48 protein-coding genes, 1 other RNA gene and 1 pseudogene (1 of these 50 running past the window's edge) are annotated in these 57,671 nt (G+C 61.3%); 19 read left to right on the plus strand and 31 right to left on the minus strand.

All coding sequences use genetic code 11. The annotated features are described in order from the left end of the window. Window positions 1-66: 66 nt before the first annotated feature. Window positions 67-351 (minus strand): pentapeptide MXKDX repeat protein, encoded by a 285-nt coding sequence (locus tag ACODRX_RS18285; protein ID WP_488872964.1) that lies wholly within the window; start codon window positions 349-351, stop codon window positions 67-69. 124 nt (window positions 352-475) lie between these two features. Between ACODRX_RS18285 and ACODRX_RS18290 the strand changes: the two genes are divergently transcribed. After that, window positions 476-1,189, plus strand: a complete 714-nt coding sequence (locus ACODRX_RS18290) for a response regulator transcription factor (protein WP_488872965.1) — start codon at window positions 476-478, stop codon at window positions 1,187-1,189. Beyond that, window positions 1,186-2,682: a sensor histidine kinase gene (locus tag ACODRX_RS18295; RefSeq protein WP_488872966.1), complete on the plus strand. Its 1,497-nt coding sequence runs from the start codon at window positions 1,186-1,188 to the stop codon at window positions 2,680-2,682. Before ACODRX_RS18290 ends, ACODRX_RS18295 begins: the two co-directional genes overlap by 4 nt. Window positions 2,683-2,701: 19 nt before the next feature. Here the strand turns inward: ACODRX_RS18295 and ACODRX_RS18300 are convergent, their stop codons facing one another. From ACODRX_RS18300 to gyrA, 12 genes are all read right to left on the minus strand, one after another. Further along, window positions 2,702-4,609 carry a potassium transporter Kup gene (locus tag ACODRX_RS18300; RefSeq protein ID WP_488872967.1) on the minus strand — a complete coding sequence of 636 codons (1,908 nt, stop codon included), beginning with the start codon at window positions 4,607-4,609 and terminating at the stop codon, window positions 2,702-2,704. A 107-nt stretch (window positions 4,610-4,716) separates the two neighbouring features. After that, on the minus strand, window positions 4,717-5,445 hold the full coding sequence (locus ACODRX_RS18305) for a winged helix-turn-helix domain-containing protein (protein ID WP_488872968.1): 729 nt from the start codon (window positions 5,443-5,445) through the stop codon (window positions 4,717-4,719). Then, window positions 5,442-6,980, minus strand: coding sequence for a sensor histidine kinase (locus tag ACODRX_RS18310; protein WP_488872969.1), 1,539 nt, complete (start codon window positions 6,978-6,980; stop codon window positions 5,442-5,444). The genes ACODRX_RS18305 and ACODRX_RS18310 overlap by 4 nt, the downstream gene beginning before the upstream one ends. 11 nt (window positions 6,981-6,991) lie before the next feature. After that, window positions 6,992-8,158 (minus strand): lipopolysaccharide assembly protein LapB, encoded by a 1,167-nt coding sequence (gene lapB, locus ACODRX_RS18315; protein ID WP_488872970.1) that lies wholly within the window; start codon window positions 8,156-8,158, stop codon window positions 6,992-6,994. Continuing rightward, window positions 8,148-8,459 carry a LapA family protein gene (locus ACODRX_RS18320; protein ID WP_488872971.1) on the minus strand — a complete coding sequence of 104 codons (312 nt, stop codon included), beginning with the start codon at window positions 8,457-8,459 and terminating at the stop codon, window positions 8,148-8,150. The genes lapB and ACODRX_RS18320 overlap by 11 nt, the downstream gene beginning before the upstream one ends. Before the next feature lie 121 nt (window positions 8,460-8,580). Then, window positions 8,581-8,985 (minus strand): integration host factor subunit beta, encoded by a 405-nt coding sequence (locus ACODRX_RS18325; protein WP_488873022.1) that lies wholly within the window; start codon window positions 8,983-8,985, stop codon window positions 8,581-8,583. 24 nt (window positions 8,986-9,009) lie between these two features. After that, window positions 9,010-10,695: a 30S ribosomal protein S1 gene (rpsA, locus tag ACODRX_RS18330; protein ID WP_488872972.1), complete on the minus strand. Its 1,686-nt coding sequence runs from the start codon at window positions 10,693-10,695 to the stop codon at window positions 9,010-9,012. A 187-nt stretch (window positions 10,696-10,882) separates the two neighbouring features. Further along, complete coding sequence (locus tag ACODRX_RS18335; RefSeq protein ID WP_488872973.1) at window positions 10,883-12,916, minus strand: bifunctional 3-phosphoshikimate 1-carboxyvinyltransferase/cytidylate kinase; 2,034 nt, start codon at window positions 12,914-12,916, stop codon at window positions 10,883-10,885. A 25-nt stretch (window positions 12,917-12,941) separates the two neighbouring features. Beyond that, window positions 12,942-13,871 (minus strand): prephenate dehydrogenase, encoded by a 930-nt coding sequence (locus ACODRX_RS18340; RefSeq protein WP_488872974.1) that lies wholly within the window; start codon window positions 13,869-13,871, stop codon window positions 12,942-12,944. A gap of 1 nt (window position 13,872) precedes the next feature. Further along, window positions 13,873-14,988 carry a prephenate dehydratase gene (gene pheA, locus ACODRX_RS18345; RefSeq protein WP_488872975.1) on the minus strand — a complete coding sequence of 372 codons (1,116 nt, stop codon included), beginning with the start codon at window positions 14,986-14,988 and terminating at the stop codon, window positions 13,873-13,875. A gap of 109 nt (window positions 14,989-15,097) precedes the next feature. After that, window positions 15,098-16,204, minus strand: coding sequence for a 3-phosphoserine/phosphohydroxythreonine transaminase (serC, locus tag ACODRX_RS18350; protein ID WP_488872976.1), 1,107 nt, complete (start codon window positions 16,202-16,204; stop codon window positions 15,098-15,100). 33 nt (window positions 16,205-16,237) lie between these two features. Then, a complete protein-coding gene (gene gyrA / locus ACODRX_RS18355; RefSeq protein WP_488872977.1) occupies window positions 16,238-18,934 on the minus strand; it encodes a DNA gyrase subunit A in 2,697 nt (898 codons plus the stop codon). 228 nt (window positions 18,935-19,162) lie between these two features. Between gyrA and ompA the strand changes: the two genes are divergently transcribed. The 6 genes from ompA (at window position 19,163) to ACODRX_RS18385 (ending at window position 24,205) form a co-directional block, all read left to right on the plus strand. Beyond that, window positions 19,163-19,816 (plus strand): outer membrane protein OmpA, encoded by a 654-nt coding sequence (ompA, locus tag ACODRX_RS18360; protein WP_488872978.1) that lies wholly within the window; start codon window positions 19,163-19,165, stop codon window positions 19,814-19,816. A gap of 89 nt (window positions 19,817-19,905) precedes the next feature. Next, the gene (gene ubiG, locus ACODRX_RS18365; protein WP_488872979.1) at window positions 19,906-20,619 is read left to right on the plus strand and encodes a bifunctional 2-polyprenyl-6-hydroxyphenol methylase/3-demethylubiquinol 3-O-methyltransferase UbiG; all 714 of its coding nucleotides are present in this window, start codon (window positions 19,906-19,908) and stop codon (window positions 20,617-20,619) included. Between the two features lie 20 nt (window positions 20,620-20,639). Beyond that, window positions 20,640-21,305, plus strand: coding sequence for a phosphoglycolate phosphatase (gene gph, locus ACODRX_RS18370; RefSeq protein ID WP_488872980.1), 666 nt, complete (start codon window positions 20,640-20,642; stop codon window positions 21,303-21,305). Window positions 21,306-21,317: 12 nt separating this feature from the next. Continuing rightward, window positions 21,318-21,695: a transfer-messenger RNA gene (ssrA, locus tag ACODRX_RS18375) on the plus strand. A gap of 217 nt (window positions 21,696-21,912) precedes the next feature. Continuing rightward, a complete protein-coding gene (locus tag ACODRX_RS18380; RefSeq protein ID WP_488872981.1) occupies window positions 21,913-23,145 on the plus strand; it encodes a tyrosine-type recombinase/integrase in 1,233 nt (410 codons plus the stop codon). A 451-nt stretch (window positions 23,146-23,596) separates the two neighbouring features. Continuing rightward, complete coding sequence (locus ACODRX_RS18385) at window positions 23,597-24,205, plus strand: hypothetical protein (protein ID WP_488872982.1); 609 nt, start codon at window positions 23,597-23,599, stop codon at window positions 24,203-24,205. A 977-nt stretch (window positions 24,206-25,182) separates the two neighbouring features. On the opposite strand, the gene ACODRX_RS18390 is transcribed toward ACODRX_RS18385, so the two are convergent. Next, window positions 25,183-26,850 (minus strand): DUF262 domain-containing protein, encoded by a 1,668-nt coding sequence (locus tag ACODRX_RS18390; protein ID WP_488872983.1) that lies wholly within the window; start codon window positions 26,848-26,850, stop codon window positions 25,183-25,185. Window positions 26,851-27,081: 231 nt separating this feature from the next. Beyond that, window positions 27,082-28,185, minus strand: coding sequence for a hypothetical protein (locus ACODRX_RS18395; RefSeq protein WP_488872984.1), 1,104 nt, complete (start codon window positions 28,183-28,185; stop codon window positions 27,082-27,084). Between the two features lie 227 nt (window positions 28,186-28,412). On the opposite strand from ACODRX_RS18395, the gene ACODRX_RS18400 reads away from it, so the two are divergent. Beyond that, the gene (locus ACODRX_RS18400; protein WP_488872985.1) at window positions 28,413-29,198 is read left to right on the plus strand and encodes a glycoside hydrolase family 19 protein; all 786 of its coding nucleotides are present in this window, start codon (window positions 28,413-28,415) and stop codon (window positions 29,196-29,198) included. 302 nt (window positions 29,199-29,500) lie between these two features. Here ACODRX_RS18400 and ACODRX_RS18405 read toward each other — a convergent pair whose 3' ends face one another. Further along, on the minus strand, window positions 29,501-30,214 hold the full coding sequence (locus tag ACODRX_RS18405; RefSeq protein WP_488872986.1) for a hypothetical protein: 714 nt from the start codon (window positions 30,212-30,214) through the stop codon (window positions 29,501-29,503). Between the two features lie 169 nt (window positions 30,215-30,383). Here ACODRX_RS18405 and ACODRX_RS18410 point away from each other — a divergent pair, with 169 nt between their 5' ends. After that, the gene (locus tag ACODRX_RS18410; protein WP_488872987.1) at window positions 30,384-31,418 is read left to right on the plus strand and encodes an IS630 family transposase; all 1,035 of its coding nucleotides are present in this window, start codon (window positions 30,384-30,386) and stop codon (window positions 31,416-31,418) included. A gap of 11 nt (window positions 31,419-31,429) precedes the next feature. Here ACODRX_RS18410 and ACODRX_RS18415 read toward each other — a convergent pair whose 3' ends face one another. From ACODRX_RS18415 to ACODRX_RS18470, 12 genes are all read right to left on the minus strand, one after another. Beyond that, window positions 31,430-32,029 (minus strand): glucosaminidase domain-containing protein, encoded by a 600-nt coding sequence (locus ACODRX_RS18415; RefSeq protein ID WP_488872988.1) that lies wholly within the window; start codon window positions 32,027-32,029, stop codon window positions 31,430-31,432. A gap of 374 nt (window positions 32,030-32,403) precedes the next feature. Next, window positions 32,404-34,359, minus strand: a complete 1,956-nt coding sequence (gene drmB, locus ACODRX_RS18420; protein WP_488872989.1) for a DrmB family protein — start codon at window positions 34,357-34,359, stop codon at window positions 32,404-32,406. After that, window positions 34,360-38,028, minus strand: coding sequence for a helicase-related protein (locus ACODRX_RS18425; protein WP_488872990.1), 3,669 nt, complete (start codon window positions 38,026-38,028; stop codon window positions 34,360-34,362). Between the two features lie 9 nt (window positions 38,029-38,037). Then, the gene (locus ACODRX_RS18430; RefSeq protein WP_488872991.1) at window positions 38,038-39,756 is read right to left on the minus strand and encodes a nuclease-related domain-containing DEAD/DEAH box helicase; all 1,719 of its coding nucleotides are present in this window, start codon (window positions 39,754-39,756) and stop codon (window positions 38,038-38,040) included. Continuing rightward, entirely contained in the window at window positions 39,744-41,381 is a 1,638-nt protein-coding gene (locus ACODRX_RS18435) for a hypothetical protein (protein WP_488872992.1), read from the minus strand. Before ACODRX_RS18435 ends, ACODRX_RS18430 begins: the two co-directional genes overlap by 13 nt. Continuing rightward, a complete protein-coding gene (locus tag ACODRX_RS18440) occupies window positions 41,366-42,040 on the minus strand; it encodes a hypothetical protein (RefSeq protein WP_488872993.1) in 675 nt (224 codons plus the stop codon). The genes ACODRX_RS18435 and ACODRX_RS18440 overlap by 16 nt, the downstream gene beginning before the upstream one ends. Window positions 42,041-42,761: 721 nt before the next feature. Beyond that, window positions 42,762-43,523 carry a hypothetical protein gene (locus tag ACODRX_RS18445; protein WP_488872994.1) on the minus strand — a complete coding sequence of 254 codons (762 nt, stop codon included), beginning with the start codon at window positions 43,521-43,523 and terminating at the stop codon, window positions 42,762-42,764. Between the two features lie 38 nt (window positions 43,524-43,561). Next, window positions 43,562-44,020 carry a very short patch repair endonuclease gene (locus ACODRX_RS18450; protein ID WP_488872995.1) on the minus strand — a complete coding sequence of 153 codons (459 nt, stop codon included), beginning with the start codon at window positions 44,018-44,020 and terminating at the stop codon, window positions 43,562-43,564. Then, window positions 44,013-45,677, minus strand: coding sequence for a DUF2357 domain-containing protein (locus ACODRX_RS18455; protein WP_488872996.1), 1,665 nt, complete (start codon window positions 45,675-45,677; stop codon window positions 44,013-44,015). The genes ACODRX_RS18450 and ACODRX_RS18455 overlap by 8 nt, the downstream gene beginning before the upstream one ends. Before the next feature lie 3 nt (window positions 45,678-45,680). Then, entirely contained in the window at window positions 45,681-47,366 is a 1,686-nt protein-coding gene (locus tag ACODRX_RS18460) for an McrB family protein (RefSeq protein ID WP_488872997.1), read from the minus strand. After that, window positions 47,332-48,837: a DNA cytosine methyltransferase gene (locus ACODRX_RS18465; RefSeq protein WP_488872998.1), complete on the minus strand. Its 1,506-nt coding sequence runs from the start codon at window positions 48,835-48,837 to the stop codon at window positions 47,332-47,334. Before ACODRX_RS18465 ends, ACODRX_RS18460 begins: the two co-directional genes overlap by 35 nt. Further along, entirely contained in the window at window positions 48,837-49,049 is a 213-nt protein-coding gene (locus tag ACODRX_RS18470; RefSeq protein ID WP_488872999.1) for a ribbon-helix-helix domain-containing protein, read from the minus strand. Before ACODRX_RS18470 ends, ACODRX_RS18465 begins: the two co-directional genes overlap by 1 nt. Before the next feature lie 124 nt (window positions 49,050-49,173). Here ACODRX_RS18470 and ACODRX_RS18475 point away from each other — a divergent pair, with 124 nt between their 5' ends. From ACODRX_RS18475 to ACODRX_RS18505, 7 genes are all read left to right on the plus strand, one after another. Further along, complete coding sequence (locus ACODRX_RS18475) at window positions 49,174-50,283, plus strand: hypothetical protein (RefSeq protein WP_488873000.1); 1,110 nt, start codon at window positions 49,174-49,176, stop codon at window positions 50,281-50,283. Window positions 50,284-50,568: 285 nt separating this feature from the next. Then, entirely contained in the window at window positions 50,569-50,994 is a 426-nt protein-coding gene (locus ACODRX_RS18480; protein ID WP_488873001.1) for a hypothetical protein, read from the plus strand. Between the two features lie 2 nt (window positions 50,995-50,996). After that, a complete protein-coding gene (locus ACODRX_RS18485; RefSeq protein ID WP_488873002.1) occupies window positions 50,997-51,587 on the plus strand; it encodes a hypothetical protein in 591 nt (196 codons plus the stop codon). 254 nt (window positions 51,588-51,841) lie between these two features. Next, a complete protein-coding gene (locus tag ACODRX_RS18490) occupies window positions 51,842-52,381 on the plus strand; it encodes a hypothetical protein (protein ID WP_488873003.1) in 540 nt (179 codons plus the stop codon). A 64-nt stretch (window positions 52,382-52,445) separates the two neighbouring features. Then, complete coding sequence (locus ACODRX_RS18495; protein WP_488873004.1) at window positions 52,446-52,808, plus strand: putative holin; 363 nt, start codon at window positions 52,446-52,448, stop codon at window positions 52,806-52,808. A 241-nt stretch (window positions 52,809-53,049) separates the two neighbouring features. Continuing rightward, the gene (locus ACODRX_RS18500) at window positions 53,050-53,283 is read left to right on the plus strand and encodes a hypothetical protein (RefSeq protein ID WP_488873005.1); all 234 of its coding nucleotides are present in this window, start codon (window positions 53,050-53,052) and stop codon (window positions 53,281-53,283) included. Window positions 53,284-53,355: 72 nt separating this feature from the next. Next, the gene (locus tag ACODRX_RS18505; protein WP_488873006.1) at window positions 53,356-53,559 is read left to right on the plus strand and encodes a phage virion morphogenesis family protein; all 204 of its coding nucleotides are present in this window, start codon (window positions 53,356-53,358) and stop codon (window positions 53,557-53,559) included. 54 nt (window positions 53,560-53,613) lie between these two features. Here the strand turns inward: ACODRX_RS18505 and ACODRX_RS18510 are convergent, their stop codons facing one another. The 3 genes from ACODRX_RS18510 to ACODRX_RS18520 are packed head-to-tail and all read right to left on the minus strand — an operon-like array spanning window position 53,614 to window position 56,230. Next, entirely contained in the window at window positions 53,614-54,057 is a 444-nt protein-coding gene (locus ACODRX_RS18510; protein ID WP_488873007.1) for a hypothetical protein, read from the minus strand. Window positions 54,058-54,074: 17 nt separating this feature from the next. Then, the gene (locus ACODRX_RS18515; protein WP_488873008.1) at window positions 54,075-54,653 is read right to left on the minus strand and encodes a hypothetical protein; all 579 of its coding nucleotides are present in this window, start codon (window positions 54,651-54,653) and stop codon (window positions 54,075-54,077) included. Then, window positions 54,650-56,230: a hypothetical protein gene (locus ACODRX_RS18520; protein ID WP_488873009.1), complete on the minus strand. Its 1,581-nt coding sequence runs from the start codon at window positions 56,228-56,230 to the stop codon at window positions 54,650-54,652. Before ACODRX_RS18520 ends, ACODRX_RS18515 begins: the two co-directional genes overlap by 4 nt. 381 nt (window positions 56,231-56,611) lie before the next feature. On the opposite strand from ACODRX_RS18520, the pseudogene ACODRX_RS18525 reads away from it, so the two are divergent. Both ACODRX_RS18525 and ACODRX_RS18530 read left to right on the plus strand, forming a co-directional pair. Further along, window positions 56,612-56,963: pseudogene (locus tag ACODRX_RS18525) on the plus strand (DUF2958 domain-containing protein). A 156-nt stretch (window positions 56,964-57,119) separates the two neighbouring features. Next, window positions 57,120-57,671 carry the 5' portion of a hypothetical protein gene (locus tag ACODRX_RS18530; protein ID WP_488873010.1) on the plus strand. It continues 15 nt past the right edge of the window, so only the first 552 of its 567 coding nucleotides appear in the window; the start codon lies at window positions 57,120-57,122; its stop codon lies beyond the right edge, outside the window.

Genomic DNA, 57,671 nt, shown 5'->3' on the forward strand with positions numbered 1-57,671 from the left:
TCCCGGCCTCTGCCTTCAAAAGCAGCAGCTTCGGGTTGCTAAGTGAACGGCATTACCCGCTTGAGGCTATTTCTTCATGCCGTCCTGGTCCATGGCCTTCTTGTCCATGCCGTCCTTGGCCATGCCGCCCATCATGCCTCCCTTGTGCATTTCGCCCTGCATGCCGTCCTTGCGCATGGAGTCCTTGGCCATGCCGTCCTTTTTCATCGCATCCTCCTTCTTCATTGCGTCCTTGTCCATGGACATGCCATCCTTGGCCATGGCGTCCTTCTTCATGTCGTCGGCGGCGTAGGCCGACAGGCCGGCCAGTGCAAGGCAGGTGGCCAGCACGGTGGTGGTGATGCGCTTCATGGTGGATCTCCTGGTTGGTTGAAAGACACGCCGGCATTGTTTGCCGCCGCTGCTCGCGAAGTCCTCACCAAGAGTTCAATAAATCGTGATACCTGGCCGGCCGCCGCTGCGGGACAATGGCCGGATGACACACCCTGGCAAACGCGTACTGATCGTCGAGGACGATGCCCATATCGCCGAGCTGCTGCGCATGCACCTGCGCGACGAGGGCTATGCGGTGGAGCATGTGGCCGACGGCCATGCCGGCATGCGCGCGGTGGAGCAGGGCGGCTGGGATGCGCTGGTGCTCGACCTGATGCTGCCCGGCGTGGACGGCCTGGAGATCTGCCGGCGCGTGCGCGCGATGACGCACTACACCCCCATCATCATCACCAGCGCCCGCTCCAGCGAGGTGCACCGCATCCTGGGCCTGGAGCTGGGGGCCGACGACTACCTGGCCAAGCCGTTCTCGATGCTGGAGCTGGTGGCCCGGGTGCGTGCGCTGCTGCGCCGCAGCGATGCGCTGGCGCGCAATGCGCAGCTCGATGCGGGCGTGCTGTCGCTGGGCGGGCTGTCGATCGACCCGCTGGCGCGCGAGGTGCAGATCGACGGGCGGCGCATCGAGCTCACGCCGCGCGAGTTCGACCTGCTGCATTTCTTTGCGCGCCATCCCGGCAAGGTGTTCTCGCGGCTGGACCTGCTCAACCAGGTCTGGGGCTACCAGCACGACGGCTACGAGCACACGGTCAACACCCACATCAACCGGCTGCGCATGAAGATCGAGCCCGATCCGGCCGAGCCCCGGCGCATCCTTACCGTCTGGGGCCGGGGCTACAAGCTGGTGGAGGCCACGCCATGAGCGCGCGCCTGTCCCCGTCCCTGTCGCAGCGCCTGTCGCTGGTGTTCGCCGCGCTGCTGCTGGCTTGCTGCGCGGTGTCGCTGGCGCTGCAGATGCGCGCCAGCGAGCGCCACGAGCAAGAGGTGGTGCAGCGCCTGTCCAGCGGCCTGGCGGCGCATATCGCCGGCTATCCGGCACTGGTGCAGCCGCAGGGCCTGAATGCCGGCGCGGTGCACGAGCTGTTCGACAAGCTGATGGCCGTCAACCCCAGCGTGGAGGTCTACCTGCTCGATGCCGACGGCCGCATCGCGGCGCATGCGGCGCCGCCCGGCCATGTGAAGCGCGAGCGGGTGGATCTGGCGCCGGTGCGCGCGCTGCTGCGCGGCGCCGCGCTGCCGGTGCTGGGCGACGATCCGCGCAGCAGTGCGGGCAGCGGTGGGCGCAAGGTCTTCAGCGCCGCGCCGCTGCAGCTGCAGGGGCACGATGCGGGCTATGTGTATGTCATCTTGCAGGGCGAGGAGCGCGAGACCCTGGCCGCCAGCCTGGGCGCCAGCAGCGTGCTGCGCACGCTGCTGTGGTCGATGGCGCTGGTGGCGCTGCTCGGCCTGGTGGCGGGGCTGGTGGCCTTTCGCCTCATCACCCGGCCGCTGCGCGCGCTGACCGGCGCGGTGCGCAGCCTGGAGCCCGACGGCCTGGCGGCGGCCTGGCCGCAGGTGGAGCCGCTGCTGGCGCAGGCCGAGCGCGGCGGCGGCGAGATCGCGGTATTGGGCCAGGCCTTCGCCCGGCTGGCCCGGCGCAGCGCCGAGCAGTGGCAGGCACTGCGCGCGCAGGACCAGCAGCGGCGCGAGCTGTTCGCCAATCTCTCGCACGACCTGCGCACGCCGCTGACCTCGCTGCATGGCTATCTCGAAACCCTGCGCATGAAGGCCGAGCTGCTCACGCCCGACGAGCGCCGCCGCTACCTCGACATCGCGTTGGACCAGAGCCGCAAGGTGAGCCGGCTGGCGCAGGAGCTGTTCGAGCTGGCGCGGCTGGAGTACGGCGTGGTCAAGCCCGAGCTGGAGCGCTTCGCGCTGTCCGACCTGGTGCAGGACGTGTTCCAGAAATTCGAGCTGGCGGCCGAGGCCCGCGGCCTGCGCCTGGTGGCCGACATCGCGCCCGGCCTGCCGGCGGTCACCGCCGACCTGGCGATGATCGAGCGCGTGCTGGTCAACCTGCTCGACAACGCGGTGCGCAGCACGCCGGCCGGCGGCGAGATCCAGGTGCAGCTGCGGCCGCAGGCCGGCGGCGTGCAGGTGACGGTGAGCGACACCGGGCCGGGCATTCCCGCCGCGCTGCAGGCCGGCCTGTTCGAGCGCCCGGCGTTCACCGGGCTGGGCACGCCGTCCGCCAGCCGCCGCGGTGGCCTGGGGCTGATGATCGTGCACCGCATCCTGCAGCTGCACGGCAGCCACATCGAGCTGGTGCAGCCGGCGCCGCGGCGCGGCGCGGTCTTTCGCTTCGCGCTGGCGTAAGGCCTTTGGATCACAGACCTCAGATCTGCACCCGCGTGCCCAGCTCGACGACCGCGTTGTCGGGCAGCCTGAAGAACTCCACCACGCCGCCGGCGTTGCGCGTCATCGCGGCGAAGAGCCGCTCGCGCCAGTTGGCCATGCCCGAGCCGGGTACCGGCACCACCGTCTCGCGGCTCACGAAGAACGAGGTCTCGAAGGTGGGGATCTTCAACCCGTGCGAGTCGGCCAGCTCCAGGGCCTTGGGCACGTCGGGCACGTTCATGAAGCCATAGTGCACCGTCACCTGCCAGAAGCAGTGCGACAGCGGCTGCACCTCGATGCGCCTGGCCATCGGCACCCAGGGCACATCGTGGAAGCGCACGGTCAGGATGATGTTGCGCTCGTGCAGCACCTGGTTGTGCTTGAGGTTGTGCAGCAGGGCCTGCGGCACGGTGGACGGATCGGAGGCCGGGTAGACCGCGGTGCGCGTGCTGCGGTGCAGGCTGCGCGGATCGAGCCCCTCGATGAAGGGCAGCAGCTCCAGGCCGTCGCGGTGGATGCCTTCGAGCAGCAGCTGTCGCCCGCGCGCCCAGGTGCTCATGCCGGTGAACAGCAGCGCGCCCAGCACCAGCGGGAACCAGCCGCCCTCGAAGAGCTTGACCGCGCAGCCGGCCACGAACAGCAGGTCGACCGCCAGGAAGAACACCGTGGCCAGCAGCGCCAGCGGCAGCGGCAGCCGCCAGGCGCTGCGCACCACGAAGAAGGTGAGGATGGTGGTGATCGCCATGGTCAGCGTCACCGCGATCCCGTAGGCCGAGGCCAGGGCCGACGAGCTGCCGAAGTGCAGCACCGCCGCAATCACGGCCAGCAGCAGCAGCCAGTTGACCGCGGGGATGTAGATCTGGCCGGCCTCGCGCGCCGAGGTGTACTGGATCGCCATGCGCGGCAGAAAGCCGAGCTGCATGGCCTGCTTGGTCATCGAATACGCGCCCGAGATCACCGCCTGCGACGCGATGATGGCCGCCAGCGTGGCCAGCGCCACCGCCGGGATGAGCCAGGAGTCGGGAAACAGGCGGTAGAACGGGTTCTCTATGGCCTGCGGATCGCCCATCAGCAGCGCGCCCTGGCCCATGTAGTTGAGCGCCAGCGCGGGCAGCACCAGGCCGCTCCAGGCGAGCTGGATCGGGCGGCGGCCGAAATGCCCCATGTCGGCATACAAGGCTTCGGCGCCGGTCAGCGCCAGCACGATCGCGCCCAGCGTGGCCAGCAGTTTCCAGCCGCGCGCGGCGATGAAGTCCCAGGCATGCAGCGGGTTGAGCGCGGCCAGGATGGCCGGGTGCTGCGCAATGTGCCACAGGCCTATGCCGCCCAGCACCAGGAACCACAGCGTGAGCACCGGCCCGAAGAAGCGGCCCACCCAGTGCGTGCCGAACTGCTGCACCATGAAGAGCCCGAGCAGCACCGCCACGGTGATGGGCAGCACCAGGCTTTCGAGGCCGGGCGCAATGACTTCCAGCCCCTCGACCGCGCCCAGCACCGATATGGCCGGCGTGATGACGCTGTCGCCATAGAACAGGCTGGCGCCGAACACGCCCAGCAGCAGCAGCGCGCGGCGCAGCCGCGGCTGCTGCTTGACCGCGGCCGCCGCCAGCGCGGTGAGCGCCAGGCCGCCGCCTTCGCCATGGTTGTCGGCGCGCAGGATCAGGACCACGTACTTGAGCGTGACCACCAGCATCAGCGCCCAGAAGATGGTGGAGATCGCGCCGATCAGGTTGGCCGCGTTCAGCGCCACGCCGGTGTGGGGCGCGAACACTTCCTTGACGGTGTACAGCGGGCTGGTGCCGATGTCGCCATACACGACGCCGAGTGCGCCCAGCGTCAAGGCGCCCAGGCCTTGCTTGCCGAGATGGGCGCCGCCGTCGTGCCCGGGCTGCCGAAGTTCGCTCATGTTGCGCAGATGCAGAGTTGCCGAGCCGGCAGTATCGGCAAGGCCGCATCAGGAAAGCATATGGAATGGGGGCGGGCGTTGAGCGTTCGCCGCGCAACGCGCAACGCTTAGCGCTCCTCGGCCAGCCGGTAGCCCACGCCGGTTTCGGTGAGCAGCAGCTGCGGCTCCGCCGGCACGGCTTCGAGCTTGGTGCGCAGCTGCGCCATGTACAGGCGCAGGTAGTGGGTGTCGGCGGTGTGCTCGGGGCCCCATACCTCCGACAGCAGCTGCCGGTGGGTGACCACGCGCCCGGTGTTGCGCACCAGCACGGCCAGCAGCGCGAATTCGTTGGGGGTCAGGTGCACCGGCAGGCCGTTGCGCAGCACCGCGCGGCGCGCCAGGTCGATCTCCACGCCGTGGCCGCGGTAGTGCGTGAGCGCCGATTCGATGCGCCGGCCGCGGTGGCGCAGGGCCACCCGCATGCGCGCCAGCAGCTCGCCGGCGCCGAAGGGCTTGACCAGATAATCGTCGGCGCCGGCATCGAGCAGCTCGATCTTCTGGCCATCGTCGTGCCGGGCCGAGACGATCAGCACCGGGCAGGCCGAGCACTGGCGCACCGCCTGCAGGAAGTCGCGCCCCTCGCCATCGGGCAGGCCCAGGTCGAGCACCACCAGGTCGAAGGCGCGCAACTCCTGGCACCCTCGACCTGGTGCTTGGGTCTGCGCGTGCCTGAACTGCGTGGCGGCATCGGCCAGGCTGGCGGCCGAGGCCACCTCGTAGCCCTCGACGCGCATCACCTCGCGCAAGGTGGCGCGCAGCTCGGGGTCATCCTCGACCAGCAGCACCCGCAGGCTCATCGCGGCTCCTCCAGGGCCATGTCCGGCACGGCGGTGATGCGCAGGCACAGGCCCACGCAGCAGCCCGCGCCGCGGCGGTTGCGTATACCCAGCGGCGCGCCATGGGCGCGGGCCACGGCATCGCACAGCGCCAGCCCCAGGCCAGCACCGCGCGCGCCCGAGGCCTGGCCTGCGCTGCCGCGTTCGAAAGGGGTCAGCAGCCGGGGCAGCTCGGCCTGCGAAATACCCGGGCCGCGATCGCAGACCGCCAACCCCAGCCTGGCGCCGCGCCTGCGGCCCACGATGTCGATAGGCGTGGCGGGTGGGGCGTACTTCAGCGCGTTGTCGATCAGGTTTTCGAGCAGCTGCACCATCAGCACCGCATCGCACTGCACCAGCGGCAGCCGGGCGTCGAGCCGGGCGCGCACCCGCCGCCCGGGATCGCGCTCGCGCACCCGGCGCAGCACCGCGCCCACCAGCTCCTCCAGCGACTCCCAGTCGCGGTGCAGGCTGGCGGCGCCGCCATCGAGCCGCGCCAGCTGCAGCGCGTTGTCGGTCAGGCGGGCGAGCTGGCTGGCCTCGTCGACGATGGTGGCCGCCAGGCGCTGGCGCTGCGGCGGCGCGAGCCGCTCGCCCTGCTGGCACAGCGACGAGGCCGCGCCCAGGATGCTGGCCAGCGGCGTGCGGTAGTCGTGGGACACGGCCGCGAGCATGGTGTTGCGCAGCGCATGCACCTGCGCCGCCTGCTGCGCGGCCTGCGCCTGGGCAGCGGCCTGCAGCTGCTCCAGCGCCTGGCCCGCCAGGTCGCACATGGCCTGGGCCTGGCGCCGCTGGGCCGCATCGTGCAGCAGCGCGGGCACGGGCTTGACCAGCACCGCGCCCTGGAGGCGGTGCATGCCGCGCACCGGCAGGTACCAGCCGGGCTGGTTGTCGTACACATGGGTGCCTGGGCCCATGGGCTGGCCTTGCTCGCAGCACAGCCGCAGGCCGCTGAGCTCGTCGCCGCTGGGTGCGCCGAAAGGGGGGGCAAAGGGCGGATCGCCTGCTGCAGCCGTGCGCAACAGCGCCTGCACCGCGGCCGCTGCCTGGCACGAGGCCGACAGCGCCGCATCGAGCGCGGCGTAGACCGCCGCCGGGGCCTGCGCCAGGCGCAAGGCCTCTGACAGCGCATACAGCTCCTGCACGCGCTGCGCATGCCGCTGGCTGGCGCTGGCCAGCCGGCGCTGGCGCGCCATCAGCAGCGTGACCCCGCCGCTCACCGCCAGCATCACGCCGAGAAAGAGCAGGTCGCGCGCCAGCGACACCTGCAGCGTGCCGCGCGGCGAGATGAACAGCCAGTTGAAGACCACCACCGTGACTGCGCTGGAGGCCACCGCCATCCAGGTCGGCCACCACAGCCCGGCCATGGCCAGCGCCAGCACCAGCGGCAGCGCCTGGCTGCCCTGGTCGGCATGGCCTTCGAGCCCAAGGGCCGCGATCCAGCCCAGCAGCCATAGTCCGCCGCCAGCCAGCCAGCCGGTGGCGCGCCGGGGAGGCCGCTGCTGGTGCTGCTGCATGGGCAAGGCGGTTACAGCTCTTCCACGCGGCGGGGAGGGTAGCTGTCCCAGGTCTGGCAGCCGGGGCATTGCCAGAAATGCTGGCGCGCCTCGAAGCCGCAGGCCGCGCAGCGGTAGCGGGTGAGGGGCTTGGTGGCGTTGTCCAGCGCACGCTGCACCGCGGCATGGTATTGCTCGTGCTCCAGCCTTTCGCCTTCGAGCCAGCGGCTGGCGGCCACCAGCGAGGGCTCGTGCTGCAGGTGTTGCACATAGCGCTCGCGTGCGCGCGGGGCCGCGGGGTCGGCGCCGGGCACTTCCGCGTCCAGGCTGACCAGGCATTGCAGCACATCGAGCGAGGGCGACTGCTGGTAGTTGGTTTCGAGCAGCTGGTGCACCTCGGCCTGGCGCCGGGTGGCGCGGCCGAGCTCGGTCATCAGCTGCGCCACCAGCGCCACCGAGGCCGGCGAGGCCGCGGCCAGTGCCACCAGGGTGTCGAGCGCGGTGGATAGCTGGCCCTGCTTTTGCTGCAGGCGCGCCAGTTCGATGTGCGGGCGGGGGGCCTGCGGCGCGGCGGCCAGCGCCTGGTCGAGCAGCTCGCGCGTGGCATCGAGCTGGCCGTCGGCCTGCTGCTGCAGCGCCTGCTCGCACAGGTAGTGGGCGATGCGCACGCTGTACTCGCCTTGGCCTTGCTGCTGCATCTGGCGCGCGATGGCGGCGGCCTGGGGCCAGTCGTGCGCGCGCTCGTAGATGGCCAGGCGCGAGAGCCGGGCCTCGTTTTCGAAGGCGGTGTCGTCGAGCTTGGCGAGCGCGTCCTCGGCCCGGTCGAGCAGGCCGGCCTTGAGGAAGTCCAGCGCCAGCGCATGCTGCGCGCGGTCGCGCTCTTCCTTGGAGATGTCGGCCCGCGACAGCAGGTGCTCGTGCACCCGCACCGCGCGGTTGTATTCGCCGCGGCGGCGGAACAGGTTGCCCAGCGCGAAGTGCAGCTCGGCGGTGTCGGGGTCGTTCTGCACCGCTTCGATGAAGGCGTCGATGGCCTTGTCCTGCTGCTCGTTGAGCAGGAAGTTCAGGCCCTTGAAATAGGCCTTGGGAGCGCTTTTGTTCTCGCGCCGCATCTGGCGCAGGTCGAAGCGCGAGGCCAGCCAGCCGAGCACGAAGGCCGCGGGCAGGCCCAGCAGGATCCAGGTCAGGTCAAATTCCATGGAAGCTCGATTCGGTCTTGGGCACGGAGGGCGCGGCCGGCTCGGCCGAGGGGGCGGCAGGCTCCGCGGGCGCGTGGGCCGGGCGCATCGCGGCCTTGCGGTGCTTCCACCAGCGCGGCACCATGCCGACCACCCCGACCGCGACACCGGCGCTGAACGCCACCAGCACCACCAGCACCAGCGGCGCGCTCCACTGCGCGCCGAAGAACAGGTGCACCACCACGTCGCGCTGGTTGTTCAGCGCGAAGGCGAAGAGGGTAAAAAAAATGGCTGCCTTGAGCAGCCACAGGAGGTATTTCATACGAGGCCCCGTGGATCACGCGATTCTACGGTGTCGCTGGCGGGGCGGGGGAGTCGCTTGAGAGCTCTATGTTTGATAGCTTCATGCGCTTGCTGGCAAGGCGCCGAGTTGAAAAAAATGCTTAGTTTTTCTCGGGGCCGGCGGTCGGGGTGGCGGCGGCGATGGCGGGCGCATCGTCCACGGCTTCGCGCAGGGCCTTGCCGGGCTTGAAATGGGTCACGCGCTTGGCGGGAATGTGCACCGATTCGCCCGAGCGCGGGTTGCGGCCCAGGCGTGGCTGGCGGTGGGTGATGGTGAAGCTGCCAAAACCCCGGATCTCGATGCGCTGGCCGCGCACCAGCGAATCCTCGATGGCGTCCAGAATCGTTTTGACGGCTTGCTCCGCATCCCGCTGGGTCAGCTGGTGGAAGCGGGCGGCAAGCTCTTCGATGAGGTCGGATCGGGTCATGCGAGTGGCGGTATCGATGGTGGCAAAAACGGATGGGCGCCGAGGCGCCCATCCTTGCGTAGGTATCCGCCCTGCCAGGGCAGGGCGGACGCTGGCGCTGGATTACTTGTCGGAGCTGTCCAGCTTGGCGCGCAGCAGGGCGCCCAGGCTGGTCGTGCCGGCGTTTTCCTTGGCGGACTGTGCCGACAGCGAGGCCATGGCCTGGTGCTGGTCGGCCTGGTCCTTGGCGCGGATCGACAGCTGGATGCTGCGGTTCTTGCGGTCGACGTTGGTCACCACGGCGGTCACTTCGTCGCCTTCCTTGAGCACGCTGCGGGCGTCTTCCACGCGGTCTTGCGAGATTTCGGAAGCACGCAGGTAGCCGACCACGTCGTCGCCCAGGTCGATTTCAGCGCCGCGCGCGTCCACCGACTTGACCTTGCCGGTCACGGTCTGGCCCTTGTCGTTCACGGTCGAGAAGGTGGTGAAGGCGTCGCTGTCGAGCTGCTTGATGCCCAGCGAGATGCGCTCGCGGTCCACGTCCACGGCCAGCACGATGGCTTCCACTTCCTGGCCCTTCTTGTAGTTGCGCACGGCGGATTCGCCGGGCTCGTTCCAGGACAGGTCGGACAGGTGCACCAGGCCGTCGATGCCCGAGGCCAGGCCCACGAACACGCCGAAGTCGGTGATCGACTTGATCGGGCCCTTCACGCGGTCACCGCGCTTGGTGTTCTGGGCAAACTCTTGCCAGGGGTTGGCGCGGCACTGCTTCATGCCCAGCGAGATGCGGCGCTTGTCTTCGTCGATCTCCAGGACCATGACTTCGACTTCGTCACCCAGCGACACGATCTTGGAAGGAGCGACGTTCTTGTTGGTCCAGTCCATCTCGGAGACGTGCACCAGGCCTTCGATGCCGGGCTCCAGCTCGACGAACGCGCCGTAGTCGGCAATGTTCGTGACCTTGCCGAACAGGCGGGTGTTGGCCGGGTAGCGGCGCGAAACGCCCATCCAGGGATCGTCGCCCATTTGCTTCAGACCCAGCGAGACGCGGTTCTTCTCGGTGTCGAACTTGAGGATCTTGGCGGTGATTTCCTGGCCGGCCTGCACCACCTCGGACGGGTGGCGCACGCGGCGCCATGCCATGTCGGTGATGTGCAGCAGGCCGTCGATGCCACCCAGGTCGACGAAGGCACCGTATTCGGTGATGTTCTTGACCACGCCGTTGACGATGGAGCCTTCCTTCAGGGTTTCCATCAGCTTGGCGCGCTCTTCGCCCATCGAGGCTTCCACCACGGCGCGGCGGCTCAGCACCACGTTGTTGCGCTTGCGGTCGAGCTTGATGACCTTGAATTCCAGGGTCTTGTTCTCGTAGGGGGTCAGGTCCTTGACCGGACGGGTGTCGATCAGCGAGCCGGGCAGGAAGGCGCGGATGCCGTTGACCAGCACCGTGAGGCCGCCCTTGACCTTGCCGGAGGTCGTGCCGGTCACGAATTCGCCCGATTCCAGGGCCTTTTCGAGAGCCAGCCACGAAGCCAGGCGCTTGGCGGTGTCGCGCGACAGGATGGTGTCGCCGTAGCCGTTTTCGATCGAGCCGATGGCGACCGACACGAAGTCGCCCACCTGGACTTCGATTTCGCCCTGGTCGTTCTTGAATTCGTCGATCGGCACGTAGGCTTCGGACTTGAGGCCAGCGTTCACGACGACGAAGTTGTGCTCAACGCGCACGACTTCGGCGGTGATGACCTCGCCGGGGCGCATTTCGGTGCGTTGCAGCGATTCTTCAAACAGGGCGGCAAAAGATTCAGACATGTGGTTCCTCAGACGCATGCAGGTTTCCGACAGCACTATTGCTATCGTTTCTATGGCTGTATGCGCAGGTAGTTTGCGGAAGGTTCCGCGGGTTAAGGTTGCAAAACCCTGCAGCCCATGACCGCGAGACCCAGGGTCAGACGCCGTCAGTGGAAGGCCGCGGGGGCGGCTTCAGCCTGCTGCCCGGTCAGGCAAAAGGCTGGCGCTGTGCCCACCAGGCAAGCACCTGATCGACGGCCTCGTTGACCGAAAGATCGGAGTTGTCCAGCAGCACCGCATCCTGCGCGGCGTGAAGTGGGGCGGTGCTGCGCTGCATGTCGCGCGCATCCCGCGCTTCAAGGTCCGCGCGAAGGTCGGCTATTTTAGCCGGTATTCCTTTTTCGATCAACTGCTTATGGCGTCTTTCGGCGCGTTTTTCGGCGCTGGCGGTCAAATAGACCTTCAGCGGCGCCAGCGGGAAGATCACCGTGCCCATGTCGCGCCCGTCGGCCACCAGCCCCGGCAGGCCGCGGAAATCGTGCTGCATCTGCACCAGCGCCTGGCGCACCGCGGGCAGCGCCGAGACCATCGAGGCGTTCATGCCGGCCTCTTCGGTGCGGATGGCGAGGCTCACGTCCTCGCCGTCGAGCAGCACGCCCTGCTGCGGCGTGAAGCGGATGTCCAGCTGCGCGATCAGCGCCGCGATCTGGGCCGCATGCTCGGCGTTGATCGGTATGCCTGCGCGCGCTGCGGCCAGGCCGGCGATGCGGTACAGCGCGCCGGAGTCGAGCAAGTGGTAGCCGAGCCGCTCGGCCACCGCCGCGGCCAGCGTGCCCTTGCCCGAGGCGGTGGGCCCGTCGATGCAGATCACCGGCACGCTGCCGGGCACAGGGCGCACCACCGAGAACAGCGCCTCGAAATAGTCCGGAAAGGTCTTGGCCACGCACTTGGGGTCTTCGATGCGCACCGGCAGCCCGGCGGGGTTGAAGGCCGCGAGCGAGAAGCACATGGCCACGCGGTGGTCGTCGTAGGTGTGGATGCTGGCGGGTTTCCAGGCCTCGGCATGCGCGGGCGGCGTCACGCGCAGGTAGTCGGCGCCTTCCTCGACCGTGGCGCCGAGCTTGCGCAGCTCGATCGCCATGGCGGCGAGGCGGTCGGTCTCCTTGACGCGCCAGCTGGCGATGTTGCGCAGCGTGGTCGTGCCCTGGGCGTACAAGGCCATCACGGCCAGGGTCATCGCCGCATCGGGGATGTGGTTGCAGTCCAGCTCGATGGCCTTGAGCGGCCAGGTTCCGCGCCGGATTTCCAGCCAGTTCGGGCCGCTCGCGACATGCGCGCCCATGGCCTCGGCCGCCTCGATGAAGCGGATGTCGCCCTGGATGGAGTCGGCGCCCACGCCCAGGACCTTGACGCCGCCCTGGCCCTTGGCGGCTATCGCGCCGAGCGCGATGAAGTAGCTGGCGGACGAGGCGTCGGCCTCGACATGGATGGTGCCGGGCGACTGGTAGTGGCTGCCGGCCGGTATGGTGAAGCGCTGCCAGCGGTCATTGCCGACCAGGATGCCGAAGCGCTTGAGCAGCTCCAGCGTGATGTGGATGTAGGGCCGCGAGATCAGCTCGCCGACGACCTCGATCTGGATGTCCTGCCGCGCCACCAGCGGCAGCGCCATCAGCAGCGCGGTGAGGAACTGGCTGGAGACGTCGCCGCGCACCCGGATCGGCGCCTGCAGCCGCAGCTGCGAGGCCGCCGTGGGGTGGATGGCCAGCGGCGGGTAGCCCGGGTTGCCCAGGTAGTCCACCCGGCAGCCGAGCTGAAGCAGCGCATCCACCAGGTCGCCGATGGGGCGCTCGTGCATGCGCGGCACGCCACTCATCTCGAACTCGCCGCCCAGCAGCGCCAGCGCGGCGGTGAGCGGGCGCATCGCGGTGCCGGCATTGCCGAGGAAGAGTTTGCTCACCCGCGTGGCCATGCCCGGCGCCAGCTGGCCGGCGATGCCGGTGATGTGGTAGCTGTTGAGCTGCGCCGCATCGGTGCTGCGCACCACCGCGCAGCCCAGCTGGCGCAGCGCCTGCAGCATGACCTGGGTGTCGTCGGAGTCGAGCAGGTCGTGGATGGTGGTGGTGCCGCGGCTGAGCGCGGCCAGCAGCAGCACGCGATTGGAGATGCTCTTGGAGCCGGGCAGCTGCACCTCGCCATGGGCGCTTTGCAGGGCGGGGAGATCGATGAAAGCGGTGGCGTACATGAAGATGAACGTGGGGCGGTTGGGCTCAGGCAGGCGCGCTGCCGGTGGATGCGGGGATGTTGCCCGGGCGCGATTGCAGTTGCGATGGCGGCTGCGATGGCGGTTGCCATTGCGAGCGCGCGGTGCGGGCCTGGTCGATCAGGCCTTCGAGGCGCTGCGCCTGCCCGGACAGCAGCGCCGCCTCGTACTGGCCCAGCATGTGCCGCAGCTGGTGGATCTGCTTGAGCACCTCGCTGCGGTTGGCCAGGAAGATGTCGCGCCACATGGTGGTGTCGGCGGCGGCGATGCGGGTGAAGTCGCGAAAGCCCGGGCCGGCCAGCGCCAGCAGGCGCCCGCCGTCGGCCTGGCCGACGATGGAGTTCATGTAGGCCATGGCCACCAGGTGCGGCGCATGGCTGCTGGCGGCGAGCGCCGAGTCGTGCGCCTCGGGCGACATGTGGCTCACCTGGCTGCCCAGGGCCCGCCACAGCGCCTCGGCCGCGCGCAGCTGCTCCTCATGGGTCTGCGCGGTGGGCGTGAGCACCACCTGCTGGCCGGCGTACAGGCTGGCTTCGGCATGCTCCACGCCCGAGACCTCCTTGCCGGTGATCGGGTGGGCTGGCACGAAGCAGCCAAAGCGCTCGCCCAGCCCGGCGCGGGCGGCCTGCACCACGTCCTGCTTGGTGGAGCCCACGTCCATGATCAGCGTGCCGGGGCCCGCCAGGTCCTTGATGGAGCGCAGCGCGGCCTCGGTGGCGGCAACGGGAATCGCCAGCAGCACCAGGTCGGCGCCCGTGGCGGCGGCCGCGGCCGAGCCGGCCTCCTCGTCGATCACGCCCAGGCGCAAGGCCTTGGCGGTGGTGGCGGCAGACTTGCTGTAGCCCGCCACGCGCTTGACCAGGCCGGCCTGCTTCATCGCGAGCGCGAACGAGCCGCCCATCAGGCCGCACCCGATCAGTGCCAGTCGTTGGAACACGTCAACTCCCTACCGGGTAGGCGCCCAGCACCTTGTAGAAGGCGGCGAGCTGCTGCAGCTCGGCCAGCGCCTTGGCCACATGGGGCTGCGAGGGGTGGCCGTCGAGGTCGATGTAGAAGTAGTACTCCCACTGGCCGGTGCGCGCGGGGCGCGATTCGAAGCGGGTCATGGACACGCCGTGGCGCTTGAGCGGCACCAGCAGGTCGTGCACCGCGCCGGGGCGGTTGGGCACCGAGATGATGAGGCTGGTGCAGTCCTTGCCGGTGGGCTCGGGCATGGCCAGCGTGTGCGGCAGGCAGATGACGGCGAAGCGCGTGCGGTTGTAGGCGTCGTCCTGGATGGCGTGGGCCACGATGTGCAGGCCGAACTGCTGCGCCGCGCGCTCGCTGGCCAGGCCCGCGATCTCGGGGTGCAGCGCGGCCAGGCGCGCGCCTTCGGCATTGCTCGACACCGGGCGGCGCTCGGCATGCGGCAGGTGCTTGGACAGCCAGGCCTGGCATTGCGCCAGCGCCTGCGGGTGCGCGGCCACCGCCTCGATGCCATCGAGCGAATTGGTCTGGCGCAGCAGGTTGTGCCGCACCAGCAGGCTGACTTCGCCCACCACATGGCAGGGCGTGTGCAGGAACATGTCCAGCGAGCGGGTGACCACGCCTTCGTTCGAGTTCTCCACCCCGACCACGCCGAACTGGGCGCTGCCCGCGGCGGTGGCATGGAAGACTTCGTCGAAGTTGGCGCAGTACATCAGGTCGGCCGCGCCGCCGAAGTACTCGACCGCGGCCTGCTCGCAGAAGGTGCCCTGCGGCCCGAGCACGGCCACGCGCTGGGGCGACTCCAGCGCCAGGCAGGCCGACATGATCTCGCGCCAGATGGCCGAGACATGGGCGCCCTTGAGCGGGCCGGGGTTGGCGCGCTGGATCTTGTCGATGACCTGGGCCACGCGGTCGGGCCGGAAGAAGGGCGTGCCTTCGTGCTTCTTGAGCTCGCCGACCTGCTCGGCCACGCGGGCGCGCTGGTTGAGCAGCTGCAGCAGCTGGTTGTCCAGCGAATCGATCTGCACGCGCAGGTCGGCCAGCTCGGGGCTGGCCTGGGGGGTGATGCTTGGAGTTTTGTCTGCCATGGTTTTGATAGCTGTTAGCGCTTGCTGCTATTGATTTTCAATATGAAAACTATCTGAAATCATTGGTGTGAAAGCGCTGGCAGCTCCCTTTTTTGTGTGTCGTGCGATCTCAGGCGCTGGCGCGCTCGAAGTCCCGCAGGTAGTCCACCAGCGCCTGCACGCCGGCCATGGGCATCGCGTTGTAGACGCTGGCGCGCATGCCGCCCACGGACTTGTGGCCCTTGAGCTGCAGCAGCCCGCGCTCCTTGGCGCCGGCCAGGAAGGCGTCGTTGCGCGACTCATCCTTCAGGAAGAAAGGTATGTTCATGCGCGAGCGGCTGTCCACGGCGACCCGGTTCTCGTAGAACGCGGACTGGTCGATGGCGCCGTACAGCAGCTCGGCCTTGGCGCGGTTGCGCGCCTCCAGCGCCGCCACGCCCTGCAGCCCGCCTTCGCGCTGGCGCAGGATCCACTCGAAGGTCAGGCCCGCGATGTAGATGCCCCAGGTGGGCGGCGTGTTGTACATCGACTGGTTGGCCGCCACCGTCTGGTAGTTGAAGGCGCTGGGGCAGATGTCGAGCGCGCGGCCGAGCAGGTCGTCGCGCACCACCACCAGCGTCAGCCCGGCGGGGCCAAGATTCTTCTGCGCGCCGCCGAAGGCCAGGCCCACGCGGCTCCAGTCCACCGGGCGCGAGGCCACATGCGACGAGAAGTCGATCACCAGCGGCGCCTGGCTGCCCAGCGCCCGCAGGTCGGGCAAGGTCTGGAACTCGATGCCGTGAATGGTCTCGTTGCTGCAGATATGCAGGTATTCGGCCTGGGGGTTGAGCTGCCAGCCGGCCGGATCGGGGATGCGGGTGAAGCCGCTGCCTTCGGCCGATGCGGCGACCGCCGCCTGCGCGTACTTGCCGGCTTCCTTGAGCGACTTCTGGCTCCAGCTGCCGGTGACCACGAAGTCCACCGCGCCGCCGCGCGACAGGTTCAGCGGCACGATGGCGTTTTCGGCCAGGCCGCCGCCTTGCATGAACAGGATGTGGAACTGCTCGGGCACGGCCAGCAGCTGGCGGAAATCGGCCTCGGCCTTTTCGCAGATCGAGATGAATTCCTTGCCGCGGTGGCTCATCTCCATCACGCTCATGCCGCTGCCGCGCCAGTCGAGCATCTCGCTCGCGGCTTGCTGGAGGACCTCTTGCGGAATCGCGGCCGGACCCGCCGAGAAGTTGTAGGGACGATGCATGGTGCTATGAATGAAAATGGTTGCTGGGCGGGCTCATTCGCCAGCGCTGGTGTCGCCTGGCGTGCCGGTGTGCGCGCCAGTATCCGTGCCGGCTTCGGTCTCGCCTTCGGCCGCGTTGGCATCGTTTTCGACGATGCGCTGCAGGCCGCTGAGCTTGGCGCCTTCGTCCAGGCTGATCAGCGTCACGCCCTGGGTGGCGCGGCCGAGTTCGCGGATCTCGGCCACGCGGGTGCGCACCAGCACGCCGGTGTCGGTGATCAGCATGATCTCGTCATCGGCATGCACCAGCGTGGCGGCGACGACCTTGCCGTTGCGCTCGCTTTGCTGGATCGCGATCATGCCCTTGGTGCCGCGGCCGTGGCGGGTGTACTCGACGATGGAGGTGCGCTTACCGTAGCCGTTCTCGGTGGCGGTCAATACGCTGGTGCGTGTTGACTCCGGGTTCTCACGCTCTGCGGCGTCGGCCTCGGCGACCAGCATGGCGATCACGCTCTGGCCTTCCTCCAGGTTCATGCCGCGCACGCCGCGCGCATTGCGGCCCATGGGGCGCACATCGTTCTCGTCGAAGCGCACGGCCTTGCCGCCATCGCTGAACAGCATCACATCGTGCTTGCCATCGGTCAGCGCCGCGCCGATCAGATAGTCGCCCTCGTCCAGGCCCACCGCGATGATGCCGGCCTTGCGCGGGTTGCTGAATTCGTCGAGCGCGGTCTTCTTCACGGTGCCCATGCTGGTGGCCATGAACACATAGTGGTCGGCCGGGAAGCTGCGGTACTCGCCGGTGAGCGGCAGCACCACGTTGATCTTCTCGCCGTCCTGCAGCGGGAACATGTTGACGATCGGCCGGCCGCGCGAGCCGCGCGAGCCCGCCGGCACCTCCCAGACCTTGAGCCAGTACAAACGGCCCTTGTTCGAGAAGCACAGCAGGTAGTCGTGCGTGTTGGCGATGAACAGCTGGTCGATCCAGTCGTCTTCCTTGGTGGCCGTGGCCTGCTTGCCGCGGCCGCCGCGCTTTTGCGAACGGTATTCGGACAGCGGCTGGCTCTTGATGTAGCCGGTGTGGCTGAGCGTGACCACCATGTCGGTCGGGGTGATCAGGTCTTCGGTCGACAGATCCTGTGCGCTGTACTCCACCTCGCTGCGGCGCGCGCCCAGTTTGGTCTGGCCGAACTCGGTCTTGATGGCGTTGAGCTCCTCGCCGATGATGATGGACACGCGCGCCGGCTTGGCCAGGATGTCGAGCAGATCCTCGATCACCGCCATCACCTCCTTGTACTCGGCGACGATCTTGTCCTGCTCCAGGCCGGTCAGGCGCTGCAGGCGCATCTGCAAGATCTCTTGCGCCTGCGTCTCCGACAAGCGGTACAGCCCGTCCTGGCCCAGGCCGAACTCGGCCTCCAGGCCTTCGGGGCGGTAGTCGTCGGCATTGACCACGCCGCCGTCCTCGCGCGTGCGGGTCAGCATCTCGCGCACCAGCTTGCTGTCCCACGAGCGGGCCATCAGCTCGGCCTTGGCCACCGGCGGCGTGGGCGCGTTGCGGATGATGGCGATGAAGTCATCGATATTGGCCAGCGCCACGGCCAGGCCTTCCAGCACATGGCCGCGGTCGCGCGCCTTGCGCAGCTCGAACACCGTGCGGCGGGTCACCACCTCGCGGCGGTGCTCCAGGAACACCTGCACCAGGTCCTTCAGGTTGCACAGGCGCGGCTGGCCGTTGATCAGCGCCACCATGTTCACACCGAAGGTGTCCTGCAACTGCGTCTGCTTGTACAGGTTGTTCAGCACCACCTCGGGCACTTCGCCGCGCTTGAGCTCGATCACCAGGCGCATGCCCGACTTGTCGCTCTCGTCCTGGATGTGGCTGATGCCCTCCAGCTTCTTCTCGTGCACCAGCTCGGCCATGCGCTCCTGCAGCGTCTTCTTGTTGACCTGGTAGGGCAGCTCGTCGACGATGATGGCCTGGCGCTGGCCCTTGTCGATATCCTCGAAATGGCACTTGGCGCGCATCACCACCTTGCCGCGGCCGGTGCGGTAGCCGTCCTTCACGCCATTGATGCCGTAGATGATGCCGGCGGTGGGAAAGTCGGGCGCGGGCACGATCTCCATCAGGTCGTCCACCGAGGCATCGGGATGCGCCAGCAGGTGCAGGCAGGCATCCACCACCTCGTTGAGGTTGTGCGGCGGGATATTGGTGGCCATGCCCACCGCGATGCCCGCCGAGCCGTTGACCAGCAAGTTGGGCAGCCGCGCCGGCAGCACCAGCGGCTCCTGCTCGCTGCCGTCGTAGTTGGGGCCGAAGTCCACCGTCTCCTTATCTATATCAGCCAGCATCTCGTGGGCGATCTTGGAGAGGCGGATTTCGGTGTACCGCATGGCGGCCGCGTTGTCGCCGTCGACCGAGCCGAAGTTGCCCTGGCCGTCGACCAGCATGTGGCGCAGCGAGAAATCCTGCGCCATGCGCACGATGGTGTCGTACACCGCGGTGTCGCCGTGCGGGTGGTATTTACCGATCACGTCGCCGACGATACGCGCCGACTTCTTGTAGGGGCGGTTCCAGTCGTTGTTGAGCTCGTGCATTGCATAGAGAACCCGCCGGTGCACCGGCTTCAGGCCATCGCGCGCGTCGGGCAGCGCGCGGCCCACGATCACGCTCATCGCGTAATCGAGATAGCTGCGGCGCATTTCCTCTTCGAGGCTGATAGGAAGGGTTTCTTTAGCAAACTGGGTCATAAGGTCTGTGCCGATGGACGGAAGTCGGGAGGCATTTTAGGCGCTTCCCGTTGTTGCATCACGGCAACATTCTAGGCGTGTTGCGCTTTTGTCTTGTACCTGGCGCTACAGATAACTCTATCCATCCGGCGCTCCTATGGCACAATCGGTTAGAACGTTTTTGGTGATGGTCACTGATGACGTCTTGATTCGCAGCGCGGCTGCGGCTTTTTCCCCAAGAGGAGAACCATGAAGAAACTGAACAAAGTGGCGATGTTGTTTGCCTCTGCAGCGCTTGCAACCGCCGCTGGCGCACAAATCAAGGCTGCCGACGGCGGCAATGTTGTCGACAACTGGCAAAACGGTACGGGCGAACTGGTTTGGAAGAACGGCACCAACGAACTGTGCTGGCGCGATGCCAACTGGACCCCCGCCACCGCTGCTGAAGGCTGCGACGGCGCGCTGCAAAAGGCCGCTCCCGCACCTGCTCCGGCTGCCGCACCTGCTCCGGCTCCCGCTCCGGTCGCTCCTCCCGTTGCACAGACCCAGAAGGTGACCTACGCCGCCGACGCATTCTTCGACTTCGACAAGTCGGTGCTGAAGCCCGAAGGCAAGGCCAAGCTGGACGACCTGGCCTCCAAGGTCAAGGGCATCAACCTGGAAGTGATCATCGCCGTGGGCCACACCGACTCCATCGGCTCCGACGCCTACAACCAGAAGCTGTCGGTGCGCCGTGCCGAAGCCGTGAAGGCATACCTGGTGTCCAAGGGCATCGACAAGAACCGCGTGTACACCGAAGGCAAGGGCAAGAAGCAACCCGTGGCCGACAACCGTACCGCCGCCGGCCGTGCCAAGAACCGCCGCGTGGAAATCGAAGTGGTCGGTACCGCCAAGGCCAAGTAATCGCCTCGGTTACCGTTCTCCAAAAAGCCCCAGCGATGGGGCTTTTTTTATGGAGATCGTGACATTGAATTGGTGGACAATCGCCTGCTATGAGCGAAACCCTGAATGCTGATCCAGCCGAGCTTGCCAAGTTTTCGGAGCTGGCATCCCGCTGGTGGGACCCCGAGAGCGAATTCAAGCCCTTGCACCAGATCAATCCACTGCGGCTGGAGTGGATCAACCGCATCTCGCCGCTGGCGGGCCAGCAGGTGCTGGACGTAGGCTGCGGCGGCGGCATCTTGGCTGACTCGATGGCGCGCAAAGGCGCCACGGTGCTGGGCATCGACCTGGCAGACAAGGCCTTGCGCGTGGCGCAGTTGCATGCACTCGAGGCCGGCACGCCGAACATCCGCTACCAGTCCATCAGCGTGGAAGCGCTGGCCGATGCGCAGCCGCAGAGCTTCGATACCGTCACCTGCATGGAAATGCTGGAGCATGTGCCCGACCCGGCCTCGGTGGTGCAGGCCTGCGGTCGCCTGGTCAAGCCTGGCGGCTGGGTTTTTCTCTCCACCATCCACCGCAATGCCAAGGCCTTCATGCTGGCCATCGTGGGGGCGGAATATGTGCTCAACATGCTGCCGCGCGGCACGCACGAATACGCCAAGATGATCCGCCCGAGCGAGCTGGCATCCTACTGCCGGCAGGCCGGCCTCGACATCGAGCACACCAAGGGCCTGGAATACAACCCGCTGACACGGCGCTACCGGCTGAGCGACGATACCAGCGTCAATTACCTGATGGCCGTGCGTCGGCCGGCAGCCTGAGCGGTCGAGGTTCTACATTGTTGACAAATTCCATCAAGGCGGTGCTGTTCGACCTGGACGGCACCTTGATCGACAGCGCCCCCGACCTGGGCGCCGCCGCGGACCAGATGCGGGTGGCGCGAGGCATGCCCTCGCTGCCGCTGGACAGATACCGGCCGTTGGCGGGTTCCGGCGCCCGCGGCATGCTGAGAATTGCCTTCGGCATGTCGCCGGAAGATGTGGCCTTCGCCGACATGCGGGAAGAGTTCTTCCAGAACTATGAACGGCGCATGACGCAGGCGACCACGATTTTCGATGGCGTGCCGCAATTGCTGGACGACCTGGTCCAGCGGCGGCTGCACTGGGGCGTGGTCACCAACAAGTCCAAGCGCTTCACCGAACCCCTGACCCGGCAGATGCCATTGTTCGCCACGGCCGGCGCGATCGTCAGCGGCGACACCACACCGCATTCCAAGCCGCATCCCGAACCGCTGCTGGAGGCCGCTCGGCGCATCGGCGTCGAGCCCGAGGCCTGTGTCTATGTGGGCGACGACGAGCGCGACATCCAGGCCGGCAAGGCGGCAGGCATGCGCACCGTGGCGGCGGTGTATGGCTACCTGGGCGAAAGGCAGTCGGTCGCGCACTGGCAGGCCGATGCGGTGATCGCATCGCCCATCGAACTCTTGAAACGGCTGAATCTGGCCTAAAATAGGCGCCATGGGGCTGTCCCGGTTTCGACGTGGGTTCGGGATTGGTACGGTGCATGCCGAGCTTGAGTGACGCTCGTAAATCTCCATTCAAAAAACTAACTGCAAACGACGAACGTTTCGCACTCGCCGCTTAAATCCGGTGAGCCTTGCAACAGCATGCTGATGGGCTGGGCAAGGGGGTAGCAATACCTCCCGGCTGCAAGGGAATTTACATGAGCTGGCTGCATACCGGGTACCTTGGCATGTGGCGAGATCCAAGGGTACTGGCCGGCTGTGGAGCGTGCGTCTGCGCGCCATGGCCAGCGAGATCCAAACCAGAACGCTAAGCATGTAGATCTGGCCGACGAAGGCTTACGGACGCGGGTTCAATTCCCGCCAGCTCCACCACTATAATGTCCAAAGGCGTTCACCAACATCCGGTGAACGCCTTTTTTCTTTGAAGAATCAATGACTTGGCGTTCATTGCCGTCCGGGAGGATTCGCTAACTTCCGAGGTGGGATGGGGGAACGAGTGGGGGAACAGGGCAAAAAATCGTAGAATTTAGGCAATTGTTCCCCCGTTCTCGAGGGAGAAAGGCCCAAAAGTCTCAGGAGTTGTTCCCCCATGCTGACCGATTTGAAGTGCCGAAACGCTGTTTGTTCCCCCGACGCCAAGCGAGAACGCCTGGCCGACTCGGGAGGTCTGTACCTGGAGATTTCCCCTGCGGGATCCAAGCGCTGGTTCTGGAAGTACCGGTACAACGGGAAGGAAGGGCGGATGGCGCTTGGCAGCTACCCCACGGTCAGCTTGGCAGCGGCGCGCAAGGCCAGGGATGTGGCCAGGCTGCAGAAGTCCACGGGGGTGGACCCAGTCCAGGTTCGCAGGGTCGAGAAGCTCAAGGCTATGAACCCGGAAGGCGATACCTTCAAGGTGGTTGCTCTGGAGTGGTTCGGCAAGCAGAAGGCCCAGTGGAGTGACACACATGCGGTTCGTGTACTGCGGCAGTTGGAGCGGGATCTGTTCCCTTGGCTGGGTAATCGTCGGCTGGCTGATATCGAACCGGTGGAGTTACTAGCGACCCTGCGCAAGATCGAGGCGCGCGGTGCCATGGAGACGGCGGATCGTGGGCTGATGGTGGCCCGTCAGGTTTGGCGCTATGGGGTGGCAACGGGGAGGGTGGAGCGTGACATCACCGGCGACTTGAAGGGGGCGCTGTCACCATACCGTGGCAAGCATTTCGCGGCCATCACCGATCCTGAAAAGTTGGGGGAGTTGCTGCGGGCCATCCAAGCCTACAGGGGAGGGCTCATTGTGCGTGCCGCATTGCAGCTCGCCCCCTTGCTGTTCCAACGTCCCGGAGAACTTCGGGGGGCGGCATGGGCCGAGGTCGATCTGGATGGCGCGCTCTGGACCATACCTGCAGCTCGAATGAAGCGTGGCAAGGAGGGCAAGGAATATGGGGACCCGCACTTAGTGCCTTTATCCACCCAGGCAGTGGAGATACTGCGGGGGCTGCATCCATTGACAGGTTGTGGAGCCTTGGTATTTCCTGGCGAGCGCAATCATGACCGGCCGATATCAGAGAACTCGGTGCGCACGGCGTTGATCACGATGGGCTATACGGCGGAGATTCAGACGTGGCATGGCTTTCGAGCAACAGCTCGCACGATGCTTGCGGAGCGGTTGGAAGTTGATCCCATGGTCATTGAGGCGCAACTGGCCCACGCTGTGAAAGATGCGAATGGGCGCGCCTACAACCGCACGCAATATCTGGTCCAGCGGCGGCGCATGATGCAGCAATGGGCGGATTATCTTGATTCGCTTCGGCAAAGGCGCGCGATTGACGCAAATGAATGAGGTTGGTCTGCGTCATTCCATATGTAGCCACGATCGACGAGTCGTTCAATTTCTTTGCGTCATCTAACCGTTGACGTGATCTGCGTGCCTGCCGCTCTTGGACGGGATGGCCTGAAGACCCTAAGCCTCTTGCCATTCCACATCTTGTGAAGGCCGCAAACCCTGCCACTTCATAAAAACCTGCACTTATTGCATATGAGCCTCCTCAATACGCGAGCTATAGTGTCTGCAAAAAATCCGTTTACGGATATGATCAATTAACCGTGTGGTGGGCAACAGAGGAGGCGCGACGGTTTTTATGGTTGAACTTATTACCGCATTTGCAAGTGGCATGTGTGCCTCAGTGCTAGGCTACAAGCCATGTAGCCAGTCTTCAACCTGCCAATGTAGACCACAGCTGCCAGAGATGGCCTACGCGTTGGTGCGGTCTACATTACGTTAGGTTGCATCGATGTTGACTGCTGCGCAATTTCTTCCTGTCCTAGGTCCGATCGTTGCGGCTTGCATTGCTGCGGTCGTTTCGTTTCTGGCCCTCGTCATTTCGAAAGAACAAAAGACATCTGAATTTCGCCAGGCATGGATTGATGGCTTCCGTCAAGACCTCATAGAATTTGCAGCTAACCTTCAAAGACTAGATGCTCAGCCGATTTATGTTGATTGGAAGACTCTCACGGCAAGCACGATCAAGGAGTCCAGCGAAGCTGCGGCAGAGCGCGCGCTTAAGCCGGATTTCTTCGCTGAGAACCGACTGAGACTACTTCAATCACGGTACGCAATTCGGCTCCGCCTCAACCCAAGTGAACCTGGCGGCGAGGCGCTATTGGCACAGGTCGAGAGGGTCCTTGAGGCCTACGATTCTGCTGGAAGTGTGGAAAGCGAGCTGGACATTCTTATGGCTTTGGCTCAGCCGTTTTTGAAGCGAGAGTGGGAGAGAGTGAAGCGAGGTGAGCCAGTTTTCCGTGCATCGGTGCTGGTGGCGAAGTGGTTTGCCATTTTTCTCGGAGGAGTGCTGATCGTGTCCGGTACGCTCTGGGGTTGGAAGGTGGTGAGTCCCGCTTGACAGGTAGTCAAATGGGTGCCTTACTGTCACGGCTCGTAGGTGGTTGGTGACTACCTTTCACCACCCGCGAGGTCGGATGGCGCCATATCGCGCAGGCCTTCCCGGTGGAGGGATAGAGTATCAAAGTCAAATCGTCACGAGTGGCGAAGAACTCTAAGCGGATATCACCTTTGTGGCTTTGACCTTGAACCTGCAATCGACTTCCTAATGAGCCTTGTCTACCTTCTAGCTCTTCTTCTGCGGCGCTATACTGCGGTCGTCACTTTGTAGGGGCCTTGGCTTGGATCTTGACTTGCTACAAATATCCCAGCTTCGCATAGTGCGCTGACGATTTTGGTGCCTTGGGCGTATCCGATCCGGAGTTTTCTCTGCACCCACGCTATTCCCATATGTTCTCTTGTTGCAGCGGCGGCTTCTATAGAGGTCCGAAGGTAAGGCACTTCTGTTTGTCGACCAGAGGAGATAAGGCGGCCATTACCGCGTATAGATTTGCACGCTGCATGTATTGCATCTTGCCGTAGATTGTTCGGTAGGCAAGATGGAGGCGTAGCTATAAGTCCTTGTGCTGTATCTTCGTCAGCTGCTTACCAATATATTCGATCATTCCTACTATCCCTTGCTGATAGTACCCATGGACGGTTGGATTGGTTACCACTGAGCAATCTCGTTGAAGCTCAGCATTCAGCTCCTTAAGAAATTCGCGGGTCGCATCAGGTGCTAAGCACAGTCGGTTCAAGGTTAGGCGTAGCGCCACATTGAGTGCTCGGAGTTCTGCATCACGGCGAGCCACGCGCCGATGGCATGTCCCGGTTTGTTCTTCTGCGGATTCCACTTCGAGGTCTAGCAAGCTGGGGTTTTTCATGCGCTAGCGAATTCGGCCAGTGATCTGGCAAATGTACTAGGATTTTTCATGAAAAGGTAGGGCGCATGAGTGATGTTGACGGAGTTTGAAGCCTTGATGGTTTGTAACTGTAAAATCAAACTGTCTTCTGCGGAACTGCAAGTGTGAGTCCATACAGATTATTTAATGCGGCCAGCATCTTCTGTTTTCGGCCATTCACAAAGTCAAGATGGTTGTTCCAAAGGTCCGACGTAGCTTCGACGATAAAGTCATATGACGCCAAATACTTACTGCCATCCGCACTCTTGAAAAACTCTTGTGGGTGGCGAGCGCGTTTGTAGTTATTGACTTCGGCAGGCATAGGCTGGAAGTTCCACAACACGTCCACAGCCTCCCGATAAGATTGCCCCTGGCCTGCCAGGTTCATCGGGAAAATATGATCCACTTGCGGCTTACTATCATGAAAAATGTAGCTGCGACTTGGCATGATTACCTTGGTGGCCAGCCAGGGCTGGCTTAGTAACTGGTATTCATGCAGCTCAGCTGTGCGGTTTTTCTCGATAGCAATATTGCGAATCCGTTCAAGAGGAAACGTCTTACCTGCTTTGCCGTTCTCCACAGCCTCACGTGAAAAGGAATTGACCATAGTCTGGGTATTCCAGTCGCAGAACTGTGACAGCAAAAAATATTGATGAATCAGCTGTAACTCTGCGGCTTTCAATGCACGGATACGCCACTCGTGCCCATTACGCTTGCGCTCGGTTAAATATACCGCAATGGGTAGTACTGCGAGCCAGCGCTGCACGATGGAGGAGTGATTTATATTTAACAGGCCATTCAGATACCCAGAAAACAGTTCTACTAGTGGCTCAATGTCATTCTGCAGCACATCCTTAAAGGCTTGAATGTCAGAGTTTTCCAAGCGGTCTTCATCAATGCGAATGGTTTTCTTGACTAGTAAATGAAAAAACTGCAGTACCGCAGTTGACGAAAATTCGATGCCGCTTTTCTTGGAAATATTTTCGGAAAGCGCCCAGAGCTTTTCTTCGTAGTCAGATTGGACAGCTTTGATTTTTCCAAGTACAAGCTCCAACTGGGTCAATGCCACGCCGCCTGTATTCAAGCGACGGAACACCTCGTTCACCTCTTTAGGGGTATCCGCTTTCACTGAGAAGTAGGCAATGGACTTGACGTTGACGTCTACAAAAATGTCCCACAAGGCGCTCAGGTTTCGGCGAACCTGCAATTTTTTATTTCTATCATCCCCTGCTGCATCGAGAGAGCGGTCTTCGAGATCGACTTTTTCGTCCTCGTTACATCGCATACAGGCCAGCTCAGTCATGCGCAGGTAGCGGGGGGCTGCTGATGCGCTGGCATCGCGGAACAGAAATCCGGTTTCATCAGATTCGGCTGTAGAGGGGTCGAACAATAGGTCGTAGTGAAGTACCCGTCCGTTGAAGCGGTGGCGCAGTACAGAGTACAGGGTCTGTAAACGCTGCTGGCCATCATAGACCAGCGCCTTGGGGGCTCCCCAAAGCCCTTCATCCACCTGATGGGCAAATCGCCCCGGCGAGTAATCTCCTACGAAGCGGCGATATGGCACCTTCTGATCGGTTTCCCATAGCACCACACCGCCAATAGGATAGCGCTTGAGAAGCGAGTCTAGTAAGAGGCATACATAGTCTTCTGACTCATGGCGTGCCCCCCATACATATTGCCGTTGTACCTGTGGCAAAAACCACCCATTGTTCGGTGCGTTCAGTTTGTCTAGTGCTTCGCGAACGGAAATTCCTGCATACGACATGATTATTTTTCTCCGGGAAATTTATAGGGCTTCTGTTTCTGAAGACGAGAAAGCATCGCGATAGTTTTGGCGAGCTTCAGCTATCTGTGGTGCTGCAGACACTCATTTCGCCTATTTGATGACCGGTGAATGACGGCTTCTCGCCGATCTGCGACTGTCACAGAAAGACCGGTTGAATCCACAACCCAGAGCGGACTAATGCAACCCCGAAAAATCTCTACTCCGCCACGCTCAAGAAAATATTTTTACTGAGTTGCCTATGTTGAATTCGGATCGCGTATCTAAAAATATCTCAGAATTCAAGTTTGTATTTTCTGAAACGACATCATTATAAATTTCAACCAGTTTTTGGCATAGGCGAACTATATCACTTCGATTTTCAGCGAAAAGTGCTTCGCCAGCATTATGAATTAACCCCCTTTCTTCTATGGAGTATTGAGCGTCGTTTGGTGAGCCACTGAAGCCAAGATTGTGTATGCTATTTCTCGCCCTTGCATAGAACGATACAGTAGTCAGATAATTTGACCTATCCCGATGATCATCCTTTGGTAGCTTGGATAATACAAAATCAATTTTTTCACGTCCAGATACGTAGGTGTTAAGTTCTGCAATGTCGTTCAAGAACCGATCTTTATCTTCCCCCTCGGTCGTGTTGTATTTTTCAATGAGTTTCTTTAATTTTTGAATTTTACTGCTAGAAGATGGATGCTTAAGGCGAATGGGATCATAAATTTTCGCCATATAATATTCAAAGGCGGAATATGTGCCTACAATGAAATCCAAATAAAGGCTTCCGCGCACATACTCACCCCGATCTCGAAATAATGGTTCCATATCATCAATTGCATGTTTGATATGTGCGACTGAAATACCAGCACTTTTAGCGTCCTCCATTACTGTCCCTAACAGATCACCAATCGCCCCCCCTTTCTCGAGACAGGCTGTTGCTTCCTCGTTAATTTGAGCGAACAATAGACAATCAGCTGCGCCGACGATTGCCAAAAAAAATGAAGATGCTCTGCCGTAAAATTGGTACGCACACCTTAGAGCATTGTCTTGCTCGATGCAGTAATTCTTCAGCAGCATCAGATTAAGAATTCTATCTTTCTGGTAATGATCGAATTTTTTAACCTGCCTATATGTTCTTTCAAATGAGATCGATTTTCCATCTTTGCTCACACACTGCCCCTTTTCATAATTTTCGTTGCGCTCCCTTAGTGCTCCTCGCCGCGAGCTGCTGCGATGAGAACACAGAGGAGCGTTAACGCTCTTCTCATGCACGCTACTTAGTTCAAACGTCATTGAACCATCTCGACCGTCAAGTGCAAAGTCCAATATTAATTGGCCTGGAGCGGTCGATCAATAAGATGAGATTGCCGACCGCTTCTGGCCGTCTGCGACCATTACCGACTGACCCGCAGTATTCTATTTTCCTCCGAAATCGGACACATGCGCTTAGCATTTCCGAGTGCTACCTATCGTTGTCAGGATTGACAACAATGCCTCGAGGGCTTAGCTTCCCGCTGAGCAACAACCATACTCTGCCGGGAGGAAATGTGAACATGACTTGCCTATCAGTAAAGGCGATCACAGGCCGCGACTTGGTCAAGGGGGTATCGATGGCTGCGCTGTTGGCCTGTGCGTCTCCCGGCACCTCATTCGGTGCACCGTTCAAAGCGGATCGCGCATGGTTCTTTGACAAATGTGCCGTCCTGCAGAACTATGAGATGAACAAGGAGGGCACCGCAGCAGTTATGAAAGGCAAGACGTCGCTCTCAGAACCGATGAAAGCGGGCCTCAGTCATCTCTTCGATAGCTGGGAGAAGTTCGGAGATGCGGATGCAAACCGCCTCGCCTTCGTGCTGGGAACGGCTAGGCGGGAGTCGGATGGCACCTTTAAGCCTGTGCGCGAGGCGCCGCGCTGTGGTTCTGATGAAATGTGCCGCGAGCGCGCCATTGAGAAGCTGCTTGCCAGCAGGGCGATCAAGTCCGGAAAGCCAGCGCGAGCCAACTACGCGCTGCCTGATGCCAATGGGCAGCGCTACTATGGACGCGGTTTCGTGCAGGTCACTCTTCGCGAGAACTATCAGAAGACGGGGGCGAAGCTCGGCCTCGATCTGGTGTCAGCCCCTGACAAGGTGCTTGATCCAGGTATAGCTGGTGAGATCCTGATACGTAGCATGCTGGAGGGCTGGTACGGCAGTAAAAAACCTCTGTCCGCATATATCGACGGTCATAAGGTCAATTGGATCAACGCCCGGGACAACGTCAACCCAAAATCACCCAACAAGCCTATCACGGCCGCCTACGCAAAGGATTTCAGCGCTTGCCTTCGGCCGCTCGCCTGATCTTCCTGAGTACAGTCTCGCAGGGCGACGTACTGAATGTGAGCGCAGATGGCTCAAAGGATCTGGTATAGGTGACGTGCGGGGGAGGGCGTTGCGTTTGGATGGCCGCTTCTTCAGCATATTTTTCGATCACGACGCTGCGCAGAATGGGGTCGGTTGCAGCCCGCCTCCGCGATCATTGCAGCACGCGCTATAGCCGAATCGTCACACTCCCAAGCGGTCACTGTGCCCTCACAGCCCCGGCTGAATTCGGCCACTGACCCGTCCGCATCATGAAGGGGCGACTGTTCAAGTCAAAACGATTACCTAGCCTGTGCCAGTGTGCTGCGCAGGCCCATGGCGAGACCGCGCAGCAGCTCGTCCTTTCCGGTATCTTGAGCGCGCAATTCGTTTTCGCGAACGACTGCCGGCCATCGGTTCGACTTGTCGCCGGCACTATTCTTTCCCACCGATTCGGCACCGCCAGCACTGCGGTAATCGTCGCGAGTAGCGTTGGCTACTCGCGCATACGTCCGGGTGCTGGCCAGCGGTGCTCGCGCGGCATGCTCCATGACCTCAACGCTAAGTTGGCGGTCGGTGAAATTCAAGCCATCCTTGCTCATCACGGTGACGCCGTCGCGGAACTCTAAGTAGACCGGTGCGTCGCCTTGCCCCCCTGCATCCCGCTTTCGTTCAATGACAAGGCCGGCGACTGGGAACTGGGCACCGTTTTGATTAACGATAAAGGTGGCCAGATGGCGACCGCATCCAGGACGATCGCCCAGTCCGACGGCATTGCAGGCGTAGCTGATGCGGGCGGTCATATTGTCGATGGAGGGATTCAGCAGATACACCAGAGCTCGTAGCGTCTTGCCACCACTGGTCACGGCGTAGGTACAGCGCCGCACGTTGCGGCCTTCATAGCCTGGCCAGTCAACGATCGGCGGGGCGTCGCAGCTGGCAGACAGATAATGCGCCTTCTCCAGATTCTTGGCCAGCACTGCGGCGGCGGCACTTCCGGCGGCGCTATTGGTCACATTACCTGCCGGGGAAGCCGAGACGGCCGGCGCTGCCACCGAGCTGTTTTCAGCAGTGGCATAGCGAAAAAGCGAGCCGTCTGCCGATTCGACCGGACCGGGGTGCAGGTAATTATTGATCCGGCAATAATGATCTTGAATATTCGGAATGCGCCATCATGTGGGAGTGATGCAAGCAACCGACATGAGATCGTTGTCGCGCGAAGCGCGGCATGAAAGACGCGTGCAGGTGATTCGCCTGCGCAAGGCGGGTCGTACGTACGACGAAATTGCGGCGCAGACGGGCCTGAGCCGCACCGGCGTTTTCGATATCTGCAAGCGCCACGAGGCAGCCGGTGCCAAGGCGCTGCAGGATGCACCCGGTGGCCGCAGGCTGGGCGAAGGGCGGCGACTGGGCGCGGCCCAGGAGGCGGCGGTGCGCAAGCTCATCACCGACAAGACGCCCGATCAGCTGAAGATGCCGTATGCGTTGTGGACGCGGGCAGCGGTGGGCCAGCTCATCGAGCAGCGCTTCGGGATCCGCTTGCCTGTGCGCACGATGGGGCTGTACCTGGCGCGCTGGGGCTTCACGCCGCAAAAGCCCATGAAGAAGGCCTACGAGCAGTCGCCTGCGGCGGTCAAGAAGTGGCTCGATGAGGAGTACCCCGTGATCGCCGCGTGCGCAAGGCGCGAGGGCGCCGAGATCCACTGGGGCGACGAAACCGGGCTGCGCAGCGACGACGTGCGCGGGCGCAGCTACGCGCCCAAGGGCGAGACGCCGGTGGTGCGGGTGAACAGCAAACGCCATGGCCTGTCGGTCATCTCCACGGTCACCAACAAGGGGCAGATGCGCTGGAAGGCCTTTGACGGCGCGCTCAACTCCGACATCCTGATCGATTTCCTGCGTCGGCTCATCAAGGATGCGGGACGCAAGGTCTACCTGATCCTGGACAACCTGCGGGTGCACCACAGCAAGCCCGTGAAGGCGTGGCTGGCCGAGCACAAGCAAGAGATCGAGGTGTTCTACCTGCCGAGCTACAGCCCGGAGCTCAACCCGAACGAGATGGCCAACGCCGATCTCAAGCAGGCCGTCACGAAGCTCGCACCGGCGCGCACGAAGTTGCAGTTGGTCAAGGCCACGGCCAAGCATCTGCGCAGCGTTCAGCGGCAACCTGAACGGATCAAAAGCTACTTCGAACACGAGCCGGTTCGTTATGCGGCCTGATTCAAGTTCGTTCATGCCGGATCAATATTAGCGATGGAAAGCACCTTGCCCGGATAGTCAGGGAAAGGGTTGTAGCCAGCGCGGGCAACGCCCTTGACCCAACGTGCCACTGCATCACCAGGTTCCATTCCGTTTGCCTTATCGGCGTGGTACCGACGCGTGGCGTCGGCATAGCGGGTACTGGACTTGAGGCGGTCGGCGACAAAAGCCAGGGAATCGCGGTGATCGCGGAATACGACATAGCGATTGTTTGGGTCCGATGCTGGCTGGCAGGCCAGCGTCCAGCTGTCCCGGTTCCCAGCACCCGCAGTAGAAACGAACTTCCAGCCGAACAGGTTATTCGCAAACACTGCCGTACGGGTCCAGCCAAAACCGGATTCAAGGGCACTCATGGCGAGTAAACCCGCTGCCGGTGGTCCGCCATTCCTTTCTGCCTCCTGGGCGGTCGGGACCAGATTGCCAATAAAGGCCGTCCGTTCGGCGGGCGTAGGGTGACCGGGCTGGGCGTCGTAGCATCCCCAGTGCGGATCGTCTACTTCAGCAGCGGTGGCGACATGTCCGCATGACGTCGCCAATCCAACCATCCCCATGAGCACAGTCAGCGCCTTCATGCGATCCTCCTCTCCGGCCGGTAACAGAGTGTTGAGTACTCCTCATCGTAGCGGAGTCAGCGGTGCTTGTGCACTATTTCGATGCTGCGTTCGCTCATTGAGCGGTGGCCTCCGATCCGACGGGCCAGGGGCGTCTGGCCGTTGCACGAAATCCGCCAATGTACGATGCATGTCCCCTGCTGATCGAGCCTCCCTCAAGGATCTTATCCATCGGGCCATAATCGCCGGGTAGGTTCTATGCATTACTCCCAAAGGCATCATCAGCGTTTTATTGCTTCCGCATACCTATTCGTACAGGCGTTCGCATTTAGCCTTCACGCAAACAAGGATGACTTCCCTGGCCAGCTCCTGGATATAAATGTTCCGGCACGCACCTACCCGGCAAGAAGCGCATTATCAATCAAGCGGGAAAAGATCCCCGGACCTCTCTGGTAGGGCGTGCCCACGAGCATGCCTCTGTCCAGGCCCTGATTTATCGTTTCACACGACGTCTCGGGAAGAAGAGCGCAGGCATGGCAGGCTGCGAGATTGGCAAGGCGTGATCCCTGGCCTCCTAGATCCTCGGAGCACACAGGATCGGCCGAGCACCACGCCGCGCGGGCCAGTGCACGTTCGAATACCGGACCGAGGAGCTCGGGCTGCCCCATGCGGACCAAGCCCCCCAAAGTGCCCTCTAAATCCCCGGCGGCCGTATAGATCAGCATCCCGGCCATCGGGGCAGCCGGGTCGGTGGAAACGAAGAGCCGCTCGCGAAGGGCGGCAGTGGAATAGCCGCATTCGAAGACCAGCTGGCTGATCAGCAGGTGTGCGAGACTGTGCACGAGCAGGAATCGCAGCGCCCAATCACGACTGCCTGGGGTAAGCGGCCGCAGTGCCCAGCAGCTTTCTTCCAGGCGCTGGATAAATTCCGGACTTAGTCTCGTGTCGAGCCAGTCTGCATTGGCGAGCTGCCAAGCCGTGATCTGCTCTTCCTTCAACTCGAGATAGATACCTTCACCGTAGACCTGGATCGCCGGAAGCCACTGCTCGGCCCCTTCAGGCGGTTCGCGAAAGAGCTGCCTGAGTGCCGAGGTGGGAAGGTCGGACAGCGGTGACCGCGAAGGCTCGATCCGATCAAATCCGAAGAACGCGCGTGTCTCACACAGGCGCTCGACCAAACTGACTTGCCCGATCCATTCTGACAACTCCGTGGGCACGACGCCTTTACGGACACGCATTCTGGGCGACCGTCGCGGATCGTCAATTTCCTGCCGCAGGATATCGAATTCTGCACGGCGGAAGCGCATGACTTCCGTTTCGGGCTGTACAGGCACGGCGGCAGCTGACGGACTCTTTTCTGGCGCGCCAGAAAAAAGACTGTCGAGCGCCTGCTTGACCTTGCCGGGCTCGTGTGGAATCTGTAGCTCCGTCAGCGACTGGGATGCCAGCATTACAACTTTGTCGTACTGCTTAAGCTTCCACCAAGTCTTAAGCATGGCGATGTCAGACAGGCTGTCGAGTGCTTTGCGGATGTCAATCACCGCGTCGTCCTGTTCCGTAAGATCTGGGAGACTGATCGCCGAAATGGTGCGCGGGAAGTAGATGTTCGTCTGATTAATCAGTGCGCCGATAAGGGGCTCAGCACACAGGTCGTCGTGAGCCCCTTCTCCCAACCAGGGGCGCTCCGCAGGACAGCGGATACCGGCCTTCTCGAATTCGCTCTTCTCACCCTTCGTTCGATCGGGTTTCATCGTGGTGCCGCTGAGTGTGCGCCCCTTCGCACCGACCGATCCTGGAGGGCAGGACCTGCATTTCACGACAATGCTGGACAGCTCGGAGCCGCCTCTGTCAGCCAGCTCCAGGCTGCCATTGTCCGCACATTGGCAGTCGATCCATTCCTTCCAGGGAAACTCGCAGAGGTGACCGTGCTGGCAGACAGCAATAAAGCGAACCGGCTGCCATCTGCTGCCGTCCCGGGGACGTTCCAGAGCACGGGTTTCCAGATTGAACCTGTGCAGCTCGCCGCTGCGCGTGTTGCGATACCACCTCGGAAAGCGGAGGGCGGGGATCTTCAAGCTTGCATTCGGAGGCGGATCCTGATGTCTGAGCGCTATCCGGTAGTCCGGTGGTGTGCGGAAGCGGTCGATCTTCAGCAGCTCGGAGAGCCGAGGTTCGAATACTTCGAACTCAAGAGGCTCCTCACAGTCTTGCAGTCCCTGCGTTTCACTCCACGTCTTATACCAGTGGTCCAGGCCACAGACTACGTGTGGTACGCCCTGGCGATCGGTGTACAGGCTTCCGGGTCCGAATGGCGCTATCAACTGACCCGTGCGTATCTGCTTGTCTCCCATTTATTCTCCTGAGCCGGTCGCGCCGGAAACCATTGCGTATGCGGGCGTAATCGTGAACTCGCCTGTCCTGTCTACCTGTCGCATGCTCGTGGGCACCTTCACGCCACGTGCTTCCTGCAGCTGCGTCGCGTACTGCCCCGGCCAGAGCATCAGATACTCGCCAGAGGTCGACTGGGGAAACTGCTCCCATTCCTGCGGATTACATTGCCACTTCGTGATCAGCTCTGCATGCATGCGCCTGAGCTCGCTGATGGCGCGCTCCGCGTCGTTGTTGTTCTGTACGGTCGAGCATCGATTGATCAGAATCTTGACCGCCTGATCCAGCGCCTCCTGGTAAGAGGCAAACTTCTGCACTGGATCCCGGACTTGCTGCCTGGCCCAGGTGAGCACCGCGCCTGCGAATCCCCGCTGAATCGCCGAGATCGCGAATGGTGTAGCGGAGGTGGGCTCCACGCGTTCGTACAGACGGCGGTGATACCCATGGAACTGCTCGAAGTGCGAGCGATCACGGCTCTTGGATGGGTTATAGAGTGTCAGGATGAGTCCTGGCCGCTCCTGCCATTTCCGACCCACACGCCCCGTCACCTGGATATATGTTGAAGTCGTCTTGGGCTGACCAACCACGCCCATGAGCGATAGACGATCAATGTCTACGCCGACTTCGATGATGTTTGAGGCGAGACACGCGTCGAAGACTCCAGCGCCACCTGATACGTCATAGGTCCGGGCAAGCCGGTCCATCATTGCGACAATCTCAGGCTGGGACAGCCGGCTTGTCAGTTCGTCAACAATAGCAAGTGTCCTGCGATCGTCTCCGTCGATCCCCTCCCTGTTGAAGAGGAATTTGAGGCGGGATCGGATGTCGCTGTCAAAAAGCGTGCGTGCGCCACCCAGCTCACGGATGCTGTTGTAAAAAGCAAGCAACGTCCACCATGGGTCCCGTCTGGCCTGATTGAATGCCGCTGGCTTGTACAACGCTGCCGCGAAAGTGCGTACCTGGGTGGTCAGGATGGAGCCATGATCTGCTCCGTGAATGCCGACATACAGGCGGCCCGGGCTCATACGGCCATCGGGCTCTCTGGCATAACGACCAAAAAACGAGTCGCTCATGGAAAGGCCGGGGCTGGGAAACAGCGACGTTTTTTCGCGTCCATACAGGACCCGCACCTGATCTGATGCGCCCCGTATGGTGGCTGTCGAGGCCACGATCTTTGGTTTGCACAAGCCGCCCGTCACGACAGTTGTGCACAGCTGTTCGAAGATTGATTCGTACAGCGCATACATTGTTCCGAGTGGTCCGGATATGAGATGCAACTCGTCCTGGATGATCAGTCCAGGTGGTATGGCAATCTGCTCGACCTTTCCTGCCGGCATTACTGCTCTGCCGAAGAGCGCACCTGCAGCGGGCCGGTAAGCCATCATTGCAAACTTATCGGCAGTCGCGATCAGGAGCGACGGTGGATTGCGGTATATCCTTTCGTCAATGACTTCGACTGGAAGCCATTGATGGGGATCTTCAGTGCCGAACGCGCAACGCGGGTCCGGACAAAGCAGCAAAGGACCTTCCTGCGAGAGGGCGACACCGAGCGGGTGAGCACGGTCTCCCTTTTTACTGCGTGTGGCAGCTTCCAGTTTGCCGATCTGTGCTCGGCACCATGGGCATTCCGTCAGAACCAGCGGATTGCCTTTCAGATCTCCTTTGAGATAGCGTGAGTACTGAGAAGTCGCTTCTGCACATCGATTGGGTGATCCATCCCCACCGACCCAGAGGCCAAGGGAGAATCGCCGTCCCGGAATTTCGATCTCGGAAGACCGACTGTTCCGACGCAACACTTCCATTGCGCAGATCAGACTGGCAGCTCGCTGGAACTGCTGCGTCGTCAGCATCCGCAGGGTATAGCGCATCAGGACGTTGGTGGCGTCACGTTGCAGAGCGCCGCCTTCTTGCATCTTCAGGCGCTCCCTGAACATGTAGAAGGCCATGGCGGCCAAGTACGCCTCGGTCTTGCCGCCGCCGGTCGGAAACCAGATGAGGTCGACGATGTCCCGGTCCGTGTCTGATGGGTCCGAGAGTCCACTGAGGGACATCAGCAGGAACGCTATCTGGAACACGCGCCATGAACCGATGCGCGAGCCGTTCTCACTGCCCTCCTTAAAGACATCCCAGGGCGATATATGGGCTCTCTGGAACACGACCCTCCCACCCTTCGGATCCCACGCGGCATCTCTTTTGTGGAGATATTTGGTCGCGATCTGCTGCAGCAGCATGGCCTTGTTTGCCAGCTGGAAGGCATGCCGGTCCGGGACACTGCTTCGGAGGAGTGCGATGCCGCGGTCGACGCGAGCCAGGCAGGCGCGGCACTGATCTAGATGGTCCTGAGCGATGTTCCGGAATCTGACCGGAAGAGAAGCCGCCTCAAGTTGGCGCCTGGAGATCCAGTCACGATATCCGTCGGACACCAGCTGCAGGGCATCCCAGGCCGGTCCCGTTCCGCTAGCAGGCAGATCGGCCAAATCTCGCATCTTCAGCGACAATGCGCGGCCTTCAAGCATGATGTCGGGTGTCATGCTTGGCAGCTCCACTGTGGGCATCGTATCAGCCTGAAGAGCGGAAGGCGCTTCGCCGGGGGCCGCGTTCCAGGCCGCCGCGCAACCATGCCCTATACCAAAGATCGCTGATTCGCGGTACAGGAGCGCGAGCGACTGCTCGTCGTCATCCTGTGATTCGAAGTTTCTTGTGCTCTCCGGGTACGGCAGGATGGTTCCTAGAGCGGCAGTCACCTCAAAAAACGACTGGAATAGGATGTGCTCCTTCTCTTCCCTGTCATCCGGCACGACGGTGATATTTCGCAGGACAAGAGTGATCACCCACTGGCCCTGCTGGCCCTGCTGGCCTTCCATGGCACGGGGAAAGCAATCGAGCTGCAGGCTGACAGGTGAGCCGGAGGGGAGGGGGACGTCGCGCTTTATCGGAATTCCAGAGGACAGTTCGGCAGCGTAGAACTCAACGACAGCACCGTCTCCGACGGCGGAATGTCTGCGCCAGATGGTATCGCGGCGATCTCTGCCCTTGTCGTCGGTCCAGCGTCGGCCGCATTTCTCATACCTGCCGTTGACCGGAAAAGGCGCGTCACCCTGCTCCTGCCATGAAAACCGATGCCTGGAGGGCAGAGCGACCTGGAGCTTTGCATCTGCCGGAAGGGATACGCAGAACGAGATGGCAAGTGTCGACGGACGTCGCGTGGAGCCACCGGTCACGTCGAAATCATCGTCGGAGCCGCTGTCAGCTGCATTCGGCGCAGTATCGGTTGTGGCTACCTCGTCGGAAGGCCGGGTCGCGCTGAATACCCCATCGGCGGCCTCTGTTTCAGGTATCTCCACTCCGAGAGTATCGCTCTGTTCCGAGGCGATCGTAGTCAGCGCTGGAGTCACCCCCTTGGGATGCAGCATGCCGACGCCGTACTTGCGGTGAGGTGACTCGCCTTCGAAGTACAGCACCTCCTCTGCGTTGTCATCTGTGACCGGCTTCCAGGCAAGAGCCCCTCGTCGCCAGGGAACCGGATCCTTGAATTCCTTGTCAGAGAACGTGACGATGGTAGGAGCCTTGTGCCTTGCTGGGCCCACAATTTCACTCCGGACGCTCTCGATGATTTCGCTGCGCTCTTTCATTGTCTTCCTCTATGCCTTCATCCACTGGCTGATCACGGGTCCGGAGGATGCATGGCAGAGGATCCGCATGCATTCGGTGGCCCTGGTTGCTCCGGTGTAAAAAAGCGCCCGCCTGAAGTCTTGGTCGCCGAGCGAGACGTCCGTTAGGATGATTGCCTTGTTCTCCATGCCCTTGAATGCGTGGACGCTTGCAAATGACGTATGCCGATCGCTGCGCTGCCATGCTGGCATCAAGGGGATCCCCGCACTCCGCAGCTGCCCTGCAGCACTGAACTCATCTCTGCTGAACGACAGGATGGTGATGTCCGATGGTCTGAGCCCCTGCACCTTGAAATCGTGCAGCCATGCCTTCAGGATGTTCAGCTGCTGTTCTTCGTCTTCATAGAATTCGATGTCGTAACTTTTTGCGCCGCCACCCGATCGCAGGTAGCCACTATAGAGACGCTCACCGAAGCCCGAAAGGCTTGTCGCAGCGCGTCCCACAGACTGGTAGTTCCTGCAGTTCTCGTCCAGCGTCCACCGCGCGGGCCGTGCTCTGTCGATAAGGGTGTTGAGCGTCTTACCCGCGGTGTCACCGCCGGTCAGCACCTGCTGCTCGAAGTCTCCGAAGATGGCGAACGCACCGTCGGAAAAACCGCCCTTCAGGAACAGCTCCAGACATGCACAGAGTGAGGGGCGTGCCATCAGGTCCTGTGCCTCGTCCAACACCAGAAGGTCGAAGTGTGCCGATGCGGCGAAGTCTGCGTCTGTGAGCTTCTCCTCGAGGAGGTCTGGAAGTTCGCGGTCCCAGAAGACGCTCGAAGCATTCGGGGGGATCGGTATACCGGCCAAATCTGCCATCACCTTGATGGCCCGTCCTGCCACCAGCGTCGGTGGACGCACGTTATCGCTACCGATCTTGTGGGTAATCCAATCCCCGATCAGCTGGTTGTGGCACAGCAATCCAACCCTTTGGCCATTCAAAGCCGCCCGGCGCGCTACCTCTATAGAAATCAGCGTCTTGCCAGTACCCGCCGGGCCCGTCACCAGGACGCGTCGGTTGGACCGAACTAGTGAGATAACCGGAAGCTGCTGGGCGCGCAGCAGGCGGTCCATCTCCTGTGACTTGCGTGCCAGCTCTTCAGTAGCCGACGGCCGGCGACGTTCTACGGGCGTACAGAATCTGACGATCTCGTCGAGCTGCGGTCTGGAAAGCGGTTTGGCCAGACGATGCAACGTACTATCCAGGTCGACACCCAGCCGGAGCTTTTCACGGATCAGTGCCGCAAAGTCGCTGGGGCGGGCGAGTGCACTCAGCTCATCGATGTCGATGTATTCGGCTCTGTTGATGGAGATGTTGGTCTGCACGTCGAAGCGCGCTTTCGGAAACGCGCACAGATGCACGACCGGCACATCCCTGAGCGACGGCATATGATCCTTGATACGTCGTGCAAAGGTCTTGCTTGCATCCAGAGCCTGCTTGAATGGCGACCGTGAAATGGATTCTGGATGCCAGCGTTGACCGTCAAACCGGATCTGTTCGTGCGACTTGACCTCGATGCACAGGATGCCCAGATCGGGAACGATGAGCAGAAAGTCGATCTCGGTCCGCAGTCCGCGGTTCCAGGGCGCCAGATCCAGCGCATGCAGCGCGATCCAGTCTTCGGGGCAGGCGGTCAGGCGGGCAAAGAGGTCGCGCTCTCCGGGAGGTGTGCGCTCATCGACGAATGCCGGAATTAATAGAGCCATTTTGTGAAAGAGATAGATGGACGAACATGACGCAGCTCGCGTTCGGGGGCTCGGAATCCGCGCTCGATGCCGAGTATTCGTCTGAAACGGAAGACGCCGCTCAGCTCAGAGTCGATGGGAGCGGATTGGTTGAAGTCGAGGCCGGCCTGAAGTTCTCCCGTGCAAGCCGGAATCATGAGCTGTAGCGTGGCAAGAAGCCTGTCGCGGAGCTTCTCGTGCTCTTCGAAGCCAGCGACTATCGCTTCACCGCGCGATCGCGTGACCTCGCGCCATGCCAGCTGCCAGTACTTTCGGTCCCAATCGGCGTGGAGTTCTGTCACGACTTTCATAAGACACATGAAATGACGCTCGCTCTGAGGTGCGTGAATGACGTTTGTGGCAGGAGAAATCCAGTTGTCGACGGAGTGGGCGATGCCGGCCAGATCGATCCCCGCGTCCCGAAGTCGCCTGATGGTCCTTTCGCGGTCGTTCCGGAGCGACACGCTGAGAACCTGCTTCCACGTCTCTGCGTGGAGACCCGATCCAGCGGCTTTAGTGACACTCGATACCTCATCGACATCAGCAAGTACGAGGTGCATTCCCTCGTGCACCTCGTCGCACTCGACCCATCCCGCCTCAAAATTCAAAGTGGACGCTGAAGGGCGCAGGCACAGGAGATCGGCATGCGCAGGGTGGAGGATCGCCATGTCATGATCAAGCTGTACGAGCGTCGATCTGGCGACGGGCTCCATGCTCGTTCGTCGAGGTCGGACGCCCAGGTCGTCGAGCAGCCCGGGCTCGCCGGCGGCTGCTTCTGAGGGCAGAATCCAGCCGCTCTCATCCTGCATTACCAGCGTCCCGATGTGCCAGCGGAAACCGCATGTTTCGACAACATCGTCGCCGGATGGCCGCTCGACAGCTTGGCCCGTCAGCAGGGATTCAAAGAGATCGGCGCCGAAGTCGGCGTCGTCAACCAAGCCTTCCCAGGTGAACTGCACGATGTGGCTGAACTTAGGCGCATTGATCAAGGCATCCGGACTGCCGGCAATGCCGTGCCGGCGGAATGGGCCTGCCTTGAACAGAACATCGAATGCAGGGGCGTTGCGGTAGTCGCACGACGAGTGGATAAAATGCCGGGCCCCGATCTGAATGGGTCCCTGCGAGTTGACCGCAGCTTCAAACGTCTCCCTGTCCGCGCGGCGGCAATGGATGCGGATGTCTTTGTCTTCGGCTAGCAATCGCTGAACCTCGTCACCAAACTCGGTTCGCAGGCAGCTTCCACGATCAGCCATCGCTTCTGATGCTCGAATCGAAGCCACGAACCGACCTGCGATTTCAGCCCCCCACCGCCTGCCGGAATTTTCTGCCTCGCCCAATAGCGAGCGGAGTTGGTGGGGGATAGACGAATCGAACGCACAAGGCGTTGTGAGCCATCCTGCCAGGGTGAATTGAAGCCGGACGGCGAGATCCGCGAATTCCTGGATTTCAGTTGCGAAAAGTGCTGTCGCAATGTGTCTTGTTGCTCGACGCAGTGCGGCGAATGCCGCATCGCCGAACACGAACCTGTCCCAGTACAGGCCTCTCTTAGGATCGGCAAGCTCGAAAGTCCGTCCGATTCCGTACGCGTCTATCAACTGTTTCTGCATAGCACGATACCGGTGATTCCCGCCGGCGGCGGTTGGAAGAAACAGGAGTGAAGCGGCCGAGATTCATACCACTGCCGCAGGTTGCCCACGGCGTCGCGCGCTTCCTCAATGTGGTCCTGATCCGCATTCCGGGGCACAACGGCGATGACGTGTGAGTTTCTGAATTCGGTTTGGGATAGCACGAGCCTCAACGTAGAGGGGCCATCGGCGACGACTATGTCAGGGGGCGCCCCAGGTCGATCGAGACGCTTGGTTCTCGGGTTGAAATAGGTCATGCGCGATAGGACATTTGGTGGTGTCCAGGCCTGGACTGTCAGCATCTCGGCCAATGGCTGCGACAAACTACCGACCGAGAATGTGCACCCGTCCAGGGCCGACCGGGTCAGCTCCGGCCCTGCAGCTCGTCCTGCAAAGCAGACACCTGCATGCGGAGTTGCAAGGTTGGGCCGAAGAATTTCCGCCTGCGGGCAGATTTCGTCGAACATGTATCCAGAAAGAGACCCGCTTGACGTGGTGACGATGTAAGGGGATGAGCCATCGATGTGGTAGCTTTTTGCGCTGGATGCAAAGAGCTTGATGGAGCCGTTGCGCGCGCTTACTTCAATATAGTCTCCCATCGAAGGATCCCGGCCGTGCCCCAGTATGCTCATGGCAGTCATGGTCTGTGTCAGGCGGATGCGGCCTGCCGCGGCTGATAGAAAGCCACAGTTGGCACGCTCCGGGTGACAATGGGTCGTACAGTCGCGGCAATGCCTTATGTACTGTCGTGCGTTTCGCAGCAACGCGTCGAAGTGCGAGTGGATCTCGTTGGCATCCGGGTGACACAGTTGGCCGATTAACGCCCCTAGCGCAATCAGGCCTGCGGCAGGTGAGTCGGCAGGAGTCGTGATTACGACGATTCTGCGATTGCGCAAGGTCTCGGCGGGCTGTTGGATACATTCGAAACCGGCATCAATCAGCCATCGTGCCCACGTGGGCAGAGGCCGCGGCGCATTCCCTCCTGTTGACATCAACAAAGGCGCTGCTTGACCTGTCGCCACTGTGGATTCTGTAAGCATGACCCCTGACATGTACAAATATGTGTCTCGACATACATTATCAGCAAGTTTTACTGGAAAAGTTCCGGAGATAGCCGAGTCTTCATTCCGCAGTGCATAGATTGTTGATTCTGGGCCTGGGGTTACTGGATTACTTCTGGATGAAAATCAACCGCATATGGCGAAGCGGGGAGGTTGATTCTGCATATGCCGGAGGCGTTTTTATCGGGCGACCATGGCTTCTGTCCTGGAAGCAGGAGGACTCTGGCCATGCCGACTGTCTGTCCCTGTATATCTGAAATTGCAGCGGGTATCCAGGACACGGATCTTCCGTATGTGGCTGCTATGAATCCCTGCCCGTGTGGTGCCGTCTGCGGGCTTTTCGCATCTGATCCAGGGAGTGGAGTTGAGACTTGCGGTCGAACAGTAGTGCCCGGGAGAGTCCATGTACGTGGTTGACCGACCTTTCATACGAAGCGATAAGACCGACACTCACTGCCGCAAGGAGAATGGGCAAGAAGGCATATCCGAGCATGCTGCCGTCTTTCGCTTCCAGACCTTTCTGCGCCATATAAACAGCAGCCGCCCATAGTGCGCCGGTTACCCATCTGAGAGCAGTGACGCGTCTTCTTGTTCCTGAAATTGCGTGGTCGACAAAGTACTGTACGGCTTCCAGATCAGCGTCTCGGACTTCGCGCAGGGCGCTGCAGCGCTGCCTTGCGGCCTGTAGGTCGGACACCTGCCAGCCTGAAAAGCCAAGAGCACTGGGTCGCGAGAACACAAAGCACAGAGTCAGGAAGGCCGTACCGATTTGAAACCAAGCATCGATGTCCTTTGCGGCAATCCATCCGGTGGATTTGACTGCCCCAAACGTCAGCACCGCATATAGCAGAACCAGCATGCTCCACAAAGAGAACGTGAGCACGCTCTGGTGGACTGTATGCACAACAAGCTCTACAGGAACGGAATGCTCCGTAAGCCGTATCCATCGTGCCAACCTGCCTGGAGTGGCGCCAGGCTTTCCTCTTGCGATGGCAAGCTCGCTGGCCTGGAGTACTTCCCTGGCAATCTGAAACGGCTGGAGGGCCGGGTTGCTCTGCTTCACATTCCTGGAGGCAGTCCTGGTTACCGTGCTGTCCCGGTTCATTTCCAACGCCCGGTCAGTTCAAGCTGACGTGCATCTCCCCGGATGAAGGCCGCACAGGTATTGAGCAATTCCTGGGCCGGCCAGCGTGCCGGCCCTCTCAGGCTACATTCCCATATGGTCAGGACCCGCCAGGCCTGGGCAATCAGTGCCTCAACTGCACGCCTGTCCCTTGCGTGGTTGGCTTCGATCTTTGCAGTCCAGAATTCGGGCCTCGTGCCGGGTAGCTTGAACATGGGGCAGCTGTGGCCATGCCAGAAGCAGCCATGTACCAGAATTACCGCCTTATGCCTGGGAAATACGAGATCAGGCCGGCCTGGCAGACTGCGATCCTGCAGGCGATAGCGCAGGCCCTTCGCATGCAATCCGCGGCGTATGACCATCTCCGGCTTGGTGTCGCGGCCGCGGATGCGGCTCATGTTGAGGCGCCTCTGCTCCGCGGTCAGGACGTCAGCCATGTGTCGCCTCGTCGGTTGCATCGGCCACGATACTCTGCAGACAGGCTCGCATCTCTCCGCTGTTCATTCCGGGCTTGAGGGTCACTGCACCGAATCGGAACTTCTCGCGGTAGCGTGGATGAAACAGCCGGCCCGGAATGGCTGTTTCCTTAAAGTCTGGCCTGATGAGTGGCACATGCGGCGTAAGCAGGTAGGCAGCGGTGACAATGCCCTCGGGCTGGCCTTCCGATGTTTCCTGTACAAGTGCGTCTCTGTAGGTGTGGATGGAGCCCAGAGCGTCGTTGAGCCCGTCGTCGATGCGGTACTTGGCATCAAGGACGATGACCTGTCTACCCTGGCCTGCAAAGTCGCCACTCAGGACGACATCCGGCACCATCGTGCGGCTGAAGCTTCCCTGTCCGTCTGGCTCAACCCAGTACTCACGGTACTGCCGCTGAAAGCACAGCGTTTTATCAGGCCCGACTTTCACCGCAACAGCCCCGGTCGCAAGCGTGATGCCGCCAGTAGCGTCGGAGATAAACAGGTGCTTCAGATCCAGGCCGTCCGGGCTGTATTCCTGCGCTGCAGCCCGGAGCAGCCTCAGGAAGCACCAGAGCTCATAGAGCTCATAGGTCCGGGCCAGCGGCATCTGCAGGAAGTCGCCAAAGACAGCTGCCAGTCCGAGATTCATTTCCTGCCAGAGCTTGTAGAAGCGCTGGTAGACCGGATCATTGCGGAACAGGGAGGTCATCTGAAGCGCTGCAGTTCCTTCACTGACCTGGGCCATGAAACCGGAATGCGCGGATCCTGCCAGCCGCCGGGCGAGGTGACGGGTACGTACTGCCCAGTGGCCGGCGCTGCTGCGGATCTCTGCGTCGGTGTTCCGGTCTGCCCGCGCCAGTGCATCGGCGACGCTGTTAAGCCATGCTGCCCATGCAATCAGGCAGGCCTTGATCTGCCGGTGCTCAGGCAGGTCAACGCTGTTTCTGCGCTGGCTGACTCTGATGCGGGTAGGCAGTCTGCCGCCCAGGGCCGGAGGGAGGCGCGATGGTGTGCCGGCCTCTGTTCTGGTGACCCCTGTACGGAATGAGCGGATGATCTCGGGGCCCGTTGCACCCCGGGCTTTATGGGGGGGCAGCGCCACTTCTTCTGCCTTCAGAAAATGGCGGGGTGCCTTTGCGATCAGCTCGACGGAGTGGATGATGGCATCGGCACGTGACCGGAGATATTCCAGCCGTGCCAGAGGAGGAGGGCGGTTGCCCCGCTGCCGCGCAATACTTTTACGGAAGGCACTCAATGCAAAAAGTGCCTGGCTGTCTTCAAGCACTTCCTGCACCATGAGGTCAAAGTCGCCACGCGTCAGTTTGCGGATGTCCGGATCCGTGGTGATCTCGAAACGACGCAGGCCTGTGCCGGGAATACGCAGCTGCGCTTCAATAACCCCTGCATGAAATCCCGGCGTCCATCGCCACAGCGCGGTGCCCGGTTCCCGTGAACGCAGGGCTTCAATGGCGATGTCGTCAATCAGAAGGTCTGCAGACTGGGCCTGATCGCAGTCATTGAGGACGAACAGGTAAGACGCGCTCTCGCGTATCGCTCCGGGCGGAATCGGCTCCGGCTCCGGCCAGACCGCCCAGGAGCGGTTATCACTTTCCCTTCTGATGCTCAGCGTGGCCACGGTTCACCGCATTGCCTGGAACGAACCATACTCATCCAGGTCTGCCTGCAGCTTCCGCACCAGGGCTAGGGCTTTGGGCAGACCTTCACAGGCCTTCAGCAGACCATCGAGCAGAGCGCGCTGGCGCTCGCTGCCACGTAGTTTGACCAGCACTTTCTGAACCAGGAGCTGATCGGTCACGGTGGTGGCATCGTTCTGCAGATGCACGGCATCGAAGGCGTGGTATCGGACAAATTCCTCAATCAGCCGGTAGCCGAATCCCAGGCCATGCTCCCGCATGAGCGCATGGACGGTCGTCAGATGCGCCTCTGAGGCACTTCGTGCCGCCTGAAGCTCCGGAAAGCGGGCGGACAGCGATGCAAGGAATCCGGCAACATCGACTTCCGACATGTCGATGACAGACGCCCGGTCGAGCACCTTGTCACTCACCGGATTGGTTGTTTCGTCCACATTGATGGTGCCGATGATGAACAGATTCGGCGGAATAGGAAGTTCGGCCCGGATGCTGGCGCCTGTGGTTCCTTCCAGCGGCACACCATTGGAATGCAGCTGAAGTGCACCACCACTCTCCATAGCCGACAGGACATCCGACAGGTAGTACTCCACCCTGGCAAGGTTCATTTCATCGAGGATGACGAACACCGGCGACTCTCGGTGTGCGGTGGCCACCAGGACGGCCTCAAGGAAGGTCGGTACAACGTACCGGTTGGTGAGAACGTCGTAATACCCGGTCAGCCCCGTCGGGTCTGTCCATTCCGGCCGGACCGGACATTCGAACAGCAATGGGTCCGAAGCCGTTGCCGAGGTGAGACCATGGACCGCCCGGGCGTATTTCAGCGCCAGCTGCGTTTTGCCGGTACCGGAGATGCCGGAAAGAATCACAAAGTGCTTGTGCTCGAGGAAGTTCAGCGCTGCATGAAAGCGGCGAACCTCTCCATCGGGGTAGTGGCCCCCCAGCGATTGAACAGCCGCTTCAATCTCTCCCACCGGAATAGAGGACGGCATCCGCCGCATTGCAGGACCAAGCGTCGCCGTATCGCTCCATACGGGCAGTTCATGAATCTTCTGCTGGCCGACAAGGCTGCCAAGCCATCCGATGAACTCACGTGCGAGCAGGCTCCGCCGCGCCGAGGCGGTCGGAGGGTAGAGTGCAACGACGATCTCATCGGGCTCCGTGGATGGCCCGAACGGAGAAAGATCAAATTTCAAGCTGTCCCAGAACTTGGCATTGCGCAGCCAGAGCCTGCCATCGCTGGCAAGGTAAACCGGAACCAGATTATTCCGGGCGCTGTACTTGATGGCACTTCCCGGCGCTTCACCGCCATCGTCGGCTTCGCTCTGCGATTCGAGTGCAAACTCTGCATCCGCGTCTGCAGTGGCCGCCTTGGTGAGGGAGCCGAGCCGCTTCATCTCGGCGAGGCGGGCTATGAAGCTCGCACGATCCTTGCGGATCAGAACCGCAAAGTAGACCTCATCTTCCGGTGGGAACCGGAGCACGCACCCGAAGATCAGTGCTTCCGCATCCTCTTTGACGTTGTCGAGATTGACCACCCCCAGCTGGATGCCGCCTTCAACGATCTTGGCGCTGTTGGATACCCCGAAAAGTTCACGGGGACGGACAGCCTTCGAGGTGCCGAAGTGCTTCTGTGCTGCCTCAAGAAACTGCCGCTGCCGCTCGACGAGGTTCATCCGCTGTTTCCTTGTTGCTTACTGCCTGACGGAGGGTCTGCATCATCTGAGTGGCAATCGCGCGCGCAAGCAGCGGCGGAACCGCATTGCCGACCTGTTTGAATGCCGGATTCATCGTTCCGCTCAGACGGAAGCCATCGGGGAATGACTGCAGGCGCGCAGCCTCTCGCACGGAGATGGTCCGTGCCTGTCTGCTGTCGTAATGGATGTGGCTGTAGCTGTCTTTACCCAGATGAGCCATCAGCGTACGTGCCGGCTGGTCCTTCCACATCTTGCGCCACTTGTTGGGGAATTTGCTGGCATCGTATGGGGGCACGATCGAGTCCCAAAGTGCCTGGTACTGCGTTGATCCTTCGGGCATCGCTTCGCCGCGGGCCCGGGCAGCGGCGAGCTTTTCCTCGAACATCGCCACTGCGTGTGCATAGGCTTGTGGATACTGGTCACCAGGGTTCATGCGGGCAAAAAGCTCGTAATCCCGGGGCAGGTAGCGGATGACGTGATCTGATAGCCCTTCCTCAGGGGCTGCATGGCCCGGCCAGCTGCGCATCAGTTCCGCATACGCAGAAGGCTTCTTGCGGTTGTAGCCAACCGGCGTGTCGAAGCGCCGTGCACCACGTCCTATCTTGCCCGCTGCCAGCAGCTCCCGGGCGTTGATAGCCGGCAGATCGGCCAGGGCCTCTTCTGCAGTAACGGCTGGGGGCAGGTCGGGCGTAGCCGCAGGGGGCGCAACGTAGGAATGGGCATCCCCAACAAGATCCCGCAGGGTCTTGAGTGCGACCGAACGTGATCCTTCGTAGCCGGGGGGCAGTACCAGCCAGTGCGTGGGGGAGGGGAATGTCACCTCTGCCGCGAGTTCATGCCGGTAGGCAATCAGGAACATCCGTTCCCGCATCTGTGGAACGCCATAGAACGCGGCATTGAGCAGGGTGTAGCGGCAGACATAGCCTTTGGCCTCCAGGACCTCGCAGGTCTCCTCGGCAATGTTCTGCCCGCCGTGATTCAGGATGTCCGGCACGTTCTCCATCAGCACAGCAAGGGGCTGGAATGCATCGACGTACTCTAGGTATTTTTTGTACAGCTGTGCACGCGGGTCGTGAATGAATGCCTCGGGGTGCTCTTCGATTTCTCGAAGCTTGGAGCGGCCGACCCGGGCGAACGCCTGGCAGGGCGGGCCGCCCACCACAACGTCGAAGGCTTCTGCGACAGGTCCCAGACCGAGCTTCAGGCTCAGTTCCGCGGGCGTGGTCTTGGTAATGTCGATCGGCTCGCTGTGGGCTTCTGCGCCACTGTGGAAGTTGAGGCCGTGCGAGCGCGCGGCATCCGGGTCAAATTCCACAGCACCGCGCATCTCGAAGCCGGCAGCTTCAAAGCCCAGTGAGATGCCGCCGCAGCCGGCGAATAGATCCAGCACGCGCGGCCTGTCTGCCGCCTGCAGCCGCTCAAGCTTGCGGAGGATGATGTCGTTTCTCATTAGTGGTGTCCCTGTCTGGTCGGGAGCCTTAGTGGCAGCGGCAGCTGTCCCTGGTTGTCTTCCAGGAAGCGCTGTACAGCCATACGGATTACCCAGGCCGACGAGACGTGATTTGCGTCAGCCATGGCCTGGATCTGAAGATGGGTGTCCTCCGGAAGCATCACAGAGGTTCTGACGGTCTTCCCGTCGTGCGTGAGCGGGCTGCGGGCCATGGATTCCTGTGGTAGGAGGTGTTGGTGTGAATCTGCACCATTCTACATATGTATGCACCACTGCCGAGGGATGTTACTCTTTGTGATGCGCGGGTGAGGGGCCTGCCAGAAAACGAGGAGCTGCATGTCGAGAAAACTGGCATTGAAACGTCTGACTGCTTCGGATCTGACACTGTTCAAGTGGCATTTCCAGACCCTGGATATCGGAAATCAGAAGGCTTTCAATCTAGATAGCAGTGTGCTGGTGGGCAGGTTGTACCCGCAGTTGGGAGAGCCATCTCTGGTGCCGCAGCCACGTTATCCGCTCGATCTGTACCTGTGCGGGCCGGGGCTGGCACCGGCCAACAACCTGCAGCGCAAGATCCTCAAGCAGGAGAAAAACTGGCGCCTCAACGGCGAGATGATCGACAACCCGATTGAGAGTCCCGATCTTTACAACGTCCTGGCACCGGGTGATTTCGCTCTGTTTGAATTTTCAGGCGATGTGACACCGACTACCGCCAATGTCGTGCTGGTTTCTGCCGCAGTGCCGGCTGATACCGGAATTCATACGGAGCTCAACCGTCGCTTTCCAAAGGGCTCCATGTGGGCGATAGAGGATAGCTTGATTCAGGAGGTTCTCGACATAGCCCGGCCTCCGGCTGGCCATCCGCTATATGACTGGGCAGAGATAGGCCTGCTGGAGGATGCGGCCCTTGGCGGTGCGTTGGGAACGGGCGCGATCAATGCACGTCGTGGCAGCCGTGGTATCAGTCCGGAAGATTTCATGCGCTCGCGCTGGAAGGCTGAGGCCACTGGCGTTGCCGGCGAAGGACTGCTGAACATCTGGCTAGAGGGGGAGCGTCTGGCGGGGCGTATTCAGGCGTTTGAGTGGACGGCCAGTGTCAATGCCGTAGCACCGTATGATTTTCGCGTGATCGGGGCCGATAGCTGTGTCCGGGTGGTGGATGCGAAAAGTACCGTCGGTGGGTTCGGTAACCCTATGCACCTTTCGCTATCTGAGCTGACGGTCGCTGTGCATGGAGAAGAGCCTTATGACATCTGTCGGCTCTATGAGGTCACTGAAACAGAGGCGAAGATGCGTATCGCGAGAAATATTGGCCCGGCATTGCAGGAGGCGCTTGCGGCCTTGCGCGCGCTTCCGGACGGAGTAATAGCGGACTCTGTCTCAATTGATCCGACTGTCATTGAATTCTTTTCAGAAGTGACCTTGATTCGCATTCAAGAACAGTGAGTAGAGATCATCAGCTGGTTTTTATCAGCGATGTGGCAAGATCGGAACGATGGTGTCTTCCAAGAAGCGCAAATAAAGGATTTTTTAAAGGAGACGGGCAATGGAGGGGTTCTTGTCTAAACGAATGCTGAATTGGCTGGTTCGCTTGACGCTGAAGCAGCACCGCTCAGGGCATGGGGTAGTTCACATTGGCGCGCTATATGGCAACGTGACAACGATCACGAACCACATCTATGTCGGCACGCTCGCCGATGTTGTGGCGAGCAAGCCAAAGGAGGATCAGCCATGCGCGTGACGAAGTACCTTTTTCTGTTTGCCACGCTGAGCCTGGGCACGAACTGCTGGGCCGTCAATAAGTGCAAGGGACCAAGCGGGAAGGTCGTCTACCAGGACGCGCCGTGCGAAGGCGCCGAGACTGTGAATCTGACGGGGGCAGGCAGCTACAACCCGGAGTCAGCGGAATACTGGAGCAAGGAAAAAGCTCGTCAGACTCGCAAGGATCAGGTGGAGATCGCTATTGCGAACCGCCGGGTTTTCGTCGGCATGACTGCCGAGGAGGCTCGTCAATCCTGGGGTGATCCATCAAAAATCAATAGTTCCATCGGCACTTATGGTAAGTATGAGCAGTGGGTTTATGACCGAGGTCGCTCCCGCGCGCAGTATGTCTACGTCGAGAACGGCATCGTGAAATCAATGCAATCCCCGGAGTAAGCATGACCGATGTTGTGCTGGTGGCCCTGATCAGCGCTGGCGTGGCCTTGGCTACAGCACTGTTGACTCAACTCTTATCCGCGCAGGCATCCAAAAAATCCGCAGATCGGGCAGCTGAGCGAGAAGCTCTTCAGTGGCAGAGAAGCGAGGCGATAAGGCTGGAAGACTTGAAGCGGAAAGCTGACAAGGAGACTTTGGAGTGGACTCGATCAGAGATAGAGAAAAAGCAGGCGCATCACGAGGCGATGCTACGAGAGCTATGGATCTACGTGCTGACCGCACGATGGCAATTGATGGATGCCCTGGCTCGAGGCGGCGCTAAGGGTGACTATTTCGACGACTCAGCAAATGAGTGGCCTGCCAATTCTGCCGCACGGGCGTACTCCGTCGCGCTGCTTGATCTGCCTGGCATTCGCGACAGCGCGAAGACCTTTTACATGGCTACTTCGGCCTTGCAAATAGCGGTGATGTCCGATGATTCCGAAAAGACGAAAGTTACGGTCTCCCTATGGAACGCCGCCTTCAACGACCTAGAAGGCCGTATCACGACGCTGGCCGACTTGGGGTGTGATATGGGACCGCAAAAATCATAGCCATCCCTTCCTGCGCGGCACGTTAAACAATGGATTGATGGATTTTTTAAGGAGCCAATGAATGTCAGATCACAAGAAAGCACCGCCACCGCCACCGCCACCGCCACCGCCACCGCCACCGCCACCGCCACCGCGGCCTCCACAGGTGCGCGGATCCATCGACTATTCAAGCCAGAAGGACTCCACGGTCAGCTTTTCTCCGCCACCCCCTCCACCACCTCGACCACCCCGCTAGGCTCATAATCTGCTTGCATATGACTGAGCAGCACACCACCACACCTGCGCCCATCAGCGAGGGGCTTGCTGACCATCTCTGGGGGCAGCGCTGCGGCGTGCTGTACAAAGCGTGGGTGCAGGTGCGGTACCACCGCCGGCGGCAGCGCTTCTTTGATCTTGCGGACAAAGGTACGAAGGGCGTCACTTTGATTCTGGGCGCATCAGTGTTCGGGCCAGAGGTGAAAGACTATTTGCCGTTGGTGGCCACGGCCTTGTCCGGATTGGGGCTGCTCGCGTTGGTATTTGGCTATGGTGACCGCAAGCAATCGCACAAAGAACTGGCCGAGCAAGCGGCTACGCTAGTAGCAGCAATTGAGGCAGTACCCGCAGGTGAAATCACACCCGCCAAATGCGCTACCTGGAACGCCGACTACGCACGCCTATGCACGAAGGCGCCGCCGCCGTTGAAGACGCTGACGCTGATCTGCGAACACGAGCAGGCCGTGTCAGAAGGCAATCCTGATCATGTTCAGAGGCCTGGCTGGCATCGGCGGCTGGTAGCGGATTTCGTGGCTTAACCGCGTGATGCAAACAATGGCGCGCATCATTTATCGCTGATCGCGCGCACGGCATCCTGCCTGTATGAATCTCCAATCTATCCCCATCTGGCTGCGCGCCCCGCGCAATTCCCTCTGGCTGCTTGCGGCCGTGCTGCTGATTCTGGTCATCTGGCACGTGAAGCCATCCGACGTGCCGGTGGTGATCTACAAGGTAGCGCTGATCGCCATGGCCGCGGTGCTGGGCTACTGGCTCGCCCGCTCATTTTTCCCGTATGCCCGGCCGCGCTCGTACCTGACAAAGGACTGGCGGCTGGGCACGCTTGAACCTGACCACGACGCTGATTATCCGGTGGTGCGTGAGTACTCCCGGGAATTCTGCGTTACCCAGATCCGCCGCGCCATTGTGGTTGCGAGTGCGGTGATCGGTGTATCGATAGGGCTGTAATGGGGCGCGTGGTCGCCGCCTTGGTGCTGCTGGTCGCACTGGGCCTGGGGTGGCAAGCATACAGCAGCCGCTAAGTGAGCAGCACGCCTGCGGTCGCCAGCACGCCAGGCATTGTGCCTGCCCCGTTGCTGCGCAGCTGCGCGCCGCCCCTCGGGCCTGGGACAACCTGACCCTGCCGGTAGACAACGACCATTGGAAAACGCACTGACCGCCCAACGGCTGGCGGTGCCGCTGCCGGGTCATGAGCATGTCCCGGCGCAACTACGACCAGGGCTACACGCTGGACCGGCTTGGCGCCGAAACGAACCCGAATGCGCAGCTGGTGAAGGTGCCCCTGAACAAACAGGCCCCGCCCGAAGTGACCCGGGAGTATGTAAATCCGCGCACGGGCGAAGTGACCAAGGTTCCGCTGGGCGTTGATCCAGGCTTTGCCTACAACCGAGGCCCGGCAGGAGGCGCTGGCGCAGCAGCTTGAGCGCAAGCTGAAAGGCTCCGCACCTGGGCTGGCCGATGCCGCCCGCCGCGACGGACTGCGCAAGGAGTAGCGATGCTGACCGTTGGCATCGACCATTCGGCGTTCATGGCCCACCTGCAGGAGCTGGACAAGCGCCTCGCCGATCTCACGCCGGTCATGGAATCCATCGGCATGGGCCTGGAGTCCAACCTCGGCGGCCTATTCGAGAGCCGCACCGATCCGGGCGGGCACCCCTGGGAACCTTGGGCGCCAACCACCCTGGCCGATGCTGCGTAGTCTAATCGTGCATGCGGTCACTGGCATGGGATTAGGGGCCGCCGCTGCCGTATCTTAAGAGGGAGCCGTAGCTCCCTGGATTTGCTGCGCAATGCTAAGGGCAGCTGTTACTGCAGAAAGGGCTGCCGACCCTCTGGCCTGGGCCAGCTGTAGCGCGCCGACAGCTTTGGTCACGGAGTCCACATCACTCATGGTCGCTGCAGAGGGTGGTTCGATCATGACTTTGGCTGCACGAAGTTCGACCATTAGACGCTGGTGGCGCTGGAGCGCCATATCCAACTCGTTGGATTGCTTCAGCCATTTCACTTGCTCAGTGCCAGCCGTGGTCTGCCGGTTGTCTTCTGCGAGCGTGAAAGCATCGACGAGGGCTGAGCCCGTATCCAGCCAAACCTCAATAAAGGTCTGAAGACTTCCTTCATTGTTCATCTCCGCCAGGGTCTTGTGTGGAGAGAGGAAGGTCAGGCTGGGAATCAGAAGGTTGGGAGGGTTGGCTGCCATTATTCGCTCCTGCGTTGTTATTTCGACGCTGCTCCACTTGGTGCTGCCCCGGGCGCTGTCGCCTCCTGTTGGGCATCGGAAATTTTCTTTTTATTGAGCTCGATCCCATCGCGGATATCTTTAATGAGCTGCTGCGCGGTCTTAAAGCGTTCGGATGGGGCGAGCTCTGATGCCAAGGGCGCCATGGCCGTTTGGGCCGCTTTCAGCGGTGTATGGAAATCTGGAAGACCTTCCAGAATGGTAGCTTCAACCGGCGCATTGCGCTTCTCCAGTGCAGAGCTTCTGGCTTCCGCGGCCTTTCGCAGCCGAAAGTACGTCTCAGCTTCTGGCCTATTGACGGGTGCGACAGTATCGAGTGAATATGCTCCAAGGGTTGCTTCGCGCTCCTCGATTCGTCGACGCTGCTCAGCAAGAACCTGATTGCGTTGCCCATCAATCTTGTCCATTTCCGACTTGAAAGCCACGAGCTGTGTATCCAGCTCAACCATCATCGTTGTCGTCAGCTTCGCTTCATTCAAAACTGGCTGAGGGGTCGCGCACCCAGCGAGAACAATGGCTGAAGCAAGGATAAGTAGCGTTTGGTGCATTTTCGTCATGGCATGCTCGCTGCAATCCAGATGAGAGTCAGGGAATTCAGGGGCTTGAGGAAGTCGTCCGCCGTGAAGCCTCCCTTGTGATATGCCGCCAGTTGATTCACCATAATGTCAATGACGGATTGCCATTGCGCGACATTGTCCTGGGAATAGCCAACGCTCCGTTCCTCATAGGCTGCCCATCTTTGATACTCGAGATTACGGCGTCGGGTATCTAGGTTGGATGTTTCGAGGTAAAGGAGGGCAGTGCCTTCTAAATTTTCATAGTCCCGGCGTGCTGCCTGGATACCCGCTGCTGTGCCTTTGGAGGACTTTGTCATCAGCAGCGCATGATCCTGTGCTGCTGTCAAAGACATTTTCATGTAGGGGCTTGAGGCGTATCGTTTGAGATTCCGATTTACGCCGGCAAGTCGCGTCGCTTGCGCAACGTACGCTTCATAGATTTGTCGGGACAACTCGACGACGTCGGTCTGAGCTTTGATGTCCTTGGCCGCGGCCGCGGCTTTCAGTTCGAGGCTGTTTCGTTCAACCAATAACGGAGTGAGTGAAAATTTCTTTCCCTCTGCCAATTGCCCTCTGGTGTTGTCGATGGCCTGCGGGATAAGCACTGCGAGTGCTGCAATCTGGCCGGCACCCTTAGTCACCGGCTGTGCCGGATCATAGTTAAGGTCCTTGATGAATTCCTGGATGGATTTCACTTTCTCCTCATTGATGAACTTGGCAACGATGGGATTTGTGGATGAGAGAAGCTTGTTAATTGCATCAATGAAGGCTTGCTTCTTCTTTGTAACTTCGACGCTCACGCTTTTTTCATCTGCCGTGGCATCCTCGTATTCCTTCTTTTTCTGTGCATACTCGGCCTTGGCCGCATCAGCGTTTTGGGTCATTGTCGTCAGCTTTTTCTGCTCGCCAATGTACATCAACCAGGCAGCTTCTAGCTCTCCACCAACCGGTGGGTCAACCTGTTTGACCGCAGTACATTCTTGGCGAATCTTGACGAGCGTCGAATTGAGCTGTGTGACATCGCTTTGGGAGGGCGTCCTCTTGCGCCAAGCTGTGATGGCTTTTGACTCCTGACCATTTTCGAGCTCTGCACAGCTTGGTACTTTTGTACCTAGGGGTTGGAAAACTGATATATCCCACATGGCCATCTTGTTTTCCAAAGATCTGGAGTGGAATTTGCCTTCCGCCCAGGACTCGTATGCGTCCGCTCCCTGGGGACCCACAATCTGCTGCAGGTCGGCACGGACCCAGGGCACGAGCGTCTCATTTATCGGCTCCGACGCCAGAAGGCGAAGGCTTGCATCACGGTCGATAGCACCCAGCCGGGCCTGGTTATCTTGTTCTGCCTTAAGTAGCGCGGCCTGTCTGTCGCGCTCCTTGTTGAAAATGGCCTTGAGGTCAACAGCTTGCCATGCGGTCTTTGCCGCAGCGGCCTGATCGTCGCGTGTCTTGTTGTAGAAGTAGGAGCCGCATCCCGACAGGAGGACTGGTGCCAGCAGGGTCAAAACAAACCCGATACGCCGGGCGTATGGGCTGCCATCCTGCCTGCAACCCCTCTGAATGAACTTCAGCTCCATGCCGAACCCCTCTCTTCAGTTGTGGCCATCTTCACGACAATTTGTCACTGTGCGTGACTAAATGTATTTCTATCACTAGATAACGCATTTGTCCTCCATAAATTTACCGATGTGCTGGGCGGGTAAAACATGTATGGGCTCCTATGAATACCGATATCGACCATGGCAGCGAAGTAATTCCGTAGGCGATCGCGCGAAAGCGGTTTTGGGTGTGGCCGGCTTGCTTTCCCTTCGTGGTGCCACGGCGTGCTAGCCATCAAGGGCGGGCGCGTGCCTTGCACGCTGGCGGCCTGCGGCCGTCTTCGACCCTTGACTGCTTGCGCTACGCCATGACCCGGAAGGGCCAGGTAAATCCGCCCGGCGACCTTTCAGGAGTCCATCGTGAATAACGTACTTATCACCGACGAGCAGCGCGCGCTGCTGCTGGCCAATGGCCGCGAATCCTAGGAGAACCCGGACTTCGATCCAGCTCTTGTGGTCAAGCTGTTTACGCCGGATGCCGGCGCGACCTGGCTGTTGTCCGAGATCGACCCGGACGACCACGATCATGCTTTCGGCCTGTGCGACCTGGGTCTGGGGATGCCCGAGCTGGGCTGGGTCAGCCTGCAGCAACTGGCATCCGTGCGTGGTCGGCTGAGATTGCTGATCGAGCGTGATCTGCACGTCCGGGCCGAGAAGCGGCTGGGCGTCTATGTGCGCGATGCGCGGTCTGGCGGGGCGGGTCGTTGTCTGATTCATCCTTGGAGCGCCGGCAGACGCTCCTCGCGCTTTTTCAATGCTCTAAGCAGATTCATGCCTTGGCGCGAAGGCGCGATTCTGCTCTACTTGGATCGCTGTCGAGATCTGCCGTCGGTGGATGCGGCATTCATGCAAGCTACACGAGGATGACATGACCAACTTCGTTGCCTGTGAAAAGCAAGTCAAGAACCGCGGTAAGGCTCCCGATGCATTCCTGCAGGAACTGGTGAATTGGGCGAAGTCCGCTCCCGATGAGATCTTTGTGGCGCGCCCAGGCCATGAGATTTATTCGGAAGTTGCCGAGCAACTGGGGCCGTATCCGGAAGGCGACCTGACTTACCGCAAGGCGGTCATGCTGGAAGTCCTGCGTGTGCTCGGAGGCTTTGAAAGCTCGTGGAGGTGGGAAGAGGGGCGGGACATCACCAATCCCGCTTCAGACAAGCCCTGCACCATGGAGGCCGGTATCTTCCAGGTGTCGGGAGATTCGATGGGCTTTGACCCTTCGCTCAAGAAACTGGTCAAGGAGACGGCCGGCACTCTGGATTGCGAGGTGTTCCGCGCAACGACCAAGGCTAACCATCCATTCGCGATTGAATATTGCGCCAGGCTGTTGCGCTTTACCATTCGCCACCACGGCCCTATTCGAGACCATTACATAGATGAATGGCTCAGCAGGGAAGCCACAGCCGAATTCAAGGCCGCC

The organism is Comamonas sp. FG99 (genome assembly GCF_057808605.1).

What these genes read in the sequence shown, in the direction of transcription:
- ACODRX_RS18515 (WP_488873008.1), bottom strand. Translation starts at nt 54,653, where the DNA reads ATGACGAAAATGCACCAAACGCTACTTATCCTTGCTTCAGCCATTGTT.
- ACODRX_RS18390 (WP_488872983.1), bottom strand. Translation starts at nt 26,850, where the DNA reads ATGTCGTATGCAGGAATTTCCGTTCGCGAAGCACTAGACAAACTGAAC.
- ACODRX_RS18410 (WP_488872987.1), top strand. Translation starts at nt 30,384, where the DNA reads ATGCAAGCAACCGACATGAGATCGTTGTCGCGCGAAGCGCGGCATGAA.
- ACODRX_RS18290 (WP_488872965.1), top strand. Translation starts at nt 476, where the DNA reads ATGACACACCCTGGCAAACGCGTACTGATCGTCGAGGACGATGCCCAT.
- serC (WP_488872976.1), bottom strand. Translation starts at nt 16,204, where the DNA reads ATGCATCGTCCCTACAACTTCTCGGCGGGTCCGGCCGCGATTCCGCAA.
- ACODRX_RS18425 (WP_488872990.1), bottom strand. Translation starts at nt 38,028, where the DNA reads ATGAAAGAGCGCAGCGAAATCATCGAGAGCGTCCGGAGTGAAATTGTG.
- ACODRX_RS18435 (WP_488872992.1), bottom strand. Translation starts at nt 41,381, where the DNA reads ATGCAGAAACAGTTGATAGACGCGTACGGAATCGGACGGACTTTCGAG.
- pheA (WP_488872975.1), bottom strand. Translation starts at nt 14,988, where the DNA reads ATGGCAGACAAAACTCCAAGCATCACCCCCCAGGCCAGCCCCGAGCTG.
- ACODRX_RS18385 (WP_488872982.1), top strand. Translation starts at nt 23,597, where the DNA reads ATGTTGACTGCTGCGCAATTTCTTCCTGTCCTAGGTCCGATCGTTGCG.
- ACODRX_RS18310 (WP_488872969.1), bottom strand. Translation starts at nt 6,980, where the DNA reads ATGCAGCAGCACCAGCAGCGGCCTCCCCGGCGCGCCACCGGCTGGCTG.
- ACODRX_RS18380 (WP_488872981.1), top strand. Translation starts at nt 21,913, where the DNA reads ATGCTGACCGATTTGAAGTGCCGAAACGCTGTTTGTTCCCCCGACGCC.
- ACODRX_RS18520 (WP_488873009.1), bottom strand. Translation starts at nt 56,230, where the DNA reads ATGGAGCTGAAGTTCATTCAGAGGGGTTGCAGGCAGGATGGCAGCCCA.
- ACODRX_RS18285 (WP_488872964.1), bottom strand. Translation starts at nt 351, where the DNA reads ATGAAGCGCATCACCACCACCGTGCTGGCCACCTGCCTTGCACTGGCC.
- ACODRX_RS18485 (WP_488873002.1), top strand. Translation starts at nt 50,997, where the DNA reads ATGACCGATGTTGTGCTGGTGGCCCTGATCAGCGCTGGCGTGGCCTTG.
- ACODRX_RS18415 (WP_488872988.1), bottom strand. Translation starts at nt 32,029, where the DNA reads ATGAAGGCGCTGACTGTGCTCATGGGGATGGTTGGATTGGCGACGTCA.
- ACODRX_RS18400 (WP_488872985.1), top strand. Translation starts at nt 28,413, where the DNA reads ATGACTTGCCTATCAGTAAAGGCGATCACAGGCCGCGACTTGGTCAAG.
- drmB (WP_488872989.1), bottom strand. Translation starts at nt 34,359, where the DNA reads ATGGGAGACAAGCAGATACGCACGGGTCAGTTGATAGCGCCATTCGGA.
- ACODRX_RS18305 (WP_488872968.1), bottom strand. Translation starts at nt 5,445, where the DNA reads ATGAGCCTGCGGGTGCTGCTGGTCGAGGATGACCCCGAGCTGCGCGCC.
- ACODRX_RS18510 (WP_488873007.1), bottom strand. Translation starts at nt 54,057, where the DNA reads ATGGCAGCCAACCCTCCCAACCTTCTGATTCCCAGCCTGACCTTCCTC.
- rpsA (WP_488872972.1), bottom strand. Translation starts at nt 10,695, where the DNA reads ATGTCTGAATCTTTTGCCGCCCTGTTTGAAGAATCGCTGCAACGCACC.
- ACODRX_RS18430 (WP_488872991.1), bottom strand. Translation starts at nt 39,756, where the DNA reads ATGGCTCTATTAATTCCGGCATTCGTCGATGAGCGCACACCTCCCGGA.
- ACODRX_RS18470 (WP_488872999.1), bottom strand. Translation starts at nt 49,049, where the DNA reads ATGGCCCGCAGCCCGCTCACGCACGACGGGAAGACCGTCAGAACCTCT.
- ACODRX_RS18335 (WP_488872973.1), bottom strand. Translation starts at nt 12,916, where the DNA reads ATGTACGCCACCGCTTTCATCGATCTCCCCGCCCTGCAAAGCGCCCAT.
- ACODRX_RS18505 (WP_488873006.1), top strand. Translation starts at nt 53,356, where the DNA reads ATGCTGACCGTTGGCATCGACCATTCGGCGTTCATGGCCCACCTGCAG.
- ACODRX_RS18490 (WP_488873003.1), top strand. Translation starts at nt 51,842, where the DNA reads ATGACTGAGCAGCACACCACCACACCTGCGCCCATCAGCGAGGGGCTT.
- ACODRX_RS18320 (WP_488872971.1), bottom strand. Translation starts at nt 8,459, where the DNA reads ATGAAATACCTCCTGTGGCTGCTCAAGGCAGCCATTTTTTTTACCCTC.
- ACODRX_RS18480 (WP_488873001.1), top strand. Translation starts at nt 50,569, where the DNA reads ATGCGCGTGACGAAGTACCTTTTTCTGTTTGCCACGCTGAGCCTGGGC.
- lapB (WP_488872970.1), bottom strand. Translation starts at nt 8,158, where the DNA reads ATGGAATTTGACCTGACCTGGATCCTGCTGGGCCTGCCCGCGGCCTTC.
- ACODRX_RS18465 (WP_488872998.1), bottom strand. Translation starts at nt 48,837, where the DNA reads ATGAGAAACGACATCATCCTCCGCAAGCTTGAGCGGCTGCAGGCGGCA.
- ACODRX_RS18475 (WP_488873000.1), top strand. Translation starts at nt 49,174, where the DNA reads ATGTCGAGAAAACTGGCATTGAAACGTCTGACTGCTTCGGATCTGACA.
- ACODRX_RS18500 (WP_488873005.1), top strand. Translation starts at nt 53,050, where the DNA reads ATGAGCATGTCCCGGCGCAACTACGACCAGGGCTACACGCTGGACCGG.
- ACODRX_RS18440 (WP_488872993.1), bottom strand. Translation starts at nt 42,040, where the DNA reads ATGACTGCCATGAGCATACTGGGGCACGGCCGGGATCCTTCGATGGGA.
- ubiG (WP_488872979.1), top strand. Translation starts at nt 19,906, where the DNA reads ATGAGCGAAACCCTGAATGCTGATCCAGCCGAGCTTGCCAAGTTTTCG.
- ACODRX_RS18295 (WP_488872966.1), top strand. Translation starts at nt 1,186, where the DNA reads ATGAGCGCGCGCCTGTCCCCGTCCCTGTCGCAGCGCCTGTCGCTGGTG.
- ompA (WP_488872978.1), top strand. Translation starts at nt 19,163, where the DNA reads ATGAAGAAACTGAACAAAGTGGCGATGTTGTTTGCCTCTGCAGCGCTT.
- gyrA (WP_488872977.1), bottom strand. Translation starts at nt 18,934, where the DNA reads ATGACCCAGTTTGCTAAAGAAACCCTTCCTATCAGCCTCGAAGAGGAA.
- ACODRX_RS18495 (WP_488873004.1), top strand. Translation starts at nt 52,446, where the DNA reads ATGAATCTCCAATCTATCCCCATCTGGCTGCGCGCCCCGCGCAATTCC.
- ACODRX_RS18300 (WP_488872967.1), bottom strand. Translation starts at nt 4,609, where the DNA reads ATGAGCGAACTTCGGCAGCCCGGGCACGACGGCGGCGCCCATCTCGGC.
- ACODRX_RS18450 (WP_488872995.1), bottom strand. Translation starts at nt 44,020, where the DNA reads ATGGCTGACGTCCTGACCGCGGAGCAGAGGCGCCTCAACATGAGCCGC.
- ACODRX_RS18460 (WP_488872997.1), bottom strand. Translation starts at nt 47,366, where the DNA reads ATGAACCTCGTCGAGCGGCAGCGGCAGTTTCTTGAGGCAGCACAGAAG.